This is a genomic window from Kitasatospora sp. NPDC088351 (assembly GCF_040685575.1).
Classification (GTDB): domain Bacteria; phylum Actinomycetota; class Actinomycetes; order Streptomycetales; family Streptomycetaceae; genus Kitasatospora.
On the sequence record NZ_JBFBIL010000008.1, the window covers coordinates 1 to 55,893 of the forward strand.

The window sequence follows — 55,893 nt, forward strand, 5'->3', positions numbered from 1 at the left end:
CCGGGCCCTCGGCATGCCCAACATCCGACGGCAGCCCCGCGACCTTCGACACAGGGATCACCCCAGATCAGCCGACGCGAACCGAAACACGGAGGCTAAGCGCGTCTGCAAGGTCGGCCCCTTCCTGAGGCTGGCGCCAAGGTGTCCCTTTCCGGCGCCTACCACCAGTCTCGCCGCCGGCTGGCTCCTGCGCGACAAGTGTTAACGAGTGGTAAGCGAGTGTTGCTACCGCTCACTGATGACGTATCAAGTGTTGTGCCCAGTGTTCTGGTTCTGCGCGGCTTTCGCCGACATTGTTGGTGGCCGCAGCGGATCAGGCCGGGGCGGACCACGGACGCTTCTGAACGGCCAGGAGCGAGACGTGATCGCCAGGTGGGCGACCGGACTTCACCCTCTGCTGCCCCACACGCACGGCCCGGAGGCTGTCATGCAATGCGCAATGAAATTCGCAACACCCACAAGGACGAAAGCTGTTGGCGACATTCGCAACAGACTGCTCCATGGAATCACCGTCTTGGCGGGCATCGTGTTGGGCGACGGGCTCCTTCTGGTTCGTTCCTACGCCGAGAGCTTCGGGTGGACCGACAGGACGAACGGGAATGGGGAGGTGGCAGGCCGGGACGTGTGGTTCGAAGTCGCAGTCGCCTCGCTCTCCCCGGCGTTCTCCGGCCATGCCACCGCCGGGGCGGAAATGCAACCGGCGGGCCTGACCGAACGGGACCGCCAGATGTCCCTCTCCGGGCCTCTCGCCGCTATACAGGCTGTCTCCCGTATACGGCTGGTTCGCCCCGTTGTTGCAGGCGACATCATCAGGTTCCGCGACCGGCCGGGCGCCGTGACCGCCCGGGCCGCGTGAACCGGTCCTCCTCGGCCGCAGCTTCCCGGCTGCCACCGCAGCCTCACTGAACCTCCGGCCGGCCGCCGCTGTCCTCCTCGTGCTCCGCCCCAGCGTCTTCGGCGTCATCCGGAGGCCATTCATGGTCATGTAGCCCAGAGACCGACCCGCCGCGGTGCGTTTACCGCGGCACCTACGAAGAGGAGTTGCCATGTCCACCTTGCCGAAGACCGCTGAGACCGACGAGCAGTTGCGCTCGGCCATGGTCGACGCCCTGCGTGCCGACGGAACGATCCGCACGGACCGCGTGGCCGATGCCCTTCTGGTTGTACCCCGGCACGTCTTCGCGCCCGAGGTGTCGCTGACCGAGGCGTACGAGCCGGTGCGCGCGCTGGTGACGAAGCGCGACGGGCACGGTCTCGCGGTGAGTTCGGTCTCGGCCGCGCAGATTCAGGCCCTGATGCTGGAACAGGCCGACGTACAGCCGGGGATGCGGGTGGAGGAGATCGGATCCGGCGGGTACAACGCGGCGCTGCTCGCCGAACTCGTCGGTCCGGAGGGTGAGGTGACGACGGTCGACATCGACCCGTTCGTCACGGACCGCGCGGCCAGGTTCCTCTATGAGGCCGGCTACAGCCGGGTGAAGGTGGTGCTCGCCGACGGCTCCGAGCCGGTGGACGGAGGGCCGTTCGACCGGGTCGTCGTCACGGTCGGCGCGTGGGACCTGCCTCCCGCCTGGACCGACGGCCTCGCCGAGGGCGGGACCATCACCGTGCCGCTGCGGATGCGCGGCCTGACCCGCTCGATCAGCTTCCGCCGCGACGGCGACCGTCTGGTCAGCGTCAGCGCGGAGGTGTGCGGCTTCGTCAGGATGCAGGGCACCGGCGCACACGACGAGCACCTGGTGCTGCCGCGCGGCACCAAGGAGGTCGGGCTGCGCTTCGACGAGCTCGACCGGCCCGACACCAGCCGTCTCGCGGGCGTACTGGAGACGCCCCGGGCAGAGCGTTGGACGCAGGTGACGGTCGGCAACCAGGAGCCCTTCGACTCGCTGTACCTGTGGCTGGCCTGCTCCCTGCCCGGCTTCGGCCTGATCTCCGTCGACCCCGAGTCGGACACCAGGACAGTCGCCCCGGCGAACAGGATGGCCTGCCCGCTTGTGGTGGACGGTGACAGCCTCGCCTACCTGGCGCTCCGCAAGATCAGCAACGGCCCGGCGACGTTCGAGTTCGGTGCACATGGCTTCGGCCCCGACAGGGGTCGCCTGGCGGATCTCATCGCCGAGCAGGTCGGGGTCTGGACCCGCGAGCACCGCACCGGCTCCGGACCGACCTTCACCGCTCACCCGGCCGGCACCCCCGACGACCAGCTCCCGGACGGGCCGGTCATCGACAAGCGACACGTTCGGCTCACGATCTCCTGGCCGTGACCTGCGGCCGGGCAACCAAGCACCACCGACGAAACAGGAGGATCCACCATGACCCGCACCCTTGAGAACGCGCCCACGCTGGACGGCGACTTCGACCTGGACCTGCGCATCGTGGAGGGAGCCGACCCGGTCGCCGCCCTGCTGCGCTCCACCGACGACAACTGCGGCAGTACCTGCTCGGGCTCGGCCTGCGCCAGTGGCGGCGGCAACGTCTGACCCTTCCCCTCCCGTGTGGCCAGAGGCCCGGCGTGCGGCCGCCGTGAGAGCCGCCGCACCCGGGCCTCGCCCTTCCCGGATTCCGGAGGTGAACCACCTTGTACCGCGTTGTGGGACCGGCCCTGATTCGCGCTTCGGCATGCCCCGCCGACTCCGCGCCGCGATGGCCCGATCTCGCCGACAGCACCCCTGTCGGCACAGCGGCCTGGCGATCCTGGCTGCGTACCGCCTGGTCCGACCAGCAGTTGGCGTCCGCGATCGAGGTGGCGGCAGGAGCGCAGCTGACCGGCCGGGTGCGCGCGGCGATCGCGGGTGGCCCGATCGGCACCGCGCGGCTGCGCCGGTTGACGGCCACGGTGATGCACTACGCGCTCCGGAGTGAGGGCAGAGCGACACCGTTCGGCCTGTTCGCCGGGGTGGCGGCCTGCCCGATCGGGAGTCGGACGGTGGCCCCGCTGTGGGATGCGGGCCGTGCGGTGGCCCGGGTCGACGCGCGGTGGCTGGCCCGTATCACTGGTCGGCTGGAAACGCTGGTGGCCGACCGGCTGTCGGTGGTGGCCAACGACCTGCGCGTGCTGCGCGGAGAGCGGATCGTGCTGCCGGTTCAGCAGAACCCGACGGGCCAAGCGCCGGTCGAGGTGTCGGTGCGCGCCACCCGGGCTGTTCTGGCGGCCCTGGAAGGCGCCACCGGACCTGTATCCCTTGGTGTGCTCGCCGGCCGCCTCGCGGAGCAGTTCCCCAACGCGCACCCTGGGCAGGTTCGGCTGATGCTGGGTGAACTGGTCCGGCAGCAGCTGCTGCTGAGCGGCTTACGGCCACCGATGACCACCACCGACCCGCTCGGGCACCTGCTCACAACCCTGGAGCAGGCAGGAGCGGACGACATCCCCGAGGCCGCCCGGATCACCGCCGAACTCCGACGGCTTCACACCGGGCTGGAGCGGCACAACCTGCTCGACAGCCCCGAGGAGCAGCGGACGGCACGGGCGGCGATCACGGCCGCGATGGAAGGCGGTGCCGAGGGCGGCCAGCCGCTGATGGTCGACCTGCGGCTGGCCGCAGGGCCGGCGGTGCTGCCCGAGCGGGTGGCCCGGGAGGCCGAGCGCGCCGCCGAGCTGCTGACCCGGCTCAGCCCCCATCCCGACGGCCATCCCGTCTGGCTGGACTACCATGCCCGCTTCATCGAGCGCTACGGACCCGGAGCGGTAGTGCCAGTGGCCGATCTGGTGAATCCCGACACCGGACTCGGCTTTCCGGCCCGCTACCGAGACTCAGTGCTGCCCGAGGCAGCGGCCAGGCTCGGGCGCCGCGATGCCCGGCTGCTCGCACTCGCACAGAAAGCCGCCATCGAAGGCGGCAACGAACTCGCCCTGGATGACAGCTTGGTGGAGCACTTGGCCTCCGCGTCGGGTCCGGCCGCGGTGCAGCCGCACGCGGAGCTCACCGTTCACCTTGCCGCCGGCGACGCCGAGTCGCTGGACGCAGGCGCGTTCACCGTGACGGTGGTGGCCGCGCCGCGCGCCGCCGGGACCACCACAGGCCGCTTCCTGCATCTGCTGGATGACACCGACCGGGGCGCCTTCGAGAAGGCGATCTGCGGAGCGCCGACGCTCCGCACGGACGCGGAGCCGGTACAGGTGTCCGTGCCGCCGCTGTTCGCCCGCGTCGAGAACGTCGCCCGGACGCCGGCGCTGCTGCCGGTGCTGCCGCTCGGCGAGCACCCCGGCCCCGGCCCCGGCGCCGGGCGGCTGCGGCTGGATGCGCTGGGGGTGTGCGCGGACGAGCAGCGGATGTGGCTGGTCTCTCTCACCGACCGCCGTCCGATCGAGCCGCGCGTGCTGAACGCGATCGAGTTCCGTGCGCACACCCAGCCCCTCGCCCGGTTCCTGTGCGAGATCACCAACGCCTTCACCCCCGTGTTCACCGGCTTCGACTGGGGAGCCGCCGGGAAGCTGCCGTTCCTGCCCCGGCTGCGTCACGGCCGTGTCGTGCTGTCCCCGGCGCGCTGGAACCTTCCCGCTGCTGACCTGCCACCCGAAGGTGTGCCGTGGGCCGACTGGGAGAGAGCCGCCCGCGCCTGGCTGGCGCTCTACCGGGCGCCGGCCAGGGTGCAGTTGACCCAGCAGGACCTGAAGCTGCCGCTCGACCTGGGCCTGGCCGAGCACCTGGTCCTGCTGCGCGACCACCTCAACAAGCAGACCTCGGCCACCCTCATCGAGGCTCCGGCCCCCGGGATGAACGACTGGTGCGGGGGCCGGGCGCACGAGATCACCGTCCAGCTCCACTCCACCCGGGCACCCCTGCCGCTCACCCGGCGGCGGGCCGTGCACGTCACCGGACATGAGGACGGGCACCTGCCCGGGGCGTCCCGGTGGCTGTACGCCCGTCTGTACGGCAATCCCCGCAGGGCCGATGAGATCCTGGCCCGGGTGCCCGCCCTGCTGGACCGCTGGGTGAACGATCCCGCGTGGTGGTTCCTGCGCCACACCGACCCTGAACCGCACCTGCGGCTGCGCATCGGGCTGCCGGAGGCGGCGGCGTTCACCCTGGCCGGGGAGCGGATCGGAGTGTGGGCGGCCGAACTTCGCGCGGCCGGACTGCTGACCCGGCTCCAGCTGGACACCTACCAGCCGGAGACCGGTCGCTACGGCCGGGGCGCGGCGATGCGCCAGGCGGAGGAGGTGTTCGCCGCCGACTCCCGGGCCGTTCTTGCCCAACTCGCTTACCTCGAACAGGTGAAGGCCGACCGGATGGCGGTGACGGCGGCGAGCATGGCCGCCATCGCCACCGGGTTGCTCGGGACCGACACCGGACTGCGGTGGCTGCTGGAGCACGTACCCCGCCACACCGGTCAGGCCCTGCCCCGCGCCGTGTGCCGCCAGACGCTGGCCCTTGCCGAGCACCCGGGCAGTTGGCCCGCGCCGGAGAGTACCGCCCGGGGCCGGGCGTTGACCCGGGCCTGGCGGGCACGCGCCGAAGCCCTCGCCGAGTACCGCCACCTTCTCGACCAGCACCTGGAGTTGGAGCCGAGCGAGGTAGTCGGGGCGCTGCTGCACCTGCACCATGCGAGATCGATCGGCATCGACCCCGACCACGAGCGCACCTGCCACCGGCTTGCCCGCGCCGCAGCCCTGACCCACACCGCCCGCACTCCGAAGAGGGCCCGATGATCACCATTACCGGCCGCGGCGCACTCGCGGCGCTCACCGAACCGCTCATCGCCCCGCCCGACAGTGCCTCCGCGAAATGGGGGCAGTCCCTGGCCAAGGGCGCCCCGGGCATCACGCTGTTGCACATCACCCGCGCCACCACCGGCGCCGGCGACTGGGAGACGGTGCACGCCTGGATCGCGGCATGCCTGCGTCAACCGGTGCTCTCCACCCCCGGGACCGGCCTGTTCTTCGGTGCCCCGGCACTCGCCCACGTCCTGCGCGCAGCCGCCGGCGGCGGTCCCCGCAGCTACGAGCGGCAGATCACCGCGCTGGAGGCCACCGTCGACCGGATGACCGAACAGCGGCTGGCCGCCGCCCACCAGCGCATCACCCGGCGGGACCGGCCGATCTTCGCCGAGTACGACCTCGTCTACGGAATGACCGGCCTCGGTGTGAACCTGCGCTCCCGCGGAGACAGCCACCTGCTGCGAGACGTGCTGACCTATCTGGTCCGCCTCGCCGAACCCCTGCGCGACCTGCCGGGCTGGTGGACCGACATCGCGCCCTCCGGCGATCCCTCACCGCACTATCCCGGCGGCCACGGCAACCTCGGCCTTGCCCACGGCATCACCGGCCCGCTCGCCCTGCTCGCCCTGACCTGGGCCGACGGCATCCGGGTACCCGGCCACCGGGAGGCGATCGACCGGATCACCCACTGGCTGGACACCTGGCGGCAGGACACCGGCACCGGACCGTGGTGGCCCGAGGCCGTCACGCCCGACGAGGACCGGACCGGCCGAACCCGCCAGAAGGGCCCGCTCCGCCCGTCCTGGTGCTACGGCACCCCCGGTATCGCCCACGCCCAGCACCTGGCCGCACTCGCCACCGGAGACCAGCACCGTCAAGAGCTCGCCGAGCACGCCCTGCTGGCCTGCCTGACCGATCCGCAGCAGCTGGCCCGGCTCACCGACAACACGTTGTGCCACGGCACCGCCGGGACGCGGCTCCTGGCCCGCCGCCTGGCCGCCCGCACTGCCGACGTCACCACCGCTGCCAGGCTTCGCACGGCCACCGACGCGATGACCACGTTCGCCGCCTCCCCGACCGAGGCGGGCCTGCTCGAAGGAGCGGCCGGTACCGCACTCGCTCTCCACACCCTCACCCTCGACCAGCCTGCCACCACGGGGTGGGACAGCTGCCTGCTGCTCACCTGACCCGGACGGAGTCCGCCGTGACCGACACCGCCAAGCCCCCGTGGCTCCACTACCACCTGCACCTGACCGACATCGGTGCTGCCGAAAAGTCCGCCGCACAGTACCTCGGGCCCGCCCTGACAGCATTGGAGAACGAGGGCGTCGTCACGTCCTGGCACTTCCTGCGCAAAGGCGACCGATGGCGGCTGCGCTACCAGCCGCCCACCCCTGAGCGAGCCGACGCCGCCGCTGCTGCCGTGGACGCGGTACTGGAGAACTGCCGCACCAGCAACGTGATCACCGGCTGGACCTCGGTGATCTACGAGCCCGAGACGCTTGCCTTCGGCGGGCAGGAAGCGATGGAGGTCACGCACCGGCTGTTCCACCTCGACAGTCACCGCACCCTTTCCTATCTGCGGGCCGTTCACAGTGCCCAACAGGTGGACCATCGCCGCGAGTTGTCCGTGCTTCTCGGGATCGCGATGATGCGCGGCGCAGGCCTGGACTGGTACGAGATCGGCGACACGTGGGCCACGGTCGCGGAGAACCGCCCCTCCGCCCCGGGCGTCGACCCCGGGCGCCGACTCCGCAACAGCGTCGGCGCCCTGCTCCGGGCCGACACCGGTCCCACGTCCACGCTCCTCACGGTGGGACAGCTTTCCTTCGCCGCGCCGTGGTTCGCCGCCTTCACCGAATGCGGCCGGGAGCTGCGGGTGCTCGCCGACAACGGCCGGCTCCGGCGCGGGCTGCGGGCTGTCCTCGCCCATCATCAGCTGTTCCACGCCAACCGGCTCGGCATCACCCACCAGCACCAGGCACTGCTGGCCACGGCCGCCGCTACCACCGTCCTCGGACTCACCCCAGAGGCCTCATGACAGCCGTTCCGCCGCCCGGCCCGCTCGCCGACGCGCTCCGCTACTTCCCCCTTGTCCCCCGCACTCGACTCCACCGAGCGGGTCATCCACGACCTTGCCGGCGCATAGCGACAGCGAGGCGTCGGGGAGCCTGATGCTCCCCGACGGCCCGGCGCCGACCCGGGGTACGGCCAACGCGACGCGATGTCCTGGACCACCGTGCTGCGCCTACCCGTGCGGGCCGGCCCCGGTCATCTGACTCGGCTGGCCCGGCAGGTGCGGGAGCAGAAGCTCGGGGCGTACCGGCAGCGTCCTGATCCGGACGCCGGTGGCGTGGTGGACGGCGTTCGCCACGGCGGCGGCGGTGCCGACGATTCCGATCTCGCCGATTCCCTTGGATCCCATGGGGTTCAGCCGGGTGTCCCGTTCCTCGACCCAGTACGCCTCGACCACGGGCACGTCGGCGTTGACGGCCACATGGTACGAGGCGAGGTCGCGTTCCGCGTGGTCGCCGAACTCCGGGTCCATGGTGCTGTGTTCGAGCAGGGCCATCGAGATCCCCATGATCATTCCGCCGGTGAGCTGCGAGCGGGCGGTGCGCTCGTTGAGGATCCGGCCGGCCGCGAACACCCCGAGCAGCCGGCGCACCCGCACCTCCCCGGTGTCCGCGTCCACCGCCACCTGTGCGAACTGCGCGCCGAACGCGTGCCGTGCGAACTCGCTGCCGGCCCGGACGGCTTCGGTGGTGTCCGCCCGGAACCGCACGCCCCCGGCGGGCAGCGGCCCCGGGCCCCGGGCGGCCAGCGCGCGGCGCAGTCCGGCGCACGCCTCGTGGACGGCCCATCCCCAGGAGGAGGTGCCCGAGGAGCCGCCCGCCACGGAGGCTCGCGGCAGGTCGCTGCGCCCGATGTCGACGGACACCCGTGCGACGGGGGCGTCGAGGGCCTCGGCGGCGATCTGGGCGAGGACGGTGCGGGCGCCGGTGCCGATGTCGGTGGCGTTGGTGCGCAGCAGGTAGCCGCCGTCGGGGAGGGCGACGGCCTCGGCGGTGGAGGGGAAGACCAGGACGGGGAAGGTCGAGGCGGCGACTCCGGTGCCGAGGAGCCATCGTCCGTCCTGGCGGGGGCCGTGGGCGCGCAGGCGCGGCCAGTCGAAGCGGCGGGCGCCTTCGCGCAGGCATTCGACCAGGTGGCGGCTGCTGAAGGGGCGGTCGCTGTCGGGTTCGAGGGCGGGTTCGTTGCGGATGCGCAGGTCGACCGGGTCCGTGCCGCAGGCCTCGGCGAGTTCGTCGATGGCGCTTTCCAGGGCGAACATGCCCGGTGCTTCGCCGGGTGCGCGCATCCAGGAGGGGGTCGGGACGTCCTGGCGTACGACCCGGTGGGTGGTGCGGCTGTGCGGGGAGGTGTACATGATGCGGGCGGGGACGGCGGCCTGTTCGACGAACTCCTGGACTGTGGAGGAGCGGGTGGTCACTTCGTGGGCGAGGGCGGTGAGTTCGCCGTGGTCGGTGGCGCCGAGGCGGATCCGGTGCAGGGTGGGTGCGCGGTGTCCGGTGAGGGCGGTGAGGTGGGCGCGGGGCAGTGCGAGGCGGACCGGCCGGCCGGTGTGGCGGGCGGCCATGGCGGCCAGGACCACGTGCGGGCGGGTGGTGCCTTTGCTGCCGAAGCCGCCGCCGACGTGTTCGCTGGTCACCAGGACGTCCGCGGGGGTGAGGCCGAAGAGTGCGGCGAGCGTCTCCTGGACGGTGGTGGTGCCCTGGCTGGAGTCGTGGACGGTCAGCCGTCCGTCCGTCCAGTGGGCGGTGGCGGTGTGCGGTTCCATCGGGTGGTTGTGCAGGGGGCCGACGCGGTAGGTGCGGTCGATCCGTACGGGTGCCTGCCGGTAGGCGGTGTCGAAGTCGCCGCGTTCGCGGACGGCGGGGTCGCCGCCGTTGGCGGTCTCGGGGGTGTAGAGGCCCGGGTGGTCCTCGGTCAGGACGACGTCGTGCGGTTCGGCGGTGTAGGTGATCTCGATGGCGGCGGCGCCGGCGCGGGCGTCCTGCGGGGTCTCGGCGACGACCAGGGCGGCGACCTGGCCGCGGTGCGCGATCCGCGGGGACTGGAGGACGAGCAGGGTGGGGTCGCCGTCTTCGGGGAGGGCGAGTGCGGGGGCGTTGTGGTGGGTGAGGACGGCGAGGACGCCGGGTGTCGCGAGCGCGGCCTCGGTGCGGAGGGCGGTGATGTCGCCGCGGGCGACGGTGGCCGGTACCGGCCAGGCGTGTGCCAGTGCCCGGGGGTGGTGGTCGCCGGCGTAGCGGGCGGTGCCGGTGACCTTCTCCCAGGCCTCCAGGCGGGTGGCGGCGGTGCTCATCGGTCCTCCTGTTCCCGGGCGAGGCGGGTCAGTTCGCGTACGGCGAGGCGCCGGGCCAGCGGTACTTTGAACGCGTTGTCGGGCAGCGGGCGGGCGGGGGCGAGTTCGGCGTCCACGGCCTGGGCGAACTCGGCGGCGGTGGCGGGCCGGCCGCGGAGCGCGGCCTCGGCGGTCAGGGCCCGCCACGGTTTGGGGGCCAGGCCGCCGAAGGCGAGCCGGACCGTTTCGACCCGTCCGTCGCGCAGTGCCAGCAGGACGGCGAGCGAGGTGGTCGCGAAGGCGAAGGAGGCGCGGTCGCGGACCTTGCGGTAGGCCGAGCGGGCGCCGGCGGGCGGTGGCGGCAGTTCGACGGCGGTGATCAGTTCGGCGGGTGCCAGTTCGGTGTCGCGTTCGGGGGTGTCGCCGGGCAGGCGGTGGAGGGCGGTGAGCGGCAGTGTGCGGTCGCCGTCCGGGCCGGTGAGGTGGACGACGGCGTCCAGCAGGGCGAGGGCCACCGCGAGGTCGGAGGGGTGGGTGGCCACGCAGTGCTCGGAGGTGCCCAGGACCGCGAGGTCCCGGTGGACGCCGGTGCGGGCGGGGCAGCCGGAGCCCGGCCGCCGTTTGTTGCAGGGTTTGGTGATGTCCTGGAAGTAGAGGCAGCGGGTGCGCTGGAGCAGGTTGCCTCCGGTGGTGGCCATGTTGCGCAGCTGGCCGCTGGCGCCGGCGAGCAGGGCCTGGGCGAGCGCCGGGTAGCGGTCGCGGACCAGGGGGTGGGCGGCGAGGTCGGTGTTGCGGACGGTCGCGCCGATCCGCAGGCCGCCCCGGGGTGTCTCCTCGGTCCGGTCGAGCGGGAGGCGGGCGATGTCCACCAGGCGGGCGGGCCGTTCGACGCCGAGTTTCATCAGGTCGACGAGGTTGGTGCCGCCGGCCAGGGCCCGGGTGCCCGGGTCGGCGGCCAGCAGCGCGACGGCGGAGGCCACGTCCGTCGCCCTGGTGTAGCCGAGGGGCCTCATGCGTGGGCCTGCGGGGCGGTCCGGGCGGCCAGTACGCGCTGTACGGCGCGGATGATTCCGGGGTAGGCGCCGCAGCGGCAGATGTTGCCGCTGAGCAGGTCGCGGATCGTCGCCTCGTCGGCCGGGTCGGCCCCGGCGGTGGTCTCCGCCTGCAGGCCGGCGGCCGAGCAGAGCTGGCCGGGGGTGCAGAAGCCGCACTGGAGGGCGTCCTCCTCGACGAACGCCCGTTGCAGGGGGTGTGGCCCGTCGGGGCCGGCCAGGCCTTCGACGGTGGTGACGGCGGCGCCGTCCTGTGCGACGGCCAGCAGCAGGCAGCTGTTGACCCGGCGTTCTTCGAGCAGCACGGTGCAGGCGCCGCACTGGCCGTGGTCGCAGCCCTTCTTGGCGCCGGTGAGGCCGAGTTGTTCACGCAGCACGTCCAGCAGGGTGGAGCGGTGGTCCACGGTCGGGGTGTGCGTGCGGCCGTTGACCGTCAGGGTGATGGCGCTGCTGGTCGGCGCGGTGTCGGTGGCGTTCATGCGCCCAGGCATTCCACCCGTGGGCGGGGCGGACGCCCGTGGGCCGGCAGGACCACCGGTTCGCCGCAGCCGCCCGGTTTGCCGGTCTTCGTGGGCGTGTGGTCCGGATCCCGTTAGGTAATGCGCGGCGTGTGCCGTACTGTCGTGGTTACCGACGCGGGGTGGAGCAGCTCGGTAGCTCGCTGGGCTCATAACCCAGAGGTCGCAGGTTCAAATCCTGTCCCCGCTACGAAACGACGGGCCCGGCGCACACAGTGTGCCGGGCCCGTCGCTGTTCGTCCGTGCGAGCGCTCCGCGGGGGCCGGTGGTCCGTCATCGGGTGCCCGGCCCCCGGTGGGGAGGTGTCAGCCGCGCCAGGTCGGGGAGGCCGTCAGGGTGACCAGTTGGTCCATGGTCAGCACCTCGCGTCCGGGCAGCGGCGGGACGTCCGGCCAGACGCCGGGGGCGGTCTGAACGGCGCTCACCCGGGTGCCGTCCGGGTGGAGGGCCTCGACGGCCCAGGAGAGCACCGGGCCGTTCTCGTCCGAGTCCGCCCGTACCTCGCGGCGGACCACCGAGGTCCCGTCAGCGGTGCGGACGCGGGAGTTCGGATCGACGCTCGACTCGAAGGCCTCCCGGGTGATGACGGCGCCGCGCTGCGCGGTGAGTCCGAGGTGGGCCTGGCGGTCCCGGCCGGCCAGCGTCAGATCCGACTGGCCGTCGCCGAACCGGCCTTCGGGGACGGTGGCCGTCACGCCTTGGGGCAGCAGGGCGACGGCGGTCTCGGCGATCCTGGCCGCCGGGAGGCCGGAGAAGGCGGTCTTGGGGTACTTCGGGGCGACCAGTGCGCCGAACACCGGGTCCCAGTCGCCGCTGGTGACGATCGCGACCATCTGCGGCACGGTGATGGAGATGTCCGTCGCGGTGGCCGTCTGTCCGGGAGCGCCGGCGACGGCGTCCAGGCGGATGCGGCGTCCGTCCGGTCCGGTGGCGAGGACGGTCCGGGTGCGGTCCGCCGACCCCGGCCGCCCGGTGGCCGACTGCACCAGGACGATCGTCCCGTCGGGGCGGACCGTGCGCTCGCACTCGCCCGGCTGGTCCCCCGTCATGCACTCGGTGCCCTCGGTGCTCGCGTCGACCGGCAGGGCCACCCGTTCGGTGGTCAGGCTGAGCCGGGTGGGGCCGTGGCCGTCGTCGAACACGAAGACCACCTGGGGGCCGGCTTGTGGCGGCTGGACCTCCCCCAGGCCCGCGCCGTGGGCGTCGGACACCGTCCCGGGCGGCAGCAGCGTGCGGACGGTCCGTTCCATGAAGGCGCCGGTGATCGGCTGCTCGCCGGCCGGAGCGACGCCGCCGCCACCACCGCCCGGGAGCACGGCGGCGGCGGTCAGTGCGAGCAGGACCATCCCCGTGGACACGGCCAGCACGGCGGCGCGCCGGCGCCGGCGGATCACCCGGCCACGGGCGGCGGCACCGGCGGCGAACGCGGCCAGGTGCGGCCGAGGGGCCAGCTCGGCCGCCCCGCGCAGGGCGTTGGCGAGATCGTCCTCGTACGGCATGGTGCGGCTCTCCTCGGGCTGGGGTCCGGACGGGTTCGGCGTCACTTCGTGGCCAGTTCTGCGAGTTCGGTGCCGAGTACGGAGCGCAGCCGCTCCAGTGCCCGTCCGCTGCGGGTGCGGACCGCGCCCGCCCGCAGTTTCAGGGCCGCCGCCGTCTCCTCCACGCTGCGGTCCTCCCAGAACCGGAGCACCAGCACCGCCCGGTCCTGGGGCGGGAGTTGGGCGAGCGCGCGGAGCAGCGTCAGCCGCAGGAGCGGGTCGGCGTCGCTGACCGGCGTCTCGGAGAACGTGTCGGTGACGTGCTCGCCGCTGCTCCGGCGCCGCTTGTGCGTGAGGAAGGTGTTGACCAGGGTGGTCTGCGCGTAGCCGGCCGGGTTCGCCAGCCGCGAGACGGTGCGCCACCTGGCGAACATCCGGCCCAGCGTCTCCTGGGCCAGGTCCTCCGCCAGATGGGCGTCGCCGCCGGTGAGCAGGAACGCCGTTCTCACCAGGTGTGGACCGCGCCCGGCGGCGAACTCCAGGAAGTCCGCCGGCCGGTCGGGGGCCGGGTCGTGCTCCGTCGTGTGCCTCATGCCCTTCCAACGCGGTGGCGGTGCGATCGCGTCACAGCCCGCCCATGGACGGCGGGATGACCGCGGTGCGGGCGGGCTCAGCCGAGGACGACGGGTTCGCCGCTCAGCACGACGCCCGCCCGGCGCAGTTCGGTGATCGCGCGGTCGGTGCTGTCGGCGGCGATCCCGGCCGTGTAGTCGAGCAGGACGTGGACGGCGAAGCCGGCCCGTACGCCGTCCAGCGCGGTGGCCTTCACACAGTTGTCGGTGGCGATGCCGACGACGTCGACCTTGCCGACGCCCCGCGCGCGCAGCCAGTCCGCCAGGGACGTGCCGTCTTCGGCCGCGCCCTCGAAGCCGCTCTTGGAGGCGGAGTGCGCCCCCTTGTAGAAGACCTCGTCGACGGCCTCGGGGACGACGGGCGCGAAGTCCGGGTGGAAGGCGCTTCCCTCGCTGCCGGCCACGCAGTGCGCGGGGAAGGAGTTCTGGAAGTCCGGGTGGTCGGAGAAGTGGTTGCCCGGGTCGATGTGGTGGTCGCGGGTCGCGACGACGTGCGCGTACCGGTGGCCGGCCGAGCGCCGGACCAGGCGGGCGATGGCGGCGGCCCGGTCCGCGCCTCCCCCGACCGGGACGCTTCCCCCCTCGCAGAAGTCCTTCTGCACATCGACGACGATCAGTGCGCGGCTCACGGTAGGGCCTTTCTTTCGTGGGAACCCTTCGCCCCATCCGTGCCCCCGCCGCCGCGGGCGGGCGCACGACGGCCCGCTCATTCACCCGGCCGACCGCTCCGGTGCGGGGCGGCCGGGGCGGGTGCGACGATGGAGGCGACGGCGCCCGTCGATCCGACCCGTCCGCACCCGGCCCTCCGCATCCGGCCGCCCGCCTGCCGCGCCCGCGCGGGCGCGGCGTTCACGGCCGCGGCGGGAGGAGGAGGCCATGACAGCTCTCCCGTGCCCGCCCCGGGCCCAGGGGGCGCCGTGCCTGCGGGTGGCGGTGGTCGGCTCGGGTCCGGCCGGCCTCTACACGGCCGAGGCGCTGGTCCAGCAGGCCGCGTACGTCGCGGTGGACGTGCTGGAGCGGCTGCCCACCCCCTACGGGCTGGTGCGCTACGGCGTCGCCCCCGACCACCCGTCGATCAGGTCGATCGCGGACTACCTGCGGCGGGTGCTCGAACACCCGCGGGTGCGGTTCCTCGGCGGCCTGCGCCTGGGCGGGGAGGTGACCCGCGAGATGCTGCTCTCCTGCTACGACGCGGTGGTGTACGCGACCGGCGCGGCCCGGGACCGGACGCTGGGGGTGCCCGGCGAGGACCTGCCGGGCAGTGCCGCGGCCGCCGACTTCGTCCGCTGGTACTGCGGGCATCCGGACGTCGACCCGGCGATGTTCGGCCTCGGCGCCCGGGCGGTCGCGGTGATCGGGGCCGGCAACGTGGCCCTGGACGTGGCGCGGGTGCTGGCCCGCCCGGCCGCCGACTTCGGCGCCACCGACGTGCCGGAGCCGGTGCTCGCGGCCCTGGCGGCCAGCCGGGTCGAGGAGGTGCACGTCATCAGCCGCCGCGGGCCCGCCCAGGCCCGCTTCACCACCAGGGAGCTGCGCGAGCTCGGCGAGCTGCCGGGCGTCGACGTCACCGTCGAGGCGGCGCGCGGCGAACTCGACGGGGACGCCCCGGCCGGGGACGCCGGCGGCCCCGCGGCGCCGGACCGCCGGGTGCGGGGCAACCTGGCCGTGCTCGCGGACTGGGCCGGCCGGGAGCGGCGGGGCGGGCCCCGGCGGGTGTCGGTGCGGTTCTGGCGCCGGCCGGTGGAGATCCTCGGCACCGGCCGGGTGAGCGCGCTGCGCCTGGAGCGGACCGTGCCGGCGGAGCCGGGCCGGGCCGTCGGTACCGGCGTGTACGAGGTGCTCCCCGTGCAGCTGGTCCTGCGTTCGGTCGGCTACCGGTCCGTCCCGCTGGCCGGGGTGCCCTTCGACGCGCGGCGCGCCGTGGTGCCCAACGCCGAGGGGCGGGTGCTGGACGCCGACGGCCGGCCGCGGCCGGGCGAGTACGTCGTCGGCTGGCTCAAGCGCGGGCCCTTTGGGGTGATCGGGACCAACAGGGCCGACGCCGCGCAGACGGTCCGCGCCCTGCTCGCCGACCGGGCCCCGGGCGCGGTGCCGGCGCACCGGCCGGATCCGGCCGCGCCGCCGCTGGCCGACCAGCTGGCCGCCCGCGGCGTGCGTCCGGTGACCTACGCCGAGTGGCTCGGCATCGACGAGAGCGAGCACCGGAGCGCGGCCGCCCTCGGCCGGGGCGACCGGGTGAAGCTGAGCGGCTGGGAGGCCCTGAACACCGCGAGCGGCCACCGGCCGGGCGCCGCGCGGTGACCGTGGCCCGCCCGGGGGCCGCCGGATACCGTCGTGCGCCATGGACGACACACGACGGCCCCTCGGCCGGCCGGCTGGCCGGCCCGACGGGTCCGGCCGCGGGAGCCGGGGCCCGCGGCCGGGTCTGGTACGCCGCCTACGGCTCGAACATGCACGCCGGCCGGCTGGCCTGCTACCTGCGCGGCGGCCGGCCCGCGGGCGGCGCCCGGACGTATCCCGGGTGCCGGGACACCCGGCCGCCCGAACGGACGGCTCCGGTGCTGCTGCCCGGGCTGCTGTACTTCGCCCTGGAGTCGCTCGTGTGGACCGGCGGGATGGCCTTCTACGACCCCGACGGGCCCGGCCGGATGCCCGCCCGCGCCTATCTGGTCACCACCGGGCAGCTCAGTGACATCGCCGCCCAGGAGATGCGCCGGGAGCCGGGCGCCGACCTCGACCTGGCACCCGTGCTCGGCACCGGCCGCGACCGGTTCGGCCCCGGCCGGTACGAGACGCTCGTGTGCCCCGGCACCCTCGGCGGCCTGCCCGTCCTGACCCTCACCGCGCCGTGGCGGCTGGACGGCGCCGACCTCAGCCCGCCCTCCCCCGCCTACCTCCGCCACCTCGCCGCCGGCCTCGCCGAGGCCCACGGCTGGAGCCCGCGACGGGCCGCCGGCTACCTGGCCACCCGCCCCGGCGCCGCCGGGCACTGGACCCCGGCCGGCGTCCTCGCGGCCCTGGAGGAGGCCACGCGCAACCCCTGACCACGGCCCCCGCGGCCGGGAGGAGCCGTGCCCCTGAACCGGAACGGCCGTGCCGGTCCCGGTTTCCCCGGCCCGGGGGCCGGGTCCTACACTGTCAGGCTCCGCACCGCCTGACACCCCGTTGGAGAACGACCCGGTGACCACCCTTGCCGAGAGCCAGGGCATCGATCTGCCGCAGTTGTCGGACGCCCTGGTCCGCCTCGTGAACCTCGTCTTCGGCCCCGGCGCCGTCGCGTCGTTCCTCATCGCGGTGATCGCCGCCGGAACGTGCTACCAGTGGGGGCGCGGCACCTACCGGGCCACCCGGCGCACGGGCCGCACGGTACTGGCCGCGGCGCGCTTCAGCATCCGGCACGTGCGCCAAGTCCCCGTCCCCCGGCGGATCCTGGCTTCCTGCGCGAGCCTGGCGGTGCTCTGCCTCCAGGCCGCCTGGCTGTACACGACGCACGTGTTCGCCTGCGTCCTCGCCGCGAACTTCAGCGACGACGCGGGCGGCGGTTTCGACGAGATCGTCCGGTGGGAGGGCTGGAGCCCGTACTACACGCTGACGTGCGCCGCTCTCGCGCTGCTCGCCTACGTCCTCGTGCTCAGGAGCGACGGCGGCGCCGTGCCGCTGCTCGGTCTGCTGGCGGCTCTCGTGCCCGTGCTCTGCGCGGCTCCGGTCGTGCTCATCGCCGTCTTCGCCACGGTCGTCGCGGCCCTCGTCCAGCTCTTCGGTTCCGGCCATTCCTGGTCCGACGCCGGGTACTTCTGGCTGGTCGGCCTCGTTCTGCTCGCCTACGCGGCGACGGGCTACGCCGCGCTGACCGCCACCAGGCGCACGGCCGCCGCCTGGCGCCGCCCCGGGACGTGACCGGCCGCGGCCCGACGCCGTCCTCGAACTGCCGTACGGCATACGCCACATCGGCCTCACCGTGCCCGCGCGGATCCGGCCCCGGGCGAAGGGCCCGGTGTCCCCCGGTCGGGTCGGGTTCGCGAAAACACGCATGAACGGCCGCCCGATGAGGGATGATCACAGCCGGGAGTCCGAACGGGCCCCCGAGGGGGTACGGGAAAGCGCGGGGGCACCAGGATGCGGGAGACGGCAACACGCCAGCGTCTGTTGGAACACCTCGGCGAGCAGCTCGCCTGGTGGGGCGCGCCCGTTCCGGAGGATCCGGGTACGGGCGAACTCGCCGAACTGGCCCACGAGCTCGCCGCCTGGCGGGCCCGGCACAACGACGAGCGCATGCAGGCGGCGGCCGTCCTGCTGGAGAGCGCCGCACACCGTCTCGACGCCTGCGCGCGGCTCTTCGGCGCCGCCCACGTCCTGCAGCACTGGCACCTCTCCCACGCCCGCCGCGATCTCGGCCGCGCCCAGGCCTGCCTCCAGCAGCCGTCGGCCCTGCCCTCGTCCGGCTGACCACCTGACCGCCTGACCGGTCGCGCACGCCAATGGGTGTGCCGCACGCGCAGGCGGGCGGGGCTGGTTCAGTCCGTGCTCAGCGGCACGTCGCTGAGGCGCTGCACACCGGCGAGTATCCGGGGCGCGGTGGTGTCCAGGCCGCCCGGCAGGATGACCAGGGGGCTGCCGAACCGCCGGGTCAGGGCGGCCGCCCGGGCCGCGGGCCGGGAGAAGGGCAGGACCGACGGCAGCGCGGGCAGTGTGACGCCCGGCCGGGCGACGAAGACCACGGCGGCCGGCCGCCGGCCGCCGCCGGGGCCCCAGCGGACCTCGCTCAGGTCCGGCCAGGGGACGGTGCGCCGGCCGTGGACGGTGACCCCTTCGGCATCCAGACGCACCAGGCAGCCCATGGCCCGCAGGCGACGGCGCACGGTCAGCACGAAGACCGCACCCCCCGCACCGAACGCGAGGGTGGCGCACCCCAGCGGGAAGGAGAGACCGCTGGAGGGATCGAGCAGCAGCCGCAGGGAGAGCAGGACCGGGAAGGACAAGCCCAGCAGAACAGGGGCGAAGCCCCAGGGCCTGAGCCGGACTTCCAGCGGGGACAGGTCCTGGCGGTACGCGTCGGCGGAGGACATGCGGGCAGCGTACGCGGCGGCCGGGCACCGTCCCGCACCGGGTACGGCGTCAACGGGCGTGGCCGGGAGTGGAGTTCGCCCTGGCGCGGGAGGACTCGCGGCGGGCCGGCGCCGGCGGACCGCCCGGGCGGCCGCGCGCCGTCCCGTTCTGGTGGAATGACCGGCATGACGACGCTTCGCGACAAGGCCCTGCTGTTCCGCTCGCTGCACGTCCCCGGCCGGCCCCTGGTGCTGCCCAACGCCTGGGACGTCGCCTCCGCGCGGATCGTGGCGCAGGCCGGTGCCGCCGCGGTCGCCACCACCAGTGCGGGCGTCGCGTGGGCCCTGGGCCACGGCGACGGCGACCGCCTGGACCGGGACCTGGGCCTCGGCCTGGTCGCCCGGGTCGCCGCCGCGGTCGACGTTCCCGTGACGGCCGATGTCGAGAGCGGCTACGCGTCCGCCCCCGCCGGGGTGGCCGAGACCGTGCGCGGTGTCCTCGCCGCCGGAGCCGTCGGCATCAACCTGGAGGACTCGCTCCGCTCGGGCCCCGACCCGCTGCGCCCCGTCCGGGAGCAGTGCGAGCGGATCGCGGCGGCCCGCGGCGCCGCGGACGGCGCCGGTGTGCCGCTGTTCGTCAACGCCCGGATCGACACCCACCGTCTGCCGGGCGGTGACCCCTCGGTGTGGCGGAGGGAGACCCTGGCCAGGGCGGAGGCCTACGTGGCGGCCGGCGCCGACGGGGTGTTCGTGCTCGGCACGCCGGACGCGGCGGCCGTCACGGCGCTCACGGAGGCGGTGCCCGTTCCGGTGAACGTCCTGGCCGGCCCCGGGGGTTGGGCCGTGTCCGCGCTCGCGGCGCTGGGCGTCGCCCGCGTCAGCGCCGGGTCCTCGATCGCGGAGGCGGCGTACGGGCTGGTCGCGCGCGCCGCCCGGGAGCTGCTCACCGACGGCACCTGCCGGGCCCTGGAGGGCGGGCTCGCCTACGGCGAGCTCAACGCGCTGCTGCTGGCGGAGCCCCGCCGCTGACCCGCGGTCGGGGCCGGGGCCGGCGGCGGGCAGCGGGCGGTACGGGCGGTGCGGAGGAGAGGGGCGCGGCCCGGTCAGCAGGACAGGTTGCCGCCGGCGTCGGTGCCGAGGACGCCGGCGAAGTTCTGGTAGAGGTTGATGCGGTCCTGGCGCTCGCCGGGGTTGTTGCCGTTGCACTCCAGGGCGCCGTTGATGCTGCGGATCGTCTCGCCGAAGCCCCTGTTGTTGACCATCGCGTCGTGCGGGGTCATCGTGCCGGCGCCCTTCTGGGTGTTCCAGAACCACAGGCCGGTCTTCCAGGAGACGGCGGCGTCCCTCTCCACCAGGTACGGGTTGTTCAGCAGGTCGATGTGCAGGGCGTCGCCGGCGGCCTTGTAGTTGTAGTTCCAGCTCAGCTGCAGCGGGCCGCGCCCGTAGTAGGCGCTCTGCCCGGCCGGGCAGCCGTACGGCTGCGAAGTGTCGCAGTAGTGCGGGTAGTTGGCGGTGTTCTGCTCGACGATGTACTTCAGGCCGCCGGTCTCGTGGCTCACGTTGGCGAGGAAGGCCGCCGCCTCGCGCTTGCGGACCGTGTCGCCGCCGGTGGCGGCGAAGCCGGGGTAGGCGCTCAGCGCGTCGGTCAGGCCCTGGTAGGTGTAGAAGGAATTGCGGTTCGGGAACATCTGGTTGAACTGGGCCTGGCTGACCACGAATGTGCCGGCGGCGGCCGAGGCGGCCGTCGGGGCGGCCAGGGCCAGCGCACCCGTGACGGCGGCCGAGGTCATGGCGGCAAGGACGCGGAATGCGGACATCTTCACTCCTCCGGCGGCGCGGACGTGCCGCGTGGGTTCACCTGACGGACGCTCCGGTGATTCGGGGGCGAAACACCGGGGCAATCGTCGCGCGGATTTCCCGGGTGCCGGGGAAGTCTGAGCGAAACCACTCTTTCGATGAAGGACCGGTCGCCGGGTTGACGACGGGTCGGGGCGTGCGCGGGCTCCCGCCACCCGGCCGCCGCCCGGCGGCAGGTGCGGATCGCGGCGCCCGTGGAACCGCGGCCGCCGGGGCCGCCGGGGCCGGAACCGGAGGTCCGCGGGGACGGCTGCCCTGCAGGAGCAGCGGTCGGCGGGGCGGCGGGGGGTGCGGTGGGGGGTGCAGCCGGGGCGGGTGGTCAGCCCCAGATCATGTCGCCGGGCGGGAGCGGCGTGGCGGTCGGGGCCGGGGTCGGCACGGCGGTGGTGGCGGTGGTGGTGGCGGGCCGGTCCGGGGCTGCCTCGGCGGCGGCGAGGGCGGGGACCAGGCCGGCGAGGGCGAGGGCCAGGGTGGTGACCGCGGCGGCCCTGGCGATGGTGGTACGGAACACGGTGGTATCCCCTTCGGATGCGACGTGGCGGTGGATTCCGGTGCTCGCGTCCCGCGGTGACGCTTCGTCCGGTGCGCCTCCCGGGCGGTGCTCCCTGGTGGCGAGTACCAGCTTCGTCGCGGCTCCGGCCCTCCGGAAGGGTTCTCCGGTGGACGGAAACGTCCCCGGACCGTTCCGGCCAGGACCGGCGCGGGCCGCCGCCCGGCGAAGGGGTGCGCGTGGGCACGGCGGGCCGGTCCGGGGCGTCACCCGGCTTCCGGGCGACTGAGGACCGGTGCGCCCCCGCACACCGGCGGCGTGCGGGGGCGCACCGGTCCTCAGTCGCCCTGGGCGGTGGGGCGGTGGTGGACGTACTCGACCTCCGTGCCGTCGGGGTGGCGGGCGTTGAAGCCGGCACCGGTGGGGACCTTCTGGAGCGGGAAGGTGATCTGCGCGCCCTCGGCGACGAGCCGGTCGTAGTACGGCTGCACGTCGTCCACCAGCAGCGTGCCGGCCGTGGCGCGGAAGGGCCGCAGGTCCTCCTCCGCGCCCGAGATGAGGAGGAACGCGCCGACGGTGGCCAGCCGCAGGGGGCCGAAGGAGAACCTGGCGTCCGCCTCGGTGCCCTGGAGCCGCTCGTAGAAGGCGATGCCCTCGTCGAGGCCGTCGGGCCGCAGGAAGACCCGGACGAGGACGCGGGGTTCGGTCAGGTGGGAGGAGTCGTTGCGCCGCCGCCACACCAGGGGTGTCTGCTGTTCTGCTGTCATGCCGTCAGCCTCGCGCGCCCCGCCCGGCCGGGGCAGGCCACCGTTCATGGGGTGAGCCCTGCTCATAGGAACAGCCCCGGCCCCCGCAGGAGCGGCCTCGTAGGATCGGCCTCGTAGGATCGGGGCATGGACGTGTCGCTGCGCCGTGAGCTCGGTGCCCATCTGCGGGCCGCGCGGGCGCAGGTGGGCCCACAGGACGTCGGCCTCGGCAGCGGCGGCCGGCGCCGTGCCCCGGGGCTGCGGCGCGAGGAGGTCGCCGCGCTGGCCGGCGTCAGCGTCGCCTGGTACACGTGGCTGGAGCAGGGGCGTGTGGCCACGTCGCGGCAGGTCATCGACGCGGTCTGCCGGGCGCTGCGGATGGACCCGGACGCCCACCGGCACGCCCTGGCGCTGGCCGGGTTCCTGCCCGCTCCCCCGCTGGCCGGGCGGCCGGAACGGGCCGGGGCCGGGCCGCAGACGCTGGCGCTCGTCGGCAGCTGGCACGCCACCCCGGCGCTGGTCATGGACGAGCGGTTCGACATCCTGGCGGGCAACGCGGCCCACCGCCGCCTGTGGGGCGATCCCGGCGAGCTCCCCGACGAGCGGCGCAACCTGCTGCTGCAACTCGCCGCCGGGCCCGGCGGCCGCTACCGGATCGCCGACCGGGAACCGCTGCTGCGCGGCCTGTACGAGCAGTTCCGCACCGCCGTCGGCCACGTCCCGGACGACCCCAGGGCCTCGGAGATCGTCCGGCTCCTCCACCGGGAGCGGCCCGACGCCGCGCACTGGTGGCAGTGCCGCACGGTCGCCGACTTCCGGCCCACCACGGTCGAGGTGACGGACACCGGGGACGCCGCGCACGTGCTGCGGCTGACGTTCTCCCTGCTGCGCCCGGTGGCCGAGCCCGGGGTGCTGCTGCTCGCCCAGACGGCGGCCGACACCGCCACCGGCGAACTGCTCGCCCGGCCCCCGGACCACTAGCCCGCGCGTTTCGGCCGGGCTCCGCCAAGCCGGGTTGACGGCGTTGGCGGTGTTCTGCTGTGCGGGTGTGGTCGCGGGGCATGCCGAGGGCCCGGCGTGGTGGCCGCCGGTGGCGGCCGCGGGCTCCGCGGACGGGGAACGCGACGCGGAAAAGCGGATGCGCCGGGAAACCGGCCGGGCTAGGGTTCCGGGCCATGTGGCTTTTCTTCCAGATCTACGGCTGACGCCGGGCGGGGCAGTGCCCCGATCCCGTGCCGCGCACCCGCGCGCCCTCCCGCGACAGGCTCGGCCGGCGGGACGGTTTCACGCGGCGCTGCGCCAATTCCCTTTCGCCGCAGACCCGAAGTGGAGTCCGATCTTCCATGACCCGTCGCCGTGCCCATATCGCGATGGTCGGCATCCCGGCCGTCAGCCACGTCCTTCCGAGCCTTGAGATCATCCGCGAGCTGGTGGCTCGCGGGCACCGGGTGACGTACGCCAACGACTCGGCGGTGGCCGACCTGATCTCGGCCACCGGCGCCGAGTTCGTGCCGTACCGCTCAAGCCTGCCGGTCGACGACAACGCCTGGCCCGAGGACCCCATCGGCGCGATGGACGTCTTCCTCGACGACGCCGTCCAGGCGCTCCCGCAACTGCGCGCCGCCTACGACGACGATCGCCCGGACCTCTACCTGTACGACATCGGCGGCTACGTCGCACGCGTCCTCGCGGAGTCACAGGGCAGGCCGATCGTCCAGCTGTCCCCGACCTATGTGGCCTGGGACGGCCACAAGCAGGAAGTCGAAGCACAGCTGTGGCAACTGCCGGGCGCGGAGGCCTTCCTGGCGAAGGGCGCGCGCTGGCTCGCCGAGAACGGGGCGGCCACCACGGACGCGGCCGACTTCCTGGGCCGCCCCGCGCGGGTGCTGGCGACGGTTCCACGGGCCATGCAGCCGAACGCGAACCGGGTCGACACCGAGGTGGTGACCTTCGTCGGCCCCTGCTTCGCCGGGCGGGCGGGGGAAAGCCGCTGGGAGCGTCCGGCCGGCGCGGAGAAGGTGCTGCTGGTCTCGCTGGGGTCCTCGTTCACACGCCGGCCGGAGTTCTACCGCCAGTGCCTGGCGGCCTACGGGGACCTGCCCGGCTGGCACGTCGTCCTCCAGATCGGCAAGTACACCGGTCCGAGGGAACTGGGAAAGATCCCGGCCAACGTCGAGGTGCACTCCTGGGTGCCTCAACTGGCGGTGCTGGAACAGGCGGACGCGTTCGTCACCCATGCGGGCATGGGCGGCAGCAGCGAGGGCCTGTACACCGGCGTGCCGATGATCGCCGTCCCACAGGCCGTCGACCAGTTCACCAACGCCGACCGGCTGGTGGAACTGGGCGTGGCCCGCCGGATCGACACAGCGGAGGCGACGGGGGAAACGCTGCTGGCAGCGCTGACGGAGCTCGTCGCGGATCCGGAGGTGGCCCGCCGCCTGGCGCAGCTGCGTGCGCAGACGCGAGCCGAGGGCGGTACGCGGCGGGCGGCCGATCTCATCGAGGAGGAGTTGAGCCTCGCGGAGGCCGCCGGGCAGGCGGCGAACGGCGCGGAGGCCGCCGCCCGCTGAGGCGGGTCCGACCGGGGGTTGCCGCCGGCCCGGCTTCGAGCGCCTCTCGAGGCCGGGCCGGCGGCCGCGAGCGGACGGTCCGGCCGTCACGAAGGTGGAGATACTCCTCCGGAATGTGCGAGGGCGCGGGGATCATGAGGCCGGGGGGGAATGATCCGGTGCGTCCAAGTGCTGCCGTGCCGGCCGTCGCCGTTGGGGCAGTACTGGGCCTGTCGGCCTGTTCGCACCATTGGCCCGCACAGGCCGCGGGCAGCACGCCCCCCGCTGCGGTGCCCCTGCAGGACCGGCTGCGCGAAGGTCTGCCGACAGCCGGCCAGCTCCCCTCCGAATTCCAGTTGCTGACAGACGAGACCGACTCCGCCACGGCCGGCACACCGGCCTCCGGCGCCCCGATCGCGTCGGTGCCGTGCCCGGAACTCTCGCCCGGCCACTTCCTGACGGCCCGCGCCCGGCCCCTGGAGGACGTGGCGGTGGGGCTGGAGAAGCCTTCCGCCGACGCGGACGGCTTCGGCTGGTTCGGCCAGGAGTCGCTCGACCGCTACGCACCCGGCCAGGCCGCCGCCGTCCTGGCCGCCATCCGAAGCACCGCGCAGCGCTGCGCCTCCTGCACGGACACGCTCCCCGTCGGGGTTCCCCGACGGGGAACGCCGTGTCCACGGCAGAAGCCGGCGTTCCGGCGGATGACGGCCTGGTGCTCCGGATCACCTCGGCCTTCCCCGACAACCCGGAACCCTTCATCACCGAGACGGCCTTCGTCCGCGAGGGCGACGTGATCCTCTCGGTGCACAAGGTGGTGACGCAGAAGCCTTTGTCCGGCGTGGAGGCCGTCCTCCCGGCTGCCCTGGCGGCGTACCGGGCGGCTGCCACCGGCTGACGCACACGCCGAGAGGAACCCGGGTCGCGCAGCCCGGCCACACGACCCGGCTGCGCCGCTGCAACCGATCGCATGAACACCCAGGCGCCGTCGAGCGTTGTTGTGCGACAGTGAACGGGAAGCCGGTTGGTTCGACTTCCTGTGTCGGGGGGGCGGGGCTTCGGGCCTGCCGGCGTCCGACAGCCGGGCGCTCCTCGGCAAGCCGGTACGGCGCGATCTGAATGATGACGTGCGACCTCTCGGTCGACTCCTCAAGGCGGCAGAGCTGTTCGGCCATGACCGCGGGCCCTCCGATCGGCCGGCGAAGAACTCCTTCATCCAGGACGGCATGGACGGGTGTCGGATCAGCCGGCTTCCGCTGTCGCGTCGCCAGGAACCTGAGCCGATCCTCCGCCTGTTCCGGGGCGGCTTCACCGCGCCGGACGGTGCCGGACTCGTGAGCAGTGGCGTAGTCGAGGTGCTGGAGGATGCCCGGCACCATGTCCGTCTCGGACAGCCTGACGTAGACGGCTTCGCGTTCCATGGGGATGTACTCCGCGAACCCTGCGATGAATGCCCCGTTCTTCCGGCTCCACCAGAGCAGCTCGCCGCGCGGAACCGGGCCTCCCGTCTGCACCCCACCTCGCTGGCCGAACGCGCGGCCTCGTGACCCGTGCGGCAGCCGCCCCCGCCCGCCGCACCGCGCCGCCAGACCCCGCCCCGCCGCCAACTCCCTTTGCCGGAGCCGGACATGCCCTCACGCAGGAGTGTGACCATGCGGTCCCGCACGTCCGGTGGCACCCGTATCCTGCGCGACCCGCCCGGCCGCCGACCGGGATGCCTCGTCCTCATCACCGACGAGGACGACCGTGTGCTCCTGGTGGACCCGGACCACAAGGACGGCCTGTTCCTCCCCGGCGGCAGCGCCGACCCCGACGAACCGCCCCACGGGGCCGCCGCACGCCGCCTGCGCGTCGAGACCGGGCTCGACCGTCCCGTCACCCGCCGGCAGGCGGCCCGGGTCGCCGTCCCGCCCGTCCGCGGAAGCGGGCCGCGCGGACACCGGCGGGTCGGCCCCGGCGACCTGCACGCGGTCCTGCGCCCCGACCGGAACCGGAGGGTGCGGGCGGCGCTGGGCACCAGGCTGTCCAGCCGGGCCTCCCCCATCCTGGTCAACGGCCGCCCTGCCTCCCGCCGCCCGGACACCTCGACCGAACACGGGTGCTGTGCCCCGGGAACCGCAGGCTAGGCTCTTGGCGGACCACCGCTACCGAAGAAGGGGTTCGCGGGATGAGCGGGACGGTAACGGCCGTCAGCAGCAGCAGCGAGTACTCGTTCACCAAACCCAACCGGGCCGGCATCACGCTGCTCGCGGGGTTCGGTGTGGAGGGGGACGTGCACGCCGGCGTCACGGTCAGGCACCGCTCGCGGGTCGCGCAGGACCCCACCCGGCCGAACCTGCGTCAGGTCCACCTCATGCACGAGGAGCTCTTCACCGAAGTCGGCGAGGAGGGATTCGACGTGGCGCCCGGCGAACTCGGCGAGAACATCACCACCAGGGGCGTCGACCTGCTCGGCCTGCCCGTCGGGGCGCTGCTGCGCATCGGCGACGAGGCGGTCGTGGAGGTCACCGGTCTGCGCAGTCCCTGCCTGCAGATCGACAAGTTCCGGGACGGGCTGCTGAAGAAGGTCGTCGGCCGTGACGAGGCCGGGAATATCGTGCGTAAGGCCGGGATCATGGGCGTCGTCCGGGCGGGCGGCGTGGTGCGTCCCGGCGACGCGGTCACGGTGGAGCTCCCGGACGGGCCGCACCGGCCCCTCGACCGGGTCTGAGCCCTTCCCCCGGGCAGGCCGTCAGGCCGGGGCGGTGGGCGCGTCACCGGTCCGGGGCCCGTGGTGCTCCCGTCCTGGCGGACCGCTCCTGCGCCCCGTCCCGGTGACGGGGCGCAGGGGCAGGGGCAGGGGCAGGGCGGCCGCCGGTCACTGGTCGGAGTAGCTGAGGTCCCCCACGCTCCAACTGCTGACGTCCTTGATCGCGATGCGGTACATGCCGCCGGTGTGGGGCAGGCCGTAGCTGCCCTGAAGGATCTTGGCGACGTGCAGGTGCAGATGGGTCGCCGGCCCGGTGGTGGCCGAGGAGGCGTCCGGGGGGTCGGTGAACAGCGCTGCGAAGGGTTTGAGGTGCTCGGAGGCTTCGAGGACCTCGGCGACCCGTTCGCGCCACACCGCCTCGGCGGCGAGCCTTCCGGTGATGACAGCGCCGGGGACGACCACGGTGACGGGCATCTGGTTGCTTCCGGTGGACTCCACCATGGTGGCGATATCGGTGAGCAGCTGATCCGGTTTGGACATGCCGCCAGGCTAACCGTCGCGGCCTGCGCCGGGCCAGGGGCGCCGGAGGGGTGTCGCCGGGACGCGGCGCCCGGACCGGGCCACGGGGTCGGGCCGCGGGACCGGGCTGCGGGACCGGACTGCGGGACCGGGCGCCGGGGTCGGGCTGCGGGGCCGGCCGGGTATGCCGAAGGGCCCGTACCGCGCGATCGCGTGGTACGGGCCCCGTGCTGTCCGGCGAGAGCCGTGCAGCGGCAGGAACTACAGCGGGCGAATGTTCTCCGCCTGCGGGCCCTTCTGGCCCTGCGTGACGTCGAACTCGACCTTCTGGCCCTCGAGCAGCTCACGGAAGCCCTGGGCGTTGATGTTCGAGTAGTGGGCGAAGACGTCCGGGCCGCCACCCTCCTGCTCGATGAAGCCGAAGCCCTTCTCCGCGTTGAACCACTTCACAGTGCCATTAGCCATTAAAAATTCTCCTTCAAAGGGCATTCCGAAACCCGCACCTCGCAGGTCCCGTGTCGCCGCTATGATGACCCGCCCGGGGAAGAGCCGGGAAACAAAAATGCGCCTGCCGTTACAACCAGCAGGCGCACACAGAGTTCATGGGAACCAAAACTGCAACTAAGAACGACTGTAGCAGGCGGCAAAGCGAAACGGCGGGTTTTCCGGGGCCTCTTTTTTCGGGGCGGGGCGCCCGGCCCCGGCCGCCCCCCGGCGGCGGGACCGGGTCGGGGGGCGGGCCGGGTGCCGGCCTGGCGGCGCGGGCCGGTCAGGGGCGGTCGAGGGTGATGGAGTTGATCGGGCCGAGGTCGGCGTGGACGCCGTTCTGGGCGGGGATGTCGTAGCCGCAGCCGGTGCCGTTGTAGCCGGTGCACAGGTGGGCGTGGGCGCCGCCGGACTGGTTGTTGAGGACCCAGTGGTTGCCGTGCTGGTTGCTGAGGTTGTGGGCGCCGTAGCTCCAGAAGACGTCCGTGGGGGTGGTGGCGGGCGAGTCCTGGGGGTAGACGCAGACGGCGCCGTGGGGGCAGTTCTCCCAGGAGCCGCCGTCGGCGGCCTGGGCGCCGGTGACGGTGAGGACGGTGATCGCGGCGGTCGCGAGGGCGAGCGCGGCGGCGGCGTGCAGGATCCTGCGCATGAGGGTCTCCCTTGCTGGTGACGACCGGCCTGACCTGGCCGGTCGTCAGCAGCGTAGGAGCGCCGGGGCGGCCGCGGTCCCTGACGGATGACAGGGTGGGCGGCGTCGGTCAGCGCTGGGCGAAGGTGTCGCAGCGGGCCATGTCGCCGGTGCGGTAGCCGGTGGTGAACCAGGTCTTGCGCTGGTCGGAGGAGCCGTGGGTCCAGGTGTCGGGGTCGACGCGGCCGGTGGCCTGCTTCTGGATGCGGTCGTCGCCGACGGCGGCCGCGGCGTCGAGGCCCTGGGCGATGTCCTGGTCGGTGAGGGCGCTGATCAGGGGCCGGCCGGTGGAGGGCTGGGGGGTGGTGGTGGCGTGGTGGGCCCAGACGCCGGCGTAGCAGTCGGCCTGGAGTTCGAGTTTGACGGAGGCGCTGTTCTGGCCCTGGCGGTCGCCGCCGACCTTCTGGGTGGTGCCGGTGAGGTTCTGGATGTGGTGGCCGTACTCGTGGGCGATGACGTAGGCCTCGGCGAAGGGGCCGCCGCGGGCGCCGAAGCGGGTGGAGAGCTCGTCGAAGAAGCCGAGGTCGACGTAGGCCTTGCGGTCGCCGGGGCAGTAGAAGGGGCCGACGGCGGAGGTGGCCGGGCCGCAGGCGGTGGAGACCCGGTCGGTGAACAGGACGGTCTCGGCGGGGCGGTAGGCGGTGCCGTGGCGGGGCAGTTCGGCGCGCCAGTAGTCCTGGAGGCTGTTGGTGACGGCGACGATGCGGCAGTCCTGGCGGCGGTTGGCGTCGGCGCCGCTCTTGCAGGTCTTCTGGACCTCGCCGGCGGTGCGGGGTCCCGCGGCGGAGCCGGAGCCGGAGGTGCCGTCGGTGAGGCCGAGGACGGCGGGGTCGACGCCGAGCAGGACGGCGAACAGGACCGCGATCAGGCCCACGGCGCCGCCGCCGATGGCGATCTTCCCGCCGGGGATTCCGCGCCGGTCGTCGACCTGTGAGGTGTCGAGGTCGCCCTGGTCGTCGAACTGCATCCTTGCCCATCCTCGCGCGACGGTCCGTCTGTCACCGCCCGGCCACGGTGGCCGGGGGCCCGTGCCCCCGGGCGCGGGTGCGGGTGCGCTGGTCAGGGGCGGTTCGCCCAGGGTACGGGGGGTGTGGGCCGGTTCGTGGGACGGGGCCCGGGACGTGGGGCGCGCGGGACGTGGGCGCCGGGGCGGCGCGGCGGTGTCCCGGACGGCGGGCGGACGGCAGGTCGGGGGTCAGCCGGGTCGGGGTCAGCCGGGGAGCCGGCCGGTGAGGAGGAAGGCGGTCAGCGGGTCGCGGACGCGCGGGTCGGCGAAGTCGACGCCGTGGCCGGCGGCGTCGACGGTGAGCAGGGCGGCCCGGTGGCCGAGGGCGCGCCGGGTCCGGCGGGCGCCGGTGAGGGGGGTGTCGGGGTCGCGCAGGTCCTGCAGGAGAAGGATGTTGCGGGGGCCGGCGCCGGTGATGCGGACCGGGGGTTCGGCGGGGCGGTAGTGCCAGAAGGCGCAGGGCCAGACGTTGCCGGGCATGCCGTTGGTGAGCGGGTGGCGGATGCGGTCGGCGGCGGTGCGGGCGGCGTAGTAGGCGCTGTCGCGGGGCCAGGGGGTGTCGCCGCACAGGACGGCGTCCTGGGCCGCGATGAAGTTGTCGGGGACGACGCCGGGCAGCGGGCCGGCCGGGCCGTCGGCAGCGGCCGACATGGCGGCGGCCGGGGTGGTGGGCGGGGTGGCGGCCGGGGCGGCGGGCGGGGTGGCGGCGGCGCGTTGCCAGACGGCGGCGGCGGTCGGGTAATAGGCGGCCGGGGTGGTGGGCGGGGTGGTGGCGGCGCGTTGCCAGACGGCGGCGGCGGTCGGGTAATAGGCGGCCGGGGTGGTGGGCGGGGTGGTGGCGGCGCGTTGCCAGACGGCGGCGGCGGTCGGGTAGTAGGCGGGTGAGACGAGGGTGGCGTAGGTGACGGTGCGCAGGGCGTTGCCGGTGAGGACGCGTCCGTCGCCCAGGACGAGGGGGGTGGTGTCGAGTCGGGCGGTGAGGCGGTCGTAGGTGGCGCGGACGGCGGCCGGGTCGGCGCCCAGGTGGAGGGTGCTGTCGTGGGCGGCCAGCCAGGCGGCGAGATCGGGGAAGGCGTCCTCGGCGCCCTGGCCGAGCAGGCCGAGGGCCTGCCGTTCGCCGCCGGGGGCGACGACGCTGTCCAGGACGACGCGGTCGGTGCGGGCGGGGAAGAGGGTGGCGTAGACCTCGCCGAGGTAGGTGCCGTAGGAGGTGCCGAGGTAGGAGATCCGGGGGTCGCCGAGGGCGGCGCGGACGCGGTCGAGGTCGCGGGCGGAGTTGGCGGTGGTGATGTCGGCGAGGTAGCCGCCGGTGCGGGCGGCGCAGCTGTCGGCGACGCGGTGGGCGTGGGCGAGGTTGGCGGTGATGGTGCCGTCCGGGGCGGGGAAGGGGTAGGCGAGGGCGGCCGAGCGGTCGGCGGGCGGCAGGCCGCAGGCGACGGGGGCGCTGTTGCCGATGCCGCGTTCGTCGAGGCCGATCAGGTCGTCGTGGTCGAGGACGGCGGGTGGCAGCTGGGTGGCCATCCGGCTGGGGTGGTCGAGGCCGGAGCCGCCGGGGCCGCCGGGGACCACCAGGAGGTCGCCGTGGCGGTGGGCGGGGGTGGCGGTGCGGATGCGGGAGATCTCCAGGGTGATGGAGCCGGCTTCGGGGTGGCGGTAGTCGCGCGGCACGCGCAGGCTCGCGCACTGCTGGCGCGGGTCCCTGGGGGTGACGGTGCCGTTGGCGTTGGGGGTGGGCGCGGGGCAGGCGCCCCAGGCGAGCGCGGTACGGGCGGGCGCGGTACGGGCGGGCGCGGTGCGGGCGGGCGCGGTACGGGCGGGCGCGGTGGCCGCGGCGGCGGGCGGGGCGCAGGTGGGGGCGAGCAGCAGGGCGGCGGCGGTCGCGGCGGCCGCGGTCGCGGCGCGGGGGCGGAACGGCCTTGTACGGTGGGTGAGTTGGGGCATGGTTCGGACGGTAGGGGGTGGGCGGAGCGGTGGCTTGGACCCGTGGGTGGACTGCCCGCGCCCGGGTCTCCACCCGTTCCTCCACCTGCCCGCGCCCGGGTCTCCACCCGGGTGCCGGCGCCCGGGCGGCCTCGCTGATCGCGTCGTCCGGCGCCGCACAACGGCGGCAGTCACGGTCACCGGCAATCATGCTCGAATCATGCCAACTCCCCCAATCAGCACTGATCCGGACATTCTGGGGCGAATTTCAGCCGGGGACCGCAAGCGGATTGCCGTGCACAGCAGCCCTACAGGATCGTCGTTGGTGTAAGCACGAAACGAGACGTGATGGCCGCACTGCAGCGGTCATTGAGATGCTTTTCAACACGACGCCGCCCACGCCGGTTGCGAAGTGACCTCCCCGTTCGGCATTCGAATCAAGGAGAACTTGTGATCTCAAAAACGAAGAAGGTCGCGCGTTCCATGGCCGTGGCGTTCGCCGCGGCCGCCGCGTTCACCCTGACCGTGCCGACCGGCAACGCTTTCGCCATCGACCATGTCGAGTGCCGAGGCGGGGAGGACTTCCTGAAGATCTGGTCGCACGACGGCGGCCGTCAGAGCGTGGACTGCTACGCGAACGGCGGAAGGACCTCCTTCGGCGGGTGGTGGGTCGACAGGATCTCCACGGGGAACAACGACTTGATCTACTACGACGACAACGGCGATTCGGTGAAGATCACACGGTGGACCGACATCTCCTTCCCGAACCGTCCGCCGAAGGTCAAGGACATCGAAATCGTGTGACGGGTCAACGGACCGGCCGCCCCGGGACGGCCGTTCTCACTGATTGTCCATTCCGGGACACCGCCGCCCCGTATGCGCGATGTCGCCCGAGCGCAGGGGGAGGATCTTCGCTGATGCCTTCCGAGTGGGCCAACGCACCTGCCCCCTGGTTCGGAGGGAGTACTTCGAGTCGGGGCGCTTGATCAGGCGGTCGGCTTCGTGCCTACGTCGGGGGGCGAACACCTGATCCGGCGTCAGCGTCCGGTCGGGGAAGGGAACGAATGGTGCTCCCTCCGGGAGTCTCCGGAGGGAGCACCACAGGCACTGCGGGTCAGTCCGACTGCTTGATCACGCCGTCGACGGCGGGGTGGGACAACCGGTATTCCGGATCACCGGAAGCGAGCGGACTGACCGCCCCGTAGGGCAGATCGAACTCGGCCCAGTAGAGCCGCATCGCGATGACGTAGCTCTCGACGGAACCTGGCTCCAGGAGGAAGACGTCGCCGCTCGGCCCGATCTCTCCGATTCGGTGTTCGAGGTCGGCCCGTTCACGGTCGTCAGCGCGGCGGACGTGGATCGGACCCATGTCCTTCCAGCACGAGATGCGCTCGACACCCGCGAAGAACAGGTCGAGAACCCGCACCGGAGAACCCCCGGGAGTGTCGTCGTCCAATTCCGGAAATCCGCGGATCACGGCGCAGGTGTGGCCGTGCCGGTAGTCGACGAGGCTGAACTGACGCCGGTCGGTCACATTGAGTTCGGCGGGAATGGCACTCACTTCCTCTTCACCATCGTCCAGCTGTTCACCCTGGGGCTCCAGCGATAGAGGCCGGCCTTGTCCATGAGACCTGCTTCATGCACCCGGACCAGCTCCCGCTGCGCAGCTATCGGCCTGTCGGCGCCGGCCCCCACGGCGGACGGGCCGGAACGTGCGCGGGCTCCCCCGGAATCCCCCGCACTCGGTCCAGCGCCTCGCTCACATTCTCCCCGCTCGAATGCACCACTGCCACCGAGACCCGAATCCTACAGGGATCACACGTGCCAGCGAACTATAATCGGCGTAACCGTGTGATCGGCAATAGTTTTTTGCGCCTTCCCGCACCCACCGGGCTCTCTCACGATGAAGTGGCAGCGCGCCAGAGGAGTCTGCTGCGCGTTCAACGAGGCACAGGACGACGTGCCCCCTGAGCCCGGCCGAACGCGGCCGGCTGACCGAGCTGCCGACCCGGCTCCTGGTCCACCACACGAAGGCGGCGCCGCGCACCGGCGGGAAATGACCACGGACGGCGCGGGAGAACACGGCGGCGGAAACCCCGCCGCAGGGTTCCGGTCGGTCACCGCACCGGCCCGCACCGTGCCCGGGGCTGCGCGGGCGGCCGAGGAGGACGTCGGCCAGGACCAGCAGCACACCCGTCGGGAGGTCTCGGCCATGGTCACCCAAGAGGGGGCTCGGCATGCTGCTGGTCCTGCGGATCGACCGCGGCCGTGAACAGTGGACCAGCCCCAAGTACGGTCCGGCGCACCCCTCTTGCGCCGGACCGCGGCCGTTGAGCCGGGGGCGGGGACCGTCAGACGAGACCGAAGCCGAACTCGCCCGCGGCAACAGCCGTGATGAAAGCCGCACGGGCCCCGGCGGTGAGAACCAGCGCCGGACCCCCGGGGTCCTTCGAGTCACGCACGCACGAGACCGCTTCGCCGGGAGTAGCGAACTCGACGCAGTCGACGTTGTTGCCGCTGTAGCTGGACTTCTTGAACTCCAGCCCGGCCGCAGCGGCGTTACTGACGTGGATCATGCCTTGAACCTGCCCCTCTGGTCGGAAATGAAGCGAAGCGATGCGTCGACACTCATGACCTCGGCCGCAACCTGCCTGAACTTCGCCCGGAAGAACTCCACGTTGGCGGGACCACCGACCCGAACCCCGTCGAGTAGACCCTCGATGAGAACGACACCCAGATCCCTCCCCGACTCGGCATCAGCCCGGCATCGCCGGACGCCCCCGGTGGACACCCAGGCCCGCCGTGATCACAACTGGCGGTTTCAGAACTACATGGCGCCGACAGAAGGCACCGTCCCGTGCACGCGGGCGTACACGGGACAGGCACATCATGGCAACAGGCACACTCCGGCGCACCTCTTGCGCCAGACCGTGACCGTTGAACCGGGAGCGGGGACCGTCAGAGGCCGATGACGTCGCGCCGCTCACCTCCGAGCTGGTCACCAACGCGCTGTCCCACGGGAAAGGCATCGACGACCTGCCGATCAAGGTGGAGGCCGGCGACACCGGCGCGCTCCGGGCCTCGGTGACCGACCCCGGCAACGGAACACCGCAGGTCCGACAGACGGCTGACATCGACTCCGGCGGGCGCGGCCTGGCCCTGGTGAAGGCACTGGCCACCGACTTCGGCTGGAAGCAGCTGGTCGGCGGAGGCAAACGGTCTGGTTCACCCTGGAACTGGAGGACCCGTTTCCCACCGGTACGGGGGCCGCGGCGACATCGGTCGGCACCGGGCCCGGGCCGCGGATCCTCGCGCCCGACGCCCACCGGCGGGTGGCCGGCCCGCGGCCGCCGCCACAGGTGCGGGCGTCCACCGGCGGGCGGCGCTGCGCCGCCCGGTGGCCGCCGTGTGAGCGGGGTCGCCGGCCGGCCGAGAGCGGCCCGTGTACCGGCCGCAGCCCGGGGCCGGTACACCGCGCGGGTGTTCGACCGGCGTGAGAAGCGCGCGTTCAACCGGATGCGCCAGGAGGAGGACACGGCCGACCTGATGCCGGCCCCTGAGGACCTGGCGGGCCTGGTGGGCCTGGTGGGCCTGGTGGACCTGGTGGGCCTGGTGGACCTGGTGGGCCTGGTGGAGAAGTTCGTGAAGGTCAAGGTCGATGAGCTGATCGGTCCACACCGTGCCGACATGCGGGACATGCGGGAGGCCGCGAAGGCCTCCGCATACGGTCCGGCTCCGGCCCGGCGGCCCCGCCGCCGCGGACAGACCCCCGGTGGCCCGCTGGTGCTCACGCGGGCCACCGGGTACCAACCCCCGCTCGTCACCGGCCGGGTCGTGGAAGAGCGCTGTGGCACCCCTGGGGGCCACACCCCCGCGAGCGCGGGCGCCGTACCGCGCCGGCACCAGCGGCAACCAGCCGTCCGTCACAACCGGGCGGCACACCAGACGGGGCCCTGCCCGTAGGTGCGGGCACCTTGAACGGGCCGGGCCCCACCCCCCTCGTGCCGGAACGCAAGAGGAACGGACACAGACAGACATGGACAGCGAGAGAGCCCGCCACACGGCGGCTTCGACAGCCCCGGCAGCGACGGGCCTGGGGATCGAGGGGCTGCGAGCGATCACCCGGACCGCGTTCGCCCCCGTCGAAACTAGAACAGTGAGGCCCCACGGGCTGCTGCGCTCAGGGCTGGTCGTACCAGGAGAACGCCGCGATCCGCCAGCCCTCCGGGGTGCGGACGAACTGGATGGTCTTGGTCCCGCCACCCTCGAACGGCTCGCCGTCCAGAACGCCGGCCTTACGGTACTCGCCGAAGCGCGACGCGATGTCGCCCACGATCTCGGTCCGCTCGGAGGTCTCCCACTCCGAGAACTCGACCAACCGCCCGCCGGCGAGCAGGCGTTCCGGAACACATACGCGCCGGCTGCGGCCCGTTGGCGCGGGGTCCGGGGGCTTTGTTCGCGGGGGTGAACGCGAGGGTTCACCGTCCGGTGGCGCGGAGGTCTTTCGTGGGCGATTGGCTTCGGTCGGCCCGGTGATCATGGACCCGGGCCCCGCCGTTCGCGGCGGCCACCGGGTGCGCCCTGCGCGCGTGCCCGGCGGCCGCCGCACCCGCAACCGTCCGAGGAGCTGAACCCCCCGATGCCACCCCCCGTCACCGGCACGCCCCGGTCCCGCCGTCCCGCCGCCGTGCTCGCGCTGGGCGCGCTCCTGGTCGCGGGCCTGCCCGCGCTCGTCCCCGCCACCGCGCACGCGGCGCCCGCCGTCTCGGCGGGCACCCCGGAACTGGTCCTGGACCGGCCGGGCGAGTCCGTCGTCACCCGGCGCGAGGTCACCCCGGTCGCGCCGGGCCTGACCATGACCTCCTTCGACCGGCTCGGGGCCGGCGGCTGGATCCGCGGCAAGGTGCTGGTCGCCGACCTCACCACCCAGGGCCTGAGCGTGGACTACCTGTCCTCCGGCAAGGTGACGACCCGCCAGGGCGTGACCGAGATGGCCAGGAACGCCGGCGCGGTCGCCGCGATCAACGGCGACTACTTCGACATGAACGCCTCCGAGGCGCCGCTGGGCGTCGGCGTCTCACGCGAGGGCGGCCTGATCCACGCACCCGTCGAGGGCTGGAACCAGGCCGTCACCGTCGGCACCGACGGCCTGGCCCGGATGGCCGAGGTGTTCCTGGCGGGCCACGCGAACCTGCCCGGCGGCCGCGAGGTGACGCTGGCCGGCGTCAACACCTACGGCCTGCCCGCCGACGGCGTCGGCCTGTTCACCCCCGCCTGGGGCAACGCCTCGCGCGCGAACTCCACCGGCGGCTCCGGCGAGGTCGCCGAGGTGGAACTGCGCGAGGGCAAGGTCACCGAGGTCCGCGACCACGTGGGCGCCGCGGTGCCCGAGGGCGCCACCGTCCTGGTGGGCCGCGAGGCCGGCGCCCGGGCGCTGCGCGACCTGAGGCCCGGCGACCGGGTCGACGTCGGCTACCGCCCGCGCGCCTCCTTCGGCGAGGTCGCCGTCGCCATCGGCGGCTACCAGGTGCTGGTGGCCGACGGCGTCGCCCGCCGCCCCGGCGACAACGACGGCAACGAGCTCAACGCCCGCACCGCGGTCGGCTTCTCCGCCGACAACAAGCGCATGTACCTGGTCACCGTCGACGGCCGCCAGGCCGACAGCCCGGGCATCAGCCTGCCCGACCTCGCCGTGCTGATGCGGGACATGGGCGCCCACAACGCGCTCAACATGGACGGCGGCGGCTCGGCCGCGATGGCCGCCCGCCTGCCCGGCACCGAGCGGGCCGGCACCGTCAGCAGCCCCTCCGACAACGGCGGGGAGCGGGCGGTGGCCAACGGGCTCGGCCTGTTCAGCGCCCCCGGCTCCGGGCAGGCCCGCGGCCTGCGGCTGCGCCCGGCCGAGGCCGTGTCCACCGCCACCCGGGTCTTCCCCGGCCTGCACCGCACGGTGCGCGCCCTGCCCCACGACGAGACCTACGGCCCCGTCACCGGCGCGGCGCCCGCCGTGCGGTGGTCCACCCCCGACGGCGCCAGGGCCGCCGTCGACGGCCGGGGCACCGACGCGGTGGTCACCGGCCGCGCCTGCGGTCCGGTGACCGTCACCGCGAGCGCCGACGGCGCCGAGCCGGCCGCCCTGGCGCTGACCGTGCTCGGCACCCCGGTGCGGATCACCGCCGGCACCGACCCGGTCGCCCTGGAGGCCCCCGGCGCCACCGCCTCCGTCGCGGTCACCGGCTTCGACGCCCAGGGCCACGAGGCGCCCGTCGAGGCCGCGGACCTGACCGTCACCGGCGGCGAGGGCGTCGTCGAGGCCACCCCCGCGCCCGACGGCACGCTCACCCTCAAGGCGCTCGCCGACGGGAGGTCGGCCACGCTCAAACTGACCGCCGCCGGCCTGGAGACCGCCGTCGCCGTCACCGTCGGCATGGCCGAGAAGCCGTTCGCCGACTTCTCCGACGCCGCCGCCTGGACCTCCGGCAACGACCGCGCCCCCGGCGGCGGCGTCGCCCCGGTCCTGGGCCACGACGGCACCGCCGGCCTGCGGATGACCTACGACTTCACCCAGTCCACCGGCACCCGCGGCCAGTACGCCATCGCCCCGCAGGGCATCACCCTGCCCGGCCAGCCGCGCTCGCTCACGATGTGGATCGAGGGCGACGGCAACGGCGCCTGGCCGCGCATCCAGTACCGCACCGCCGCCGGCGTCACCGCCAACCTGGACGCCCCGATGGTCACCTGGACCGGCTGGCGAAAGGTCGAGTTCCCCGTCCCGGCGGGCGTGCAGTACCCGCTGACCTTCCAGCGCTTCCGCCTGATGGAGACCGGCGCCGCCCGCTCCTACACCGGCGCCCTCACCCTGTCCGACCTGCGTGTCAAGGTCGCCCCCGACGTCGAGCTGCCCGCGCGCCCGTACGTCACCGACCCGGTCGTGCTCACCAGCGGCACCGTGGACCACAGCCCGCTGCGGGTGGCCGTCATGTCGGACGCCCAGTTCATCGCCCGCAGCCCCGACAGCGACATCGTCCAGGCCACCCGCCGCACCCTGCGCGACATCGCCGCCGCCAAACCCGAACTCCTCGTCATCGACGGCGACTTCGTCGACGAGGCGGCCCCGGCCGACTTCGCCCTAGCCCGCACCCTGCTCGACGAGTTCGACCAGCTGACCGGCCACAGCATCCCCTGGCACTACGTGCCCGGCAACCACGAGGTGATGGGCCCCGGCACCATCGACAACTTCAAGGCCGCCTTCGGCGACACCAAGCAGGTCTTCGACGTCAAGGGCACCCGCTTCGTCACCCTGAACAGCTCGCTCGGCAGCCTGCGCGCCGGCGGCTTCGACCAGGTCGCCGGCCTGCGCTCGGCCCTGGACGACGCCGCGAAGGACCCGGACGTCACCGGCCTGCTGCTGTTCGAGCACCACCCGACCCGCGACCCGCTGCCCGACCAGGGCAGCCAGCTCGGCGACCGCAAGGAGGCCGCCCTCGTCGAGCAGTGGCTGGGCGACTTCCGGGCCGCCGGCAAGTCCGCCGCCATGGTCACCGGCCACGTCGGGGCCTTCCACGCGAGCAGCGTCGACGGCGTGCCCTACCTGATCAACGGCAACGCGGGCAAGGGCCCGGCCTCCGAACCCGGACGCGGCGGCTTCACCGGCTGGACCATGCTCGGCGTCAACCCCGCCGCCGGCAAGGTCACCGACCCCTACGCCGTGCCCGACGACGCCTCCGCGTGGCTGCGCGCCGAGGTCAGGGCCCGAGCGGACGCCGTCGCCCTCCAGGCGCCCGCCGCGCTCGGCCTGCTCGACAGCGCGCCCGTCACCGCGACCCTCACCCAGGACGGCGACCGCACCGTGCCGGTGGCCTGGCCGGTCACCGCCCAGTGGGGCGGCGAGCGCGTACACATCGGCCCCGCCGCCGGCGCCCCGCGCACCGCCGTCGCCGCCTACGACCCGGCCGCCCGCACCCTGACCGGGCTGCGGCCGGGCACCGCGACGCTGACCGTCACCGTCGGCGGCATCACCGCCCGCCAGGACGTCACCGTCGGCACCGCGCCCGTCTGCACCACCACCGTGCGCGGCACCCGCAGCAAGCCGCTCGCCGTCACCTCCGGCGTCACCTGCCTGGACGGCGCCACCGTCACCGGCCCCGTGCTCGTCCAGCCCGGCGCCGCCCTGGTGGCCACCGGCTCCACCGTCGAGGGCCCGCTGTCGGCCCGCGGCGCGGCCGCCGTCGTGCTGAGCGACACCCGCATCACCGGACCGGTCTCGGTCAGCGGCAGCACCGGACCGGTCGCCGTCCTGTGGTCCACCGTCACCGGACCGGCCCACCTGGCCCTCAACCAGGGCACCACCCTGCTCGCCGGCACCACCGTGAACGGACCGCTCGACTGCTCCGGCAACACCCCCGCCCCCACCGACGGCGGACACCCCAACACCGTGCACGGCCCCGTCTCCGGCCAGTGCGCGGCACGGTGACACCACCCGCGGCCGGCTGAGAACGGCCCGCCACCACCGAGGCCCGTGCGGGCGCCGTCCCCCGGCACCCGCACGGGCCCCGCCCGTTCAAGGACCGCACGGGCCCCGACCGCACGGGCCCCGACCGTTCGGGCCCCGCGTTCAGGCCCCGCCCGTTCGGGCGACGACCCCGGCGCGAAGGGAGCGGGGGTCACAGACCCCAGAAGGAACCGGTCAGCCCGACCGAACGCAGGTAGCCGGCCGCGGCGGCGGGTTCACGGCGCACGTACGGGCTGTGGAGGCGGCCCTCGTACCAGTGCGAGGCCAGACGCCACAAGGTGGGCAGGTTCAGGACGTAGCCGCGGTCGCGGCCGGTGGCGGCCAGCCAGCTGTCGACGCAGTCGGTGGAGCAGAAGAGACGCTGGTGGGCGCAGGTGTGCCGGACGTCGTCCCACATCCGGGTGGTGGGGACGAGGAAGTGGGCGACCTGGTCGCCGGCGGGCGGGGCCTCGCGGGTGACGGTCCAGGCATGGGGCCGGTCACAGGCCGGACAGGTGGTGGCGACCAGGGCCGGGGAGGCGCCGCGGACCAGGTGCGGCAGCGCGAAGGCGTCCCACGCGCAGCCGCCCCACCACAGGGTGGAGCCGCTCATGACGGAGAAGGCCGTCGGGACCGCCGAGAACGGGTGGGCCATCACGATCTCGTCGCGCTCGTCGATCACCAGGTGCCGGGTGAGGGCGAGTTGGCGCAGCCCGTTGCGCAGGGTCGATGAGTTCAGCCCGAGAGTCCTCACCAGTTGGTCGGGCTGCGGAGGGCGCCCGGTCTCGGCGAAGGTTCGATAGATGCTCTGGCGCAGCCGTTCCAGTTCCACGGCGCCAGCATGCCACAGGCGTGGCAGGCGTGGTGACAGTTCGTCAGAGTGTGTGGTCTCCGGCGGGGTGGACATCGGTACGGGTGGGTGTCTGCGCGAACGCGCTTGGGTGGGCGGGTGGTTGCGGCGGGGCGCCTCGGGTCTCCGGGGTCCTGGCGGGCGGGTGTCGGAGCCGGAGGTCCGGGCCTGCTGTCCCCCTGTCCCCCGCCGGTGGCGGTGGCCGCTGCCTCCTTCGACACCGGTCCCGTGCATCCCGATCGTTCGCAGGACCCCCTGTGCGCACAAAGCGGCTGCGCCGTGTATCGGCGCGGCAAGCATAAAGGGAACTGGTTAGCAGGCAGAAGGGTTCTCATCAGAGTCCTTGTATTCCAATCCAGTTGACCGATCGGGGGGCACCTGGACGGCATCAGGCACTTCACCGCAATGCCCGATATTGACCGATGATCCCCCTTGCTCCGATTGTGGATCTTTGACCGCCGGCCAGGACAAAGTGACTCTCCTTCACATCCGTTGGGGGGCTTGCCAGGTGATCTAGACTTTGGCCCGGCATTACCGACTTGATGGATCAGGCCGACTGGAAGGGCAGGAAGGTGCTGGAGAGTTCGCTTCGCCATGCCCGTCGGACCGGTTTCCACAAGGCGGGAATCGGCCGTTTCCAGCCCCCGCCCTCTCCGACCCTCGTCAAGCCGAACCGGAGGGATATGTTTGATGAACAGTCGTATACGCAGGTGTGCGGCGACCGGGAGGGCCCGCAGTTCCCGCGGCCGCAGCCGCGCTCAGTGTGTCGGCCTTCGTATCCGCCGGTACCGTGCCCGTGGGCGACACCGCCACCCGGGCCCCGGACGTGCCCCGTGGGCGGCTTCCCGGAGCGTCGGTAAGAGCCCCGGAAATGCCCCGGCCGCCGTCGTCGGACGCGGTGTCACCGGCTGGCCGAAATCCTTCCTTCATCATCTGACTTCGTAGTCACTCTGTTTCTAGGAACTGAACTCATGCTTCGTAAGACCTCATCCCGCACCTGGCGGGCGGGCATACTGGCCGCCGCCGTCGGCGCCGGTGCCCTGACCACCTTCTCCGCCGCTCCGGCCGGTGCCGTCACCGGCACCCCCGCCGCCGACGGCGCCTACGCCTACACCGCCCGCCTGGACATCGGCAACAACGTCCGTGCCTGCACCGGCGCGCTGATCGACCCGTACTGGATCATCACCGCCGCTTCCTGCTTCGCCGACAACCCGGCCCAGCCCACCGCCCTGGCGGCCGGCGCGCCGAAGTGGAAGACCACCGCCACCGTCGGCCGCACCGACCTCACCACCACCGGGGCCGGCAAGACCGTCGAGGTGACGGAACTGGTGCCGCGTCAGGACCGTGACCTGGTCATGGCCCGCCTGGCCACCCCGGTCGACGGCATAGCCCCGCTCGCCCTCGCCACCACCGCCCCGGCGACGGGCGAGAGCCTGCGGGTGGCCGGCTACGGCCGCACCACCACCGACTGGGCGCCGGTCAAGCTGCACTCCGGCCTGTTCACCCTCAACACCGTCAAGCCGACCGCCGTCGACACCACCGGGGTCAACGGCGCGGCCGTGTGCAAGGGCGACACCGGCGCCCCCACCATCCGCGAGACCAACGGCAGGGCCGAGCTGGTGGCCGTCGCCTCCCTCTCCTGGCAGGGCGGCTGCCTCGGCACCCCCGCCACCGAGACCCGCACCGGCGCCACCAGCACCCGCACCGACGACCTGGGCGCGTGGATCAACAAGACCCGCCACACCACGCCGTCCGGCACGGTCGTCACCGGCACGCCGTTCACGATCGCCGACCCCGCCGACGGGCACCTGGTCACCTACCTCCAGGACAGCAAGAACCACCTGTGGTCCGTCGACCCCAACGACGAGGGCTGGACCGACCTCGGCGTCTACGCCGCGTCCTCGCCCACCGCCGTCGTCAACCCGGCCGACAACCACGTCGTGGTCTACGTCAACGGCCCGGACAACAAGCTGTACTCGTACGACACCCGGACCGGGCAGTGGACCCCGTTCGTCCTCACCACCTCCGGTACCGCCCTGGCGCCCGACGCGGTGCCGCGCACCGTCGTCGACCCCGCCGACGGGCACCTCGTCACCTACGTCCGCGACACCGCCCACCACCTGTGGTCCGTCGACCCGCAGGGCGAGGGCTGGAAGGACCACGGGGCGCTGGCCGCCACCGACCCCGTCCCGGTGATCAACCCCAACGACGGGCATGTCGTCGTCTACGTCAACGGGCCGAACAACCAGCTGAACTCCTTCGACGAGCGCGGCGCCGGCCGTGTCGAGTTCGTCCCCACCCCGGCCGGCACCGTGATGGCCCCCGACGCCGTCCCGAGCACCGTCGTGAACCCCGCCAACGGGCACTTCACCACCTTCGTCCGCGACACCAACAGCACCCTGTGGTCCGTCGACCCGCTGGGCTCCGGCTGGGCCAGCCACGGAACGATGGCCGCCACCGACCCGGTCGCCGTCGTCAACCCGGCCGACAACCACGTCGTGGTCTACGTCAACGGGCCGAACAACCAGCTGTACTCCTTCGACCTGCAGACCGGGCAGTGGACCCCGTTCGTCCGCACCCCCGCCGGCACCGTGCTGGCCGCCGACGCCGTCCCGCAGACCGTCGCCGACCCGGTCACCAGGCACCTGGTCACCTTCGTCCGTGACACCAACAGCACCCTGTGGTCCGTCGACCCCCAGGGCCCGGGCTGGATCCGCTACTACGGCGGCCCCTCCGCCCCCTGACCCGGCCTCACACACCACCTCCGGGCCGGTGACCACACGGCCACCGGCCCGGCACCAACCGGCTCTTCGTGTCCCGAGAGGAACTGAACTCATGTCTCGCACGGCTTCGCCCCGCATCTGGAAGGCGGGCATGCTGGCCGCCGCCGTCGGCGCCGGTGCCCTGACCACCTTCTCCGCCGCTCCGGCCGGTGCCGTCACCGGCGACGCGGCCGCCGACGGCGCCTACGCCTACACCGCCCGCCTGGACATCGGCAACAACGTCCGTGCCTGCACCGGCGCGCTGGTGGACCGCAACTGGATCATCACCGCCGCTTCCTGCTTCGCCGACAACCCGGCCCAGCCCACCGCCCTGGCCGCGGGCGCGCCGAAGTGGAAGACCACCGCCACCATCGGCCGCACCGACCTCACCACCACCGCCGGGAAGACCGCGGACATCGTCGAGCTGGTACCGCGTCAGGACCGCGACCTGGTCATGGCCCGCCTCGCCACACCCGTCGACGGCATAGCCCCGCTCACCCTCGCCACCACCACCCCCGCCGCCGGCGAGAGCCTGCGGGTGGCCAGCTACGGCCGCACCACCACCGACTGGGCGCCGGTCAAGCTGCACTCCGGCCTGTTCACCCTCAACACCGTCAAGCCGACCGCCGTCGACACCACCGGGGTCAACGGCGCGGCCGTGTGCAAGGGCGACACCGGCGCCCCCGCCATCCGCGAGACCAACGGCAGGGCGGAGCTGGTGGCCGTCGCGTCCCTGTCCTGGCAGGGCGGCTGCCTCGGCACCCCCGCCACCGAGACCCGCACCGGCGCCACCAGCACCCGCACCGACGACGTCGCCGGCTGGGTGCAGCAGGTCCGCGCCACCGCGCTGGGCTGGAAGACCCAGGCCCTGGTCAAGGGCGACACCGGCCTCTACCAGGCCACCCGCCTCTACGACGGCTCCTGGACCCCGTTCGAGGACGTCCAGGCCAAGGCCGGCAGCACCGGCGGCGTGCGCGTCGCCTCCACGGCCGGCATCAACGGCGACACCCACATCGTCACCCTCGGCGGCGACGGGCGCCTGCACCACGCCATCCACCGCCTCGACGGCACCTGGCAGCCCTTCGGCGACGTCAACACCGTCGCCGGCAACCTCAACGACATCACCCAGGTGGCCACCGCCAGCGTCGGCGGCGACCTGCACGTCGTCGTGGTGGCCGAGGGCGGCCAGGTCTTCCACACCGTCCGCCTCGCCAACGGGACCTGGGCCGGCTTCGGCCCGGTCTTCGGCGCCACCGGACCGCTGAGCGGCATCACCACCGTCGCGGCCGCCGGCGTGGGCAACGACCTGCACGTCGCCGCCGTCGCGGACGGGAAGCTCTACCACACCCGGCGCACCGGCGACGGGACCTGGAGCGGCTGGGGAGCAGTGGCCTCCGAGGCCGGCGCCACCGGTCCCGTGACCTCCGTCGCCATGGCCCGCCAGGGCGACGCCGTCAACGTCGCCGTCCTCACCGACAACGGCGCCAACCAGTACCACACCATCTGGTTCCCGAACCAGACCTGGCAGCCCTTCCGCTCCCTGAGCGGCGTCCTGGGCCAGGTCACCGCCACCTCCATCAGCGCGGCACCCGTCGACCAGGACGTCCAGTTCGCGGTCGTCACCAACGACAACCGTGTCCTGACCACCGCCCGCCTCGCCGACGGCGGCTGGAACCCCGCCACCGCCCTCAACCTCCAGGGGATCACCGGCAACCACACCGGCACCGCCCTCACCGGCACCCTCTGACACCGCCCCACGACAGGCCCGGGGGCGGACGGCCACACGGCCGCCCGCCCCCGGGCGCACCGAACACACCGAACGCGCCGACATGGCCCCGGGCCCGGGTACGGGCCGCCCCGGCCACGGACCGGGCGCGGCCCGGCAGGACACCGCGCCCACGTGGCCGGGGCGCAGGCGGCCGTGGCACTGCCCGGCCGCGGCGCTGCGTTCCGGCAGGCGTCGCCGGCCCGGGACTTCCCGGGGCTCCCCGGGGCTCCCGGTCCGCGTGGCCGGGGGTGTTTGAGACGCGGGCGGGGCGTACGCGTCGCCGACGCGCTACCGGGGCCCCGGTGGTGCGGGCGGAAGAACGCCCGCCTCGGGGCCTCGGTCGCCGGCCCCGCGCCGCCGGTGGCGGGCGGCGGGCGGCCAAACCGGCGTGTGAGAGCCCACCGGTGGCGCCCCGCACCACGAGGCGCCGGCGCACCGGTCTTGGCCCCGTCTCCCGGCAGGCCGCAGGATGTGCGCTGTTCAGCCGACTTCAGGCTCTCGTACGGCTTCCACCTGGGAGGATCCCATGCTGACCTCGCGCGCCTGCGCCGCTGCCGTCACCGCCGTCCTGCTCGCCGCCGGCACCGCCGCGACGGCGCTGCCGGCCCACGCCGCCGGTCCGAGCGGCCGCCTGGCCGCCCTCAGCCGCTTCGACGACGGCAGCTTCGAGACCCCCAAGGTGGCGGCCAACACCTTCCAGGACCTCGTGGCGGGGCAGACCATCGGGCCCTGGCAGGTCACGAGCGGATCGGTCGACCTGATCGGCGCCGGATTCTGGCAGGCCGCCGAGGGCGACCAGTCCGTCGACCTCAACGGCTCCGCCCCCGGGTCCGTCTCCCAGGCCTTCACCACGGTGCCGGGGGCGGCCTACACCGTGACCTACTCCCTCGCGGGCAACCCGGACGCGGCACCGGCGGTGAAGACCGGCCAGGCCCTCGTCGACGGCCAGGACTTCCAGGACTTCACCTTCAACACCGCCGGCCGCAACCGGGCCGCCATGGGCTACGTGACCCGCCAGTTCACCTTCGTGGCGACCAGCGCCGCCACCACGCTGGCGTTCGCCAGCACCACCCCCAACAGCGCCGCCGGACCGGTCGTGGACAACGTCCAGGTCCAGCGGTGCGCGCCCTGCCCCTCCTGCAACTGACCGTGCCCCCGGGGGCAGGCGGCACGGTCCGCCCGCCCCCGCCGGGAGCGGGGGACGGGGCACTTCGGTGAACGTCCGGAAAAGCGGAACCCGCAGTAGCGTTTCCGCGGATAGATTCGGGTACTGATCGGCCGTCACCGGGGGGACGGCGTCCCCGGTTGCGGGCCGTGGCCTCCCGCGTGCCGGTTTCGGCCCGCGCAGAACAGGACTGCCCATGACCCACGCCCAGCCCGCCCTGCCCCGGCGCACCGTCCTGGGGGCGATAGGCGCCGGCGCCGTCGCCCTCGCCGTCACCCCCGCCGCGTCCGCCGCCGCGCCCGCCCCCGCCGCCGGGACCCCGGGCGCCGCGGGCGGCGGGCTCGCGGGCGGTGTGCCGCAGACCCGGGCCATCTCGCCGGCCGGGACGGCCGCCACCCGGGTACGGGCCGGCTTCCCGATCCGCTACGCGGCCGTGAGCTGGCAGGGGCCGCGCCGCGGCGCCTCGATCCGCTTCCACCGCGCCGGCGAGACCGGCCCGTGGCAGCCGCTGCCGGCCGGCTGCGCCGGCGGCCCGGACGGACACGAGAGCGCCGGCGCAGGCGCGCTGGTCGCCGCCGGCGGCGCGGACGGCTACGACCTGCACCTGCCCGACGGCGCCTCCCGGGTGCGCAGCGCCGCGATCGACACGGCGCACGGGCCGGTGCGCGCGCAGGCCCGTGCGGTGGCCGGTCCGCTGTCGTTCTGCGGGGTGGAGTACCTGTCGCGAGCCGCGTGGGGTGCGGACGAGTCGAAGCGGTTCAAGGACGGGGTGGAGAACTCCCCCGTCAAGTACTACCCGCTGCAGACGCTGACGGTGCACCACACGGACACCGTGAACGCCGACCCGGACCCGGCGGCGAGTGTGCGGGCGGTCTACGAGTACCACGCGGTGACCCTGGACTGGGGCGACATCGGCTACCACTTCCTGATCGACGAGGCCGGGCGGGTCTACGAGGGCCGCTGGTCGGGCGATGACGGCATCCCGGCACACGACGCGGCCGGGAACGTGGTGACGGCGTTCCACACCTCGGGCTTCAACTCGGGGAACCTGGGCATCGCGCTGCTGGGCACGCTGAGCGGGCAGGCGCCGACCGGGGCGGCCCGGCGTTCGCTGACGGTGCTGCTGGGCGCGCTGACCCGGGCGCACGGGCTGGACCCGCGGGCGCACACGACGTTCGTCAATCCCGTCAACGGGGTGACCAGGCCGGTGGACATGATCAGCGGTCACCGGGACTGGCTGGCCACCGACTGCCCGGGCGGGGTGATGTACGCGTCGCTGCCGCAGCTGCGTGCGGACGTGGCGGCGCTGGGCCGAGCCGTTCGCGGGGGTTGAGCGGGGTGTGCCGGGGCCGCCCGTCCGTGGTCCGGGCGGGCGGCCCCGGGCCGGTTCAGCGCTGGAGGACGATCTCGGGGTAGCGCGGTGACGGGCCGTCGAACAGGACGGTTGGACGGTGGCGCAGCTGGAGGTCGAAGAAGGCGGTCAGATAGGCGCGTTGGGCGGTGATGGCGTGCGGGCCGTCGCCGGTGCCGAGGAAGTGGTCGAGGTCGGCGGCGGTCCAGGCGATGGCGGGCCGGGCCCGGGGCAGCAGGAGCTCGAAGTCGGTGTAGGACAGGTGCCCGGAGCCGGTGAGGTCCAACTGGCGTCGCCAGCCGGTGAGTTCGGGCCACAGGATGTCCCACATGGCGTCGCGGGCGGGGCTGTCCCAGGCGGAGCTCATGAGCAGGACGGGCCGGGTCAGGCCGTCGGTGGCGGGGGCGCCGAAGACGGGGCCGTCGAGGCTGGCGCCGGCCTGGACGCGGGGGTCGTCGTGGAGGGTCTGCAGGGTGGTGGCGCCGCCCATGGAGTGGCCGAACATGCCGACGGTGGCGGGGTCGAGGGCGGCGGCGCCTTTCTCTACCCCACCAACAAGCTCAACCACCCCCACCCAGCCGTTGGCCGCCACCGATTCCCGGTATGAGCCACAACGGCGCACCGTGGCGGTCTCCCTCGCGATGGCCCTCGCCCCAGAGCTCCGGTGCGGGGGCCACGGGCGTGCCGGCCTTACTCCTCCAATCGCTTGAGTTCACCGGGCCCACCGGGTTCTCCAGGCCCACCAGGCCCACCAGGTTCACCGGGCCCACCGGGTTCTCCAGGCCCACCAGGTTCACCGGGCCCACCGGGTTCACCGGGCTCACCGGGCTCCCCGGGCTCACCAGGTTCACCGGGCTCACCAGGTTCACCGGGCTCCCCGGGCTCCCCGGGCTCCCCGGGCTCCCCGGGCTCTCCGGGCCCACCGGGCCCACCAGGCCCACCAGGCCCACCAGGCCCACCAGGCCCACCAGGCTCCCCAGGCTCCCCAGGCTCACCGGGCTCACCGGGCTCCCCAGGTCCCCCCGGATCGCTGGACGACACGCTCGACACCGTGTTCGCGGCGGTGGTGACCGTCTGAGCCGCCGTTCCCGCCAGGGTGGCGGTGGCCCCGATCACCACCCCGACCGGGCCGCCGCCCAGCGCCACCACCGCGGCTCCGATGTCCCCGGCGAGACGGCCGATCGCCGCGAACACGCTCGCTATCGCGTTCAGCGCCGAGACGATGCTCGATCCGTCACTGAGATTGATCCTGCCGATCAGATCGATGGCATTGGCGGACGTGGTCTCCACATCCACCACATGCTGGATGACCGATCCGGCCACCGTGCCGAGCACGCCGACGTGCTTGGACAGTGAATCCTTGAGGTTGTTGACCTGGTTCTGCACCTCCTGCATGGAGTTGCCTTTGGCAATGGCCTGCACCACGTTGCCGAACGCGGCGCCGATGTCCCCCACCGCAGGGCTGCCCGCCTGTTTGACGGCCGCCTGGATCTGGTTCGCCAGCTGGCCCGACTGGGTCAGGCTGTTCTGTATCGACTGTGCGTCCGCAGGCGCAGAGACCGGTACTTGGAAGAAAGTGTTGCCATTCGACATACGACGCTCCCGTGACCTCGTTCTCCATCGATTTCTTCTGATGCTGTTCAGCGCCGGATCGGGACGCTCTCCTCGTCCCGCACCCGCCGCGGCTCCCGGTCGATGACCCGCACCTGCCCGGTCTCGGAGCCGGCATCCAGCTCGTACAGCGCCGCCAGGACGCGTTCGACGCTCACGATGCGCGGAAAGGTGTTGGGGGCGACCACGTTGACCCGGACCCCGGCGGGGGCGAGTTCCGCCGCCAGGTGCCGGCTCGCGATGTCGAGCGCGGCCTTGCAGGCGCTGTATCCGAGCTGACCGGTGCCGGGGAAGGCTCTGGAGGCGGCCACCGACGACAGGTTGATGACATTTCGACGGTGCAGCCGGTTGTCCTCGGGGATCGCCCGCCACGACTTCTCGTAGAGCTCGGCGACCACCTGCAACGGCCGCACCACGTTGACCAGGAACTGCCGTGGCAGACGCGCCAGGAAATCGAGCGAGGTCCCCGGCCCCCAGTCGTACAGCACGGCGCTGTTGACGACCAGGTCCACCCGGCCGAACGCGGCGAGTGCCAGCTCGGCGATCCGCCCGGGGCTGCCCGGCTCGGCCAGGTCCGCGGCGATCGGATAGAACGTGGTGTGCCGCTCGTGCACCGGCGGGGCCTGGTTCAGCGGGTCGACCACCTGCTCGTACCGGCGCTCGGCCCCGGCGGGGCAGGTCCGGTAGACCGCCGCGATGCGATATCGCGACGACAGGGAACGCAGAAAGGCTCCGCCCAGGCGGCCCCCGGCGCCCAGGAACAGGCACACCCGTGGCTCGGACATCACGGCATCACCGCCCACTCGCTCTGGCCCAGCGCACGATCTCCCGGTCCGTCCACCGGGTCACGGCGTCCTCCTTGCTCCGGTGCAGCCAGAGAACGAGCGAATTGCGCTGCGTCGTGCTCGCCAGATAGGTGTGGAACGAGGTGGGCGTGCATTCGAAGGCGAGCATTCCGTTGTCCGTCGGGGGCACCAGCACGGTCGGTTCGGTGACGGCGGTGGTCCGGTCGAGGTACAGCCCGGTCTCACCGCCGCGCCCCGGAAACCACGGCCCGTTGTCCAGGTAGTACAGGACGGCCACCGCCCGCACCCGTTCCACGGTCTCCAGGCCCGGCTCCGACGTGGTGCCGTACCGGTAGCTGCACCGCCCGGAGTCGGCGAGATTGACCCCGTCCGGGTGCGGCCGCGCCACGAACCAGCCCGGGTTGAGATCGTTGTGCACCTGGCCGCTGGCGGCGCCGGCCTCGTGGTGGTGCAGCGAGGCGTTGACGTCGCAGGTGACCGGCACGTCGAAGACGCGGGACAGCGCATCGCGGAACTCCGAGGACAGGAAAGCCTCGAACGCCCCACGGTAGCCTGGTCGGAAGCTGTGACCGGTCGCGTCATAGCCGCGCATGTTCCGCTGGAAGCCGTCCGTCCCGTCGACGGCCAGCAGCTGTCGGAGCTCCAGGGCCATCTGCTCGTACCGGGTGCGGCGGAACACCGGCTCGGCCCAGAGATGCCGGAACGGATACTCCCGCAGCCGCCACCGGCGCCCGTCGAGAATCTCATCGAGGCTGCTGTTCACCGCTCGCCCTCCGGGATGACCTGGGTGGAGGCGTACAAGGCTCGGAAATGTTCCTCTACCGACAGCCTGAACGGCCTTGCCGGAGTCGGCAACTCGGGGTGCCTCCGGTGAACACCGCTTTCATCCTTGGCAGTTGTGGACGCCAGGCGGACTCGACCCTTCGCCTCCCGAGTTGCACCACACATGGAACGGCCGGAAACTGATTGCGGGCGGGGCTCGCAAGGCAGAACTGCCGACTCTGCGCTTTGTACTGAGCGATGGTCACCGATTCACGGAGCGCGGACCGGGTAAGGCCTGTCCGCCCCGGGGGCGGCGGGCGTGCACGAAGGGGGGCTTCCTCCCGTAGGAGTCACGATGCAGCAGAGCGTCCAAGACGCCTTCATTCCGTTCACCGAACCGCTTGAAGGCCGCGTGCACTTCATGTATCTCGACATCAAGAGCCTGGTGTCCACCGGGGTGGGCAACCTGCTCGACGCCGACGATCCCTCGAACCTCGGGAGCAACGCGCATCTGCTGCCCGATGCCTTCACCCTGAACTGGGTCGACAAGAACTCCGGCGCTTCGGCCGCGCATGCCGACATCGAGCAGGAGTACCAGACGGTCAAGTCCAGCGGCACCTCCCACGCCCTGCTGCCGCAGAAGGAGGCGGTCACCACGCTGCGGATCGACGACGCGGCGATCGACGGGCTGATCACGAGCAAGCTGGCCGACTTCGAGAGCCAGGTGAAGGGACGGGCAGCGTTCAGCGATCTGGACAACTGGCCCGCCGAGGGCCAGCTCGGTCTGTTCAGCATGGTGTGGGCGCTCGGGCCGCTCTTCCACTTCCCGAACTTCGAGGCCGCGGCCTCGGCCGGCCCCGTGGACTGGCTCACCATGGCGCGGGAGAGCCATATGACCGACACCGACAACCCCGGGGTGGTCCCGCGGAACGTGCTCGACGGGCTGCTCTTCACCCTGGCCGGCTGGAAGGCCTCGACCTCGGGCGACTTCACCCAACTCGCCTACGACCCCGCGCAGAAGCTCGACGCCAACATGCGCTCGGGGAACTTCCCCGTCCCGCTGAACCTGGCGGTCGGCGTGCAGACCGCCCTGGAGAAGCTCGGCTTCGACCCGAACGGTCTCGACGGCATCTTCGGGCCGGGCACGCAGGCCGCCCTGGTCAAGTTCCAGCAGTCCAACCAGCTCAGCGAGACGCCCGGCGCCGGTGGCATCGACGACGTCCCACAGGAGACCGTCGACGCCCTGGGATCCCAGCTCGACACCGCCGGAGTCTCCCACTTCCCGTAGCCTGCCGGCCCCCGCCCGGCCCTGACGCCTCTGCCCCCGGGGGCTCGCGGCGCGCCCGGCAGGCGCGCCGCGAGCCCGTGCGCCCGTCCCGATGCCCCAAGAGGACCTCAGGGAACAGGCCGTTCACGACCGGGGGTTCACCCCTCGCTGCCCACGCCCGTGGCGATCTTGCCGAGGCTCTGCCAGCCCGGCCCGGCCGCCGTGTCGCCGCCGTTGTTCCGGTACGCGGTCACCGATCCGTCGTCGTTGATGTAGAGGTAGTCGGCCCGGCCGTCACCGTCGAAGTCCGCCCAGCGCACATGGCTGCTCACCTCGGGTGCGCTGCCCGGCACCGGGGTGTTGCCGGGCAGCCAGCCGCTGCTGAAGGCCTGGTCGAGTGCGGGGAAGAAGGCGTCCGCCATCCGCTTGTAGCCGGCGTCCCTGGGGTGCAGGTCCCCGACACCCGCGAACTCGGTGGTGGGATCCAGCGCGGGCGCGTCCACATAGCGGAAGTGGCGGCCCAGTTGTGCCTGGGCCGGCTCGAACTGGCTGATCCGGGAGTTGTACTGCTGGATCAGGCCGGGCAGGGCGGTGCCGGCCGGGCAGCCCGGGCAGGCGGTGGTCGGTATCAGGCCCTGCAGAATGACGGTGATGCCCGGCCGGGCGGTGTAGATCCGGTCGAGCAGTTGCTTGAGACGGTCCGGGGCGTGGGCCGGGTCGTCGTTGTTCTGCAGGTCGTTGAGCCCGAGGTGCAGCAGGACCACGTCCGGGCGCTGGAGGCCGAGCCAGCTGTCGACACCGCCGCTGATGTCGTTGATCCGCCAGCCGCCGTGCCCCTCGTGGCTCCGCTCCCCGAACGTGGCCGGGCCGTCCGAGCCGGAGCCGACGAAGTGCACGGTGTACCGGGTCTGCGCGGCGACGTCGCCCGCCAGCGGCTCACGGTAGCCACCCCAGTCGCTGCTGCCGAAGCCCTGGGTGATCGAGTCGCCCAGCGGCATCACCCTGAGCACGGGCGGGGCGGTGGCGGCCGGGGCGGCGGTGGCGGCACCGGATCCGAGGCCGAGCACGCCGCCGGCCGCGCCGAGCAACGCGGCCATGGCAAGCGGTAGGAACCTTTTCACGAGCTGTCCCCCTACAGATGGTGATGAAGCATCAGGGGGGTGCGTTCGCGCACCCCGGCGGCGATCCTGTCGCATCCCATCGGCGCCGACGCGGCCGGGGTCAGCTCCGATGATCTTCAGGTCCGGGAGTGAGTGACCAGACAGGCCCCGTTCGGCCTCCGCTGACTCCGGGTGACCGGGCGGGCTCCCCACCCGGTCACGAGGACGCAGCCCACGCGGAGTGGGGAGTCGGCCACGTCGACTTCCCACTCCGCGGCTCGGCCGAAACTCACGCAAAGGCAGCCGCCGCGGCGCCTCCTCGGGGGGCTCCCCCGGGCCCTGGTGCTGCCCGGCGCGTCGCCGTCCGGCGACACCGGGGAAAAATAATTCCACCGCGGCGAGCTGTGGCCTGCTACAGTCGACTTAGTTGCAGTAGTGGTTCCCATGAACTTTGTGTGCGCCTGCTGATGTATTCGCAGGTGCATTTTTGTTTCCCGGCTCTTTTTCCGGGCGGGTCATCATCGCGGCGACTCGAAGTCCGCACAGTGCGGGCTTCGGACAGCCCTTGAAGGAGAATTTTTTATGGCTAATGGCACTGTGAAGTGGTTCAACGCGGAAAAGGGCTTCGGCTTCATCGAGCAGGAGGGTGGCGGCCCCGACGTCTTCGCCCACTACTCGAACATCAACGCCAACGGCTTCCGTGAGCTGCTCGAGGGCCAGAAGGTCGAGTTCGACGTCACGCAGGGCCAGAAGGGCCCGCAGGCCGAGAACATTCGTCCGCTGTAGTTTTTCTGCCATGGCACCCGCCTAGCAGCGAGGGGCCCGCACCGCGTACATGCCCGGTGCGGGCCCCTCGGCATTGCGCCACGACCGGTCCCCGGCCACTCAGGCCCCCTGGCTCCGCCACCGGCGGCCATCCCCACGCGAGACGCACAGCGCCGCGTCCGGATCGGCGCCCCGCCGTGACATCTCACGGTTCGAGGTTCTTCGCTCCCGCACTCCGCACGTCCGGTGAGCGCCGACCATAGGCGACGTGCCGCAACGGTTTCACCGTCCACGCTCCGCTCGTCACAGTTTCTGGCCCGTTCCTTGCGATCTCTGCCGCACCCGCGCCGCAGAGCCCTCCTCGTGACGTGCCGCACCGAGGAAGGTTTCCGCATGAACCGCTCCAGTCGCTCCTCACACCAGAACTCCGGCTCCCGCTCCGGCGGCGGCTCCCGGTCCCGCTCGGGCGGCGGCCGGCGCTTCACCGGCCCGACCGGGCGTCAGGGCTCATCGCCGCAGGGCGAGTTCGCGATGCCGGTCAGCACCACACCGGCGCTGCCCGCCGTCGAGTCCTTCGGCGAGCTGGACATGCCCAAGGCCCTGCTCTCGACGCTGACCCGCCAGGGCGTTACCTCGCCGTTCCCGATCCAGGCCGCCACGCTGCCCAACTCGCTGGCCGGACGCGACGTACTCGGCCGAGGCCGTACGGGCTCCGGCAAGACCATCGCGTTCGGCCTCGCCCTGCTGGCCCGCACGGCCGGCCGCCGCGCCGAGCCGCGCCGCCCGCTGGCCCTGGTGCTCGTCCCCACCCGGGAGCTCGCCCAGCAGGTCACCGAGGCGCTCACCCCCTACGCCCACTCGGTGCGACTGCGGCTGGCGACCGTGGTCGGCGGGATGTCGATCGGCCGCCAGGCCCAGGCGCTGAACCGGGGCGCGGAGGTCGTCGTCGCCACCCCCGGCCGGCTCAAGGACCTGATCCAGCGCGGTGACTGCCGACTCGACGAGGTCGGCATCACGGTGCTCGACGAGGCCGACCAGATGGCCGACCTGGGCTTCCTGCCGCAGGTCACCGAACTGCTCGACCAGGTCGCCGCCGACGGTCAGACGATGCTGTTCTCCGCGACCCTGGACCGCAACGTCGACCGGCTCGTGCGCCGCTTCCTCAACGACCCCGTCACCCACTCGGTGGACCCGTCCGCCGCCACGGTCAGCACCATGGAGCACCACGTGCTCCATGTGCAGAACCACGACAAGAACGCCACGATCGCCCACATCGCCTCCCGCGAGGGCGGTGTGATCATGTTCATCGACACCAAGCACGGCGCCGACCGCCTGGTCGAGGACCTGCTCGCCAACGGGGTGAAGGCCGCCGCGCTGCACGGCGGCAAGTCCCAGCCCCAGCGCACCCGCACCCTCGAACAGTTCCGCTCCGGCCGGGTCACCGCGCTGATCGCCACCAACGTCGCCGCCCGGGGCATCCACATCGACGGACTGGACCTGGTCGTCAACCTCGACC

At 73.2% G+C, this 55,893-nt stretch carries 49 protein-coding genes, 1 tRNA gene and 3 pseudogenes (1 of these 53 only partly in view); 28 read left to right on the plus strand and 25 right to left on the minus strand.

All coding sequences use genetic code 11. The features are described 5' to 3' along the window. Positions 1–439 precede the first annotated feature (439 nt). From AB0P06_RS08430 to AB0P06_RS08455, 6 genes are all read left to right on the plus strand, one after another. Entirely contained in the window at positions 440–856 is a 417-nt protein-coding gene (locus AB0P06_RS08430) for a hypothetical protein (RefSeq protein WP_363606070.1), read from the plus strand. 190 nt (positions 857–1,046) lie between these two features. Further along, entirely contained in the window at positions 1,047–2,264 is a 1,218-nt protein-coding gene (fxlM, locus tag AB0P06_RS08435) for a methyltransferase, FxLD system (protein ID WP_363606071.1), read from the plus strand. A gap of 48 nt (positions 2,265–2,312) precedes the next feature. Continuing rightward, complete coding sequence (locus tag AB0P06_RS08440) at positions 2,313–2,480, plus strand: FxLD family lanthipeptide (RefSeq protein ID WP_363606072.1); 168 nt, start codon at positions 2,313–2,315, stop codon at positions 2,478–2,480. Positions 2,481–2,725: 245 nt separating this feature from the next. Further along, positions 2,726–5,650 carry a lantibiotic dehydratase gene (locus tag AB0P06_RS08445; protein ID WP_363606073.1) on the plus strand — a complete coding sequence of 975 codons (2,925 nt, stop codon included), beginning with the start codon at positions 2,726–2,728 and terminating at the stop codon, positions 5,648–5,650. After that, complete coding sequence (locus AB0P06_RS08450) at positions 5,647–6,846, plus strand: lanthionine synthetase C family protein (protein ID WP_363606074.1); 1,200 nt, start codon at positions 5,647–5,649, stop codon at positions 6,844–6,846. Before AB0P06_RS08445 ends, AB0P06_RS08450 begins: the two co-directional genes overlap by 4 nt. 17 nt (positions 6,847–6,863) lie before the next feature. Then, complete coding sequence (locus AB0P06_RS08455) at positions 6,864–7,700, plus strand: thiopeptide-type bacteriocin biosynthesis protein (protein WP_363606076.1); 837 nt, start codon at positions 6,864–6,866, stop codon at positions 7,698–7,700. A gap of 207 nt (positions 7,701–7,907) precedes the next feature. On the opposite strand, the gene AB0P06_RS08460 is transcribed toward AB0P06_RS08455, so the two are convergent. Genes AB0P06_RS08460 through AB0P06_RS08470 form a run of 3 tightly spaced genes read right to left on the minus strand, consistent with a single transcriptional unit; the run spans position 7,908 to position 11,538 of the window. Then, positions 7,908–10,028, minus strand: a complete 2,121-nt coding sequence (locus AB0P06_RS08460; RefSeq protein ID WP_363606078.1) for a xanthine dehydrogenase family protein molybdopterin-binding subunit — start codon at positions 10,026–10,028, stop codon at positions 7,908–7,910. Then, on the minus strand, positions 10,025–11,020 hold the full coding sequence (locus AB0P06_RS08465) for a xanthine dehydrogenase family protein subunit M (RefSeq protein ID WP_363606080.1): 996 nt from the start codon (positions 11,018–11,020) through the stop codon (positions 10,025–10,027). The genes AB0P06_RS08460 and AB0P06_RS08465 overlap by 4 nt, the downstream gene beginning before the upstream one ends. Further along, the gene (locus AB0P06_RS08470; RefSeq protein WP_363606081.1) at positions 11,017–11,538 is read right to left on the minus strand and encodes a (2Fe-2S)-binding protein; all 522 of its coding nucleotides are present in this window, start codon (positions 11,536–11,538) and stop codon (positions 11,017–11,019) included. The genes AB0P06_RS08465 and AB0P06_RS08470 overlap by 4 nt, the downstream gene beginning before the upstream one ends. 155 nt (positions 11,539–11,693) lie before the next feature. On the opposite strand from AB0P06_RS08470, the gene AB0P06_RS08475 reads away from it, so the two are divergent. Further along, positions 11,694–11,767, plus strand: a tRNA-Met gene (locus tag AB0P06_RS08475). Positions 11,768–11,882: 115 nt separating this feature from the next. Here AB0P06_RS08475 and AB0P06_RS08480 read toward each other — a convergent pair. The 3 genes from AB0P06_RS08480 to AB0P06_RS08490 all read right to left on the minus strand — a co-directional run bounded on the left by AB0P06_RS08480 (position 11,883) and on the right by AB0P06_RS08490 (position 14,316). Then, positions 11,883–13,076: a hypothetical protein gene (locus AB0P06_RS08480; protein WP_363606082.1), complete on the minus strand. Its 1,194-nt coding sequence runs from the start codon at positions 13,074–13,076 to the stop codon at positions 11,883–11,885. 41 nt (positions 13,077–13,117) lie between these two features. After that, entirely contained in the window at positions 13,118–13,648 is a 531-nt protein-coding gene (locus AB0P06_RS08485) for a SigE family RNA polymerase sigma factor (protein ID WP_363606083.1), read from the minus strand. A gap of 77 nt (positions 13,649–13,725) precedes the next feature. Beyond that, positions 13,726–14,316: an isochorismatase family protein gene (locus AB0P06_RS08490; protein WP_363606084.1), complete on the minus strand. Its 591-nt coding sequence runs from the start codon at positions 14,314–14,316 to the stop codon at positions 13,726–13,728. Between the two features lie 247 nt (positions 14,317–14,563). Between AB0P06_RS08490 and AB0P06_RS08495 the strand changes: the two genes are divergently transcribed. From AB0P06_RS08495 to AB0P06_RS08510, 4 genes are all read left to right on the plus strand, one after another. Continuing rightward, the gene (locus AB0P06_RS08495) at positions 14,564–15,988 is read left to right on the plus strand and encodes an FAD-dependent oxidoreductase (protein ID WP_363606085.1); all 1,425 of its coding nucleotides are present in this window, start codon (positions 14,564–14,566) and stop codon (positions 15,986–15,988) included. A 149-nt stretch (positions 15,989–16,137) separates the two neighbouring features. Next, positions 16,138–16,731, plus strand: coding sequence for a histone deacetylase (locus AB0P06_RS08500; RefSeq protein WP_363606320.1), 594 nt, complete (start codon positions 16,138–16,140; stop codon positions 16,729–16,731). 136 nt (positions 16,732–16,867) lie between these two features. Beyond that, positions 16,868–17,584 carry a hypothetical protein gene (locus AB0P06_RS08505; protein ID WP_363606087.1) on the plus strand — a complete coding sequence of 239 codons (717 nt, stop codon included), beginning with the start codon at positions 16,868–16,870 and terminating at the stop codon, positions 17,582–17,584. A gap of 219 nt (positions 17,585–17,803) precedes the next feature. Then, on the plus strand, positions 17,804–18,133 hold the full coding sequence (locus AB0P06_RS08510; RefSeq protein ID WP_363606088.1) for a hypothetical protein: 330 nt from the start codon (positions 17,804–17,806) through the stop codon (positions 18,131–18,133). 68 nt (positions 18,134–18,201) lie between these two features. On the opposite strand, the gene AB0P06_RS08515 is transcribed toward AB0P06_RS08510, so the two are convergent. Continuing rightward, positions 18,202–18,753 (minus strand): hypothetical protein, encoded by a 552-nt coding sequence (locus AB0P06_RS08515; protein WP_363606089.1) that lies wholly within the window; start codon positions 18,751–18,753, stop codon positions 18,202–18,204. A gap of 156 nt (positions 18,754–18,909) precedes the next feature. Here AB0P06_RS08515 and AB0P06_RS08520 point away from each other — a divergent pair, with 156 nt between their 5' ends. Then, positions 18,910–19,761, plus strand: coding sequence for an isocitrate lyase/phosphoenolpyruvate mutase family protein (locus tag AB0P06_RS08520; protein ID WP_363606091.1), 852 nt, complete (start codon positions 18,910–18,912; stop codon positions 19,759–19,761). Between the two features lie 74 nt (positions 19,762–19,835). Here AB0P06_RS08520 and AB0P06_RS08525 read toward each other — a convergent pair whose 3' ends face one another. From AB0P06_RS08525 to AB0P06_RS08535, 3 genes are all read right to left on the minus strand, one after another. Further along, positions 19,836–20,549 (minus strand): chitinase, encoded by a 714-nt coding sequence (locus tag AB0P06_RS08525; protein ID WP_363606093.1) that lies wholly within the window; start codon positions 20,547–20,549, stop codon positions 19,836–19,838. A 359-nt stretch (positions 20,550–20,908) separates the two neighbouring features. Then, on the minus strand, positions 20,909–21,100 hold the full coding sequence (locus tag AB0P06_RS08530) for a hypothetical protein (protein ID WP_363606095.1): 192 nt from the start codon (positions 21,098–21,100) through the stop codon (positions 20,909–20,911). Positions 21,101–21,417: 317 nt separating this feature from the next. Further along, positions 21,418–21,846, minus strand: a complete 429-nt coding sequence (locus tag AB0P06_RS08535) for a VOC family protein (RefSeq protein WP_363606097.1) — start codon at positions 21,844–21,846, stop codon at positions 21,418–21,420. Positions 21,847–21,972: 126 nt separating this feature from the next. On the opposite strand from AB0P06_RS08535, the gene AB0P06_RS08540 reads away from it, so the two are divergent. The 3 genes from AB0P06_RS08540 to AB0P06_RS08550 all read left to right on the plus strand — a co-directional run bounded on the left by AB0P06_RS08540 (position 21,973) and on the right by AB0P06_RS08550 (position 25,269). Then, a complete protein-coding gene (locus tag AB0P06_RS08540) occupies positions 21,973–22,806 on the plus strand; it encodes a helix-turn-helix domain-containing protein (protein WP_363606098.1) in 834 nt (277 codons plus the stop codon). Positions 22,807–23,168: 362 nt separating this feature from the next. After that, on the plus strand, positions 23,169–24,395 hold the full coding sequence (locus AB0P06_RS08545; RefSeq protein WP_363606100.1) for a macrolide family glycosyltransferase: 1,227 nt from the start codon (positions 23,169–23,171) through the stop codon (positions 24,393–24,395). Between the two features lie 649 nt (positions 24,396–25,044). After that, positions 25,045–25,269: a hypothetical protein gene (locus AB0P06_RS08550; protein WP_363606327.1), complete on the plus strand. Its 225-nt coding sequence runs from the start codon at positions 25,045–25,047 to the stop codon at positions 25,267–25,269. Between the two features lie 250 nt (positions 25,270–25,519). On the opposite strand, the pseudogene AB0P06_RS08555 reads toward AB0P06_RS08550, so the two are convergent. Beyond that, positions 25,520–25,792 (minus strand): annotated as a pseudogene (locus AB0P06_RS08555) (Scr1 family TA system antitoxin-like transcriptional regulator); the annotation flags it as partial. A 231-nt stretch (positions 25,793–26,023) separates the two neighbouring features. On the opposite strand from AB0P06_RS08555, the gene AB0P06_RS08560 reads away from it, so the two are divergent. Next, positions 26,024–26,497 carry an NUDIX hydrolase gene (locus tag AB0P06_RS08560; RefSeq protein WP_363606102.1) on the plus strand — a complete coding sequence of 158 codons (474 nt, stop codon included), beginning with the start codon at positions 26,024–26,026 and terminating at the stop codon, positions 26,495–26,497. A 41-nt stretch (positions 26,498–26,538) separates the two neighbouring features. After that, positions 26,539–27,081 carry an MOSC domain-containing protein gene (locus AB0P06_RS08565; protein ID WP_363606104.1) on the plus strand — a complete coding sequence of 181 codons (543 nt, stop codon included), beginning with the start codon at positions 26,539–26,541 and terminating at the stop codon, positions 27,079–27,081. 147 nt (positions 27,082–27,228) lie between these two features. On the opposite strand, the gene AB0P06_RS08570 is transcribed toward AB0P06_RS08565, so the two are convergent. The 5 genes from AB0P06_RS08570 to AB0P06_RS08590 all read right to left on the minus strand — a co-directional run bounded on the left by AB0P06_RS08570 (position 27,229) and on the right by AB0P06_RS08590 (position 31,700). Continuing rightward, on the minus strand, positions 27,229–27,600 hold the full coding sequence (locus tag AB0P06_RS08570) for a hypothetical protein (RefSeq protein WP_363606106.1): 372 nt from the start codon (positions 27,598–27,600) through the stop codon (positions 27,229–27,231). Positions 27,601–27,840: 240 nt separating this feature from the next. After that, positions 27,841–28,044, minus strand: coding sequence for a cold-shock protein (locus AB0P06_RS08575; RefSeq protein ID WP_042388274.1), 204 nt, complete (start codon positions 28,042–28,044; stop codon positions 27,841–27,843). A 304-nt stretch (positions 28,045–28,348) separates the two neighbouring features. After that, positions 28,349–28,714 carry a hypothetical protein gene (locus tag AB0P06_RS08580; RefSeq protein WP_363606108.1) on the minus strand — a complete coding sequence of 122 codons (366 nt, stop codon included), beginning with the start codon at positions 28,712–28,714 and terminating at the stop codon, positions 28,349–28,351. Positions 28,715–28,823: 109 nt separating this feature from the next. Beyond that, positions 28,824–29,720, minus strand: a complete 897-nt coding sequence (locus AB0P06_RS08585; RefSeq protein ID WP_363606110.1) for a neutral zinc metallopeptidase — start codon at positions 29,718–29,720, stop codon at positions 28,824–28,826. Positions 29,721–29,963: 243 nt separating this feature from the next. Then, the gene (locus tag AB0P06_RS08590; protein ID WP_363606111.1) at positions 29,964–31,700 is read right to left on the minus strand and encodes an alpha/beta hydrolase; all 1,737 of its coding nucleotides are present in this window, start codon (positions 31,698–31,700) and stop codon (positions 29,964–29,966) included. A gap of 429 nt (positions 31,701–32,129) precedes the next feature. Between AB0P06_RS08590 and AB0P06_RS08595 the strand changes: the two genes are divergently transcribed. Continuing rightward, positions 32,130–32,483 carry a beta/gamma crystallin domain-containing protein gene (locus tag AB0P06_RS08595; RefSeq protein ID WP_363606113.1) on the plus strand — a complete coding sequence of 118 codons (354 nt, stop codon included), beginning with the start codon at positions 32,130–32,132 and terminating at the stop codon, positions 32,481–32,483. 310 nt (positions 32,484–32,793) lie between these two features. Here AB0P06_RS08595 and AB0P06_RS08600 read toward each other — a convergent pair whose 3' ends face one another. Continuing rightward, the gene (locus AB0P06_RS08600) at positions 32,794–33,240 is read right to left on the minus strand and encodes a hypothetical protein (protein ID WP_363606114.1); all 447 of its coding nucleotides are present in this window, start codon (positions 33,238–33,240) and stop codon (positions 32,794–32,796) included. Between the two features lie 790 nt (positions 33,241–34,030). Then, positions 34,031–34,255 carry a DUF397 domain-containing protein gene (locus AB0P06_RS08605; RefSeq protein ID WP_363606116.1) on the minus strand — a complete coding sequence of 75 codons (225 nt, stop codon included), beginning with the start codon at positions 34,253–34,255 and terminating at the stop codon, positions 34,031–34,033. A 361-nt stretch (positions 34,256–34,616) separates the two neighbouring features. Between AB0P06_RS08605 and AB0P06_RS08610 the strand changes: the two are divergent. Continuing rightward, positions 34,617–34,877: pseudogene (locus tag AB0P06_RS08610) on the plus strand (ATP-binding protein); the annotation flags it as partial. A gap of 282 nt (positions 34,878–35,159) precedes the next feature. Then, the gene (locus AB0P06_RS08615; RefSeq protein WP_363606328.1) at positions 35,160–35,642 is read left to right on the plus strand and encodes a hypothetical protein; all 483 of its coding nucleotides are present in this window, start codon (positions 35,160–35,162) and stop codon (positions 35,640–35,642) included. A gap of 217 nt (positions 35,643–35,859) precedes the next feature. On the opposite strand, the pseudogene AB0P06_RS08620 reads toward AB0P06_RS08615, so the two are convergent. Further along, positions 35,860–36,081 (minus strand): annotated as a pseudogene (locus AB0P06_RS08620) (DUF4440 domain-containing protein); the annotation flags it as partial. 237 nt (positions 36,082–36,318) lie between these two features. Between AB0P06_RS08620 and AB0P06_RS08625 the strand changes: the two are divergent. Continuing rightward, positions 36,319–40,152, plus strand: coding sequence for a phosphodiester glycosidase family protein (locus tag AB0P06_RS08625; protein ID WP_363606117.1), 3,834 nt, complete (start codon positions 36,319–36,321; stop codon positions 40,150–40,152). Positions 40,153–40,342: 190 nt separating this feature from the next. Here the strand turns inward: AB0P06_RS08625 and merB are convergent, their stop codons facing one another. After that, on the minus strand, positions 40,343–41,002 hold the full coding sequence (gene merB / locus AB0P06_RS08630) for an organomercurial lyase (protein ID WP_363606118.1): 660 nt from the start codon (positions 41,000–41,002) through the stop codon (positions 40,343–40,345). Positions 41,003–41,991: 989 nt separating this feature from the next. Between merB and AB0P06_RS08635 the strand changes: the two genes are divergently transcribed. The 4 genes from AB0P06_RS08635 (at position 41,992) to AB0P06_RS08650 (ending at position 48,048) form a co-directional block, all read left to right on the plus strand. Beyond that, positions 41,992–43,764 (plus strand): trypsin-like serine protease, encoded by a 1,773-nt coding sequence (locus AB0P06_RS08635; RefSeq protein ID WP_363606119.1) that lies wholly within the window; start codon positions 41,992–41,994, stop codon positions 43,762–43,764. Between the two features lie 91 nt (positions 43,765–43,855). Then, complete coding sequence (locus AB0P06_RS08640; protein ID WP_363606121.1) at positions 43,856–45,529, plus strand: trypsin-like serine protease; 1,674 nt, start codon at positions 43,856–43,858, stop codon at positions 45,527–45,529. A gap of 547 nt (positions 45,530–46,076) precedes the next feature. Continuing rightward, positions 46,077–46,697 carry a choice-of-anchor C family protein gene (locus tag AB0P06_RS08645; protein WP_363606123.1) on the plus strand — a complete coding sequence of 207 codons (621 nt, stop codon included), beginning with the start codon at positions 46,077–46,079 and terminating at the stop codon, positions 46,695–46,697. Positions 46,698–46,911: 214 nt separating this feature from the next. Beyond that, positions 46,912–48,048: a peptidoglycan recognition family protein gene (locus AB0P06_RS08650; protein ID WP_363606125.1), complete on the plus strand. Its 1,137-nt coding sequence runs from the start codon at positions 46,912–46,914 to the stop codon at positions 48,046–48,048. 55 nt (positions 48,049–48,103) lie between these two features. Here AB0P06_RS08650 and AB0P06_RS08655 read toward each other — a convergent pair whose 3' ends face one another. The 4 genes from AB0P06_RS08655 to AB0P06_RS08670 form a co-directional block, all read right to left on the minus strand. Next, positions 48,104–48,634, minus strand: coding sequence for a hypothetical protein (locus AB0P06_RS08655; protein ID WP_363606127.1), 531 nt, complete (start codon positions 48,632–48,634; stop codon positions 48,104–48,106). A gap of 122 nt (positions 48,635–48,756) precedes the next feature. Then, positions 48,757–49,659 carry a hypothetical protein gene (locus tag AB0P06_RS08660; RefSeq protein WP_363606129.1) on the minus strand — a complete coding sequence of 301 codons (903 nt, stop codon included), beginning with the start codon at positions 49,657–49,659 and terminating at the stop codon, positions 48,757–48,759. Positions 49,660–49,706: 47 nt separating this feature from the next. Next, positions 49,707–50,462 carry an SDR family oxidoreductase gene (locus AB0P06_RS08665; RefSeq protein ID WP_363606130.1) on the minus strand — a complete coding sequence of 252 codons (756 nt, stop codon included), beginning with the start codon at positions 50,460–50,462 and terminating at the stop codon, positions 49,707–49,709. 7 nt (positions 50,463–50,469) lie between these two features. Continuing rightward, entirely contained in the window at positions 50,470–51,246 is a 777-nt protein-coding gene (locus AB0P06_RS08670) for a 2OG-Fe(II) oxygenase (protein WP_363606131.1), read from the minus strand. Between the two features lie 354 nt (positions 51,247–51,600). Here AB0P06_RS08670 and AB0P06_RS08675 point away from each other — a divergent pair, with 354 nt between their 5' ends. Next, on the plus strand, positions 51,601–52,533 hold the full coding sequence (locus tag AB0P06_RS08675) for a peptidoglycan-binding protein (protein WP_363606132.1): 933 nt from the start codon (positions 51,601–51,603) through the stop codon (positions 52,531–52,533). Between the two features lie 137 nt (positions 52,534–52,670). On the opposite strand, the gene AB0P06_RS08680 is transcribed toward AB0P06_RS08675, so the two are convergent. Continuing rightward, positions 52,671–53,609, minus strand: coding sequence for a GDSL-type esterase/lipase family protein (locus tag AB0P06_RS08680; RefSeq protein WP_363606133.1), 939 nt, complete (start codon positions 53,607–53,609; stop codon positions 52,671–52,673). Between the two features lie 585 nt (positions 53,610–54,194). On the opposite strand from AB0P06_RS08680, the gene AB0P06_RS08685 reads away from it, so the two are divergent. Further along, a complete protein-coding gene (locus tag AB0P06_RS08685) occupies positions 54,195–54,398 on the plus strand; it encodes a cold-shock protein (RefSeq protein ID WP_030918248.1) in 204 nt (67 codons plus the stop codon). 372 nt (positions 54,399–54,770) lie between these two features. After that, positions 54,771–55,893: the 5' portion of a DEAD/DEAH box helicase gene (locus AB0P06_RS08690; RefSeq protein ID WP_363606135.1), read on the plus strand. The gene runs 389 nt beyond the window's last position; only the first 1,123 of its 1,512 coding nucleotides appear in the window; the start codon lies at positions 54,771–54,773; its stop codon lies beyond the right edge, outside the window.

Coding starts and splice junctions, on each gene's coding strand:
- AB0P06_RS08430 (WP_363606070.1), top strand. CDS start 440: ATGAAATTCGCAACACCCACAAGGACGAAAGCTGTTGGCGACATTCGC.
- fxlM (WP_363606071.1), top strand. CDS start 1,047: ATGTCCACCTTGCCGAAGACCGCTGAGACCGACGAGCAGTTGCGCTCG.
- AB0P06_RS08440 (WP_363606072.1), top strand. CDS start 2,313: ATGACCCGCACCCTTGAGAACGCGCCCACGCTGGACGGCGACTTCGAC.
- AB0P06_RS08450 (WP_363606074.1), top strand. CDS start 5,647: ATGATCACCATTACCGGCCGCGGCGCACTCGCGGCGCTCACCGAACCG.
- AB0P06_RS08460 (WP_363606078.1), bottom strand. CDS start 10,028: ATGAGCACCGCCGCCACCCGCCTGGAGGCCTGGGAGAAGGTCACCGGC.
- AB0P06_RS08465 (WP_363606080.1), bottom strand. CDS start 11,020: ATGAGGCCCCTCGGCTACACCAGGGCGACGGACGTGGCCTCCGCCGTC.
- AB0P06_RS08470 (WP_363606081.1), bottom strand. CDS start 11,538: ATGAACGCCACCGACACCGCGCCGACCAGCAGCGCCATCACCCTGACG.
- AB0P06_RS08480 (WP_363606082.1), bottom strand. CDS start 13,076: ATGCCGTACGAGGACGATCTCGCCAACGCCCTGCGCGGGGCGGCCGAG.
- AB0P06_RS08485 (WP_363606083.1), bottom strand. CDS start 13,648: ATGAGGCACACGACGGAGCACGACCCGGCCCCCGACCGGCCGGCGGAC.
- AB0P06_RS08495 (WP_363606085.1), top strand. CDS start 14,564: ATGACAGCTCTCCCGTGCCCGCCCCGGGCCCAGGGGGCGCCGTGCCTG.
- AB0P06_RS08500 (WP_363606320.1), top strand. CDS start 16,138: ATGCACGCCGGCCGGCTGGCCTGCTACCTGCGCGGCGGCCGGCCCGCG.
- AB0P06_RS08510 (WP_363606088.1), top strand. CDS start 17,804: ATGCGGGAGACGGCAACACGCCAGCGTCTGTTGGAACACCTCGGCGAG.
- AB0P06_RS08515 (WP_363606089.1), bottom strand. CDS start 18,753: ATGTCCTCCGCCGACGCGTACCGCCAGGACCTGTCCCCGCTGGAAGTC.
- AB0P06_RS08520 (WP_363606091.1), top strand. CDS start 18,910: ATGACCGGCATGACGACGCTTCGCGACAAGGCCCTGCTGTTCCGCTCG.
- AB0P06_RS08525 (WP_363606093.1), bottom strand. CDS start 20,549: ATGTCCGCATTCCGCGTCCTTGCCGCCATGACCTCGGCCGCCGTCACG.
- AB0P06_RS08535 (WP_363606097.1), bottom strand. CDS start 21,846: ATGACAGCAGAACAGCAGACACCCCTGGTGTGGCGGCGGCGCAACGAC.
- AB0P06_RS08540 (WP_363606098.1), top strand. CDS start 21,973: ATGGACGTGTCGCTGCGCCGTGAGCTCGGTGCCCATCTGCGGGCCGCG.
- AB0P06_RS08545 (WP_363606100.1), top strand. CDS start 23,169: ATGACCCGTCGCCGTGCCCATATCGCGATGGTCGGCATCCCGGCCGTC.
- AB0P06_RS08560 (WP_363606102.1), top strand. CDS start 26,024: ATGCGGTCCCGCACGTCCGGTGGCACCCGTATCCTGCGCGACCCGCCC.
- AB0P06_RS08565 (WP_363606104.1), top strand. CDS start 26,539: ATGAGCGGGACGGTAACGGCCGTCAGCAGCAGCAGCGAGTACTCGTTC.
- AB0P06_RS08570 (WP_363606106.1), bottom strand. CDS start 27,600: ATGTCCAAACCGGATCAGCTGCTCACCGATATCGCCACCATGGTGGAG.
- AB0P06_RS08575 (WP_042388274.1), bottom strand. CDS start 28,044: ATGGCTAATGGCACTGTGAAGTGGTTCAACGCGGAGAAGGGCTTCGGC.
- AB0P06_RS08580 (WP_363606108.1), bottom strand. CDS start 28,714: ATGCGCAGGATCCTGCACGCCGCCGCCGCGCTCGCCCTCGCGACCGCC.
- AB0P06_RS08585 (WP_363606110.1), bottom strand. CDS start 29,720: ATGCAGTTCGACGACCAGGGCGACCTCGACACCTCACAGGTCGACGAC.
- AB0P06_RS08590 (WP_363606111.1), bottom strand. CDS start 31,700: ATGCCCCAACTCACCCACCGTACAAGGCCGTTCCGCCCCCGCGCCGCG.
- AB0P06_RS08605 (WP_363606116.1), bottom strand. CDS start 34,255: ATGATCCACGTCAGTAACGCCGCTGCGGCCGGGCTGGAGTTCAAGAAG.
- AB0P06_RS08625 (WP_363606117.1), top strand. CDS start 36,319: ATGCCACCCCCCGTCACCGGCACGCCCCGGTCCCGCCGTCCCGCCGCC.
- AB0P06_RS08635 (WP_363606119.1), top strand. CDS start 41,992: ATGCTTCGTAAGACCTCATCCCGCACCTGGCGGGCGGGCATACTGGCC.
- AB0P06_RS08640 (WP_363606121.1), top strand. CDS start 43,856: ATGTCTCGCACGGCTTCGCCCCGCATCTGGAAGGCGGGCATGCTGGCC.
- AB0P06_RS08645 (WP_363606123.1), top strand. CDS start 46,077: ATGCTGACCTCGCGCGCCTGCGCCGCTGCCGTCACCGCCGTCCTGCTC.
- AB0P06_RS08650 (WP_363606125.1), top strand. CDS start 46,912: ATGACCCACGCCCAGCCCGCCCTGCCCCGGCGCACCGTCCTGGGGGCG.
- AB0P06_RS08660 (WP_363606129.1), bottom strand. CDS start 49,659: ATGTCGAATGGCAACACTTTCTTCCAAGTACCGGTCTCTGCGCCTGCG.
- AB0P06_RS08665 (WP_363606130.1), bottom strand. CDS start 50,462: ATGTCCGAGCCACGGGTGTGCCTGTTCCTGGGCGCCGGGGGCCGCCTG.
- AB0P06_RS08675 (WP_363606132.1), top strand. CDS start 51,601: ATGCAGCAGAGCGTCCAAGACGCCTTCATTCCGTTCACCGAACCGCTT.
- AB0P06_RS08680 (WP_363606133.1), bottom strand. CDS start 53,609: ATGGCCGCGTTGCTCGGCGCGGCCGGCGGCGTGCTCGGCCTCGGATCC.
- AB0P06_RS08685 (WP_030918248.1), top strand. CDS start 54,195: ATGGCTAATGGCACTGTGAAGTGGTTCAACGCGGAAAAGGGCTTCGGC.